Annotated in this window: 38 protein-coding genes (2 of these 38 running past the window's edge); 23 read left to right on the top strand and 15 right to left on the bottom strand. The window is 41.4% G+C overall.

Going from position 1 to position 57,671, the window contains the following annotated elements:
• Positions 1 to 1,820, bottom strand: partial view of a histidine kinase gene (locus K0S23_RS12225; protein ID WP_300357737.1) — the 5' portion only. Its footprint begins 79 nt before the window's first position; only the first 1,820 of its 1,899 coding nucleotides appear in the window; its start codon is at positions 1,818 to 1,820; the stop codon falls past the left edge of the window.
• Positions 1,821 to 1,934: 114 nt separating this feature from the next.
• Entirely contained in the window at positions 1,935 to 2,750 is an 816-nt protein-coding gene (locus K0S23_RS12230; protein ID WP_300357739.1) for an outer membrane beta-barrel protein, read from the bottom strand.
• Positions 2,751 to 2,968: 218 nt separating this feature from the next.
• On the opposite strand from K0S23_RS12230, the gene aspS reads away from it, so the two are divergent.
• Entirely contained in the window at positions 2,969 to 4,711 is a 1,743-nt protein-coding gene (aspS, locus tag K0S23_RS12235; protein ID WP_300357742.1) for an aspartate--tRNA ligase, read from the top strand.
• A gap of 88 nt (positions 4,712 to 4,799) precedes the next feature.
• Here the strand turns inward: aspS and K0S23_RS12240 are convergent, their stop codons facing one another.
• Both K0S23_RS12240 and K0S23_RS12245 read right to left on the bottom strand, forming a co-directional pair.
• A complete protein-coding gene (locus K0S23_RS12240; RefSeq protein WP_300357744.1) occupies positions 4,800 to 5,297 on the bottom strand; it encodes a copper resistance protein NlpE N-terminal domain-containing protein in 498 nt (165 codons plus the stop codon).
• Entirely contained in the window at positions 5,281 to 6,324 is a 1,044-nt protein-coding gene (locus K0S23_RS12245) for a zinc-binding dehydrogenase (RefSeq protein ID WP_300357747.1), read from the bottom strand. Before K0S23_RS12245 ends, K0S23_RS12240 begins: the two co-directional genes overlap by 17 nt.
• Positions 6,325 to 6,418: 94 nt before the next feature.
• Between K0S23_RS12245 and K0S23_RS12250 the strand changes: the two genes are divergently transcribed.
• Positions 6,419 to 7,240, top strand: a complete 822-nt coding sequence (locus K0S23_RS12250; protein WP_300357750.1) for a universal stress protein — start codon at positions 6,419 to 6,421, stop codon at positions 7,238 to 7,240.
• A 129-nt stretch (positions 7,241 to 7,369) separates the two neighbouring features.
• Here the strand turns inward: K0S23_RS12250 and rsmI are convergent, their stop codons facing one another.
• From rsmI to K0S23_RS12270, 4 genes are all read right to left on the bottom strand, one after another.
• Positions 7,370 to 8,041, bottom strand: coding sequence for a 16S rRNA (cytidine(1402)-2'-O)-methyltransferase (gene rsmI / locus K0S23_RS12255; RefSeq protein ID WP_300357752.1), 672 nt, complete (start codon positions 8,039 to 8,041; stop codon positions 7,370 to 7,372).
• Between the two features lie 12 nt (positions 8,042 to 8,053).
• Positions 8,054 to 8,806, bottom strand: coding sequence for an RDD family protein (locus tag K0S23_RS12260; RefSeq protein ID WP_300357754.1), 753 nt, complete (start codon positions 8,804 to 8,806; stop codon positions 8,054 to 8,056).
• A 205-nt stretch (positions 8,807 to 9,011) separates the two neighbouring features.
• Entirely contained in the window at positions 9,012 to 10,043 is a 1,032-nt protein-coding gene (locus tag K0S23_RS12265) for a hypothetical protein (protein WP_300357756.1), read from the bottom strand.
• 19 nt (positions 10,044 to 10,062) lie between these two features.
• On the bottom strand, positions 10,063 to 11,106 hold the full coding sequence (locus K0S23_RS12270; RefSeq protein WP_300357759.1) for a M42 family metallopeptidase: 1,044 nt from the start codon (positions 11,104 to 11,106) through the stop codon (positions 10,063 to 10,065).
• Positions 11,107 to 11,475: 369 nt separating this feature from the next.
• Here K0S23_RS12270 and K0S23_RS12275 point away from each other — a divergent pair, with 369 nt between their 5' ends.
• The 9 genes from K0S23_RS12275 to K0S23_RS12315 all read left to right on the top strand — a co-directional run bounded on the left by K0S23_RS12275 (position 11,476) and on the right by K0S23_RS12315 (position 26,657).
• The gene (locus K0S23_RS12275; RefSeq protein WP_300357762.1) at positions 11,476 to 13,635 is read left to right on the top strand and encodes a PKD domain-containing protein; all 2,160 of its coding nucleotides are present in this window, start codon (positions 11,476 to 11,478) and stop codon (positions 13,633 to 13,635) included.
• Positions 13,636 to 13,707: 72 nt separating this feature from the next.
• Positions 13,708 to 16,116: a TonB-dependent receptor gene (locus K0S23_RS12280; protein ID WP_300357764.1), complete on the top strand. Its 2,409-nt coding sequence runs from the start codon at positions 13,708 to 13,710 to the stop codon at positions 16,114 to 16,116.
• Positions 16,117 to 16,160: 44 nt separating this feature from the next.
• Positions 16,161 to 16,820, top strand: coding sequence for an SCO family protein (locus K0S23_RS12285; protein WP_300357766.1), 660 nt, complete (start codon positions 16,161 to 16,163; stop codon positions 16,818 to 16,820).
• Positions 16,821 to 16,949: 129 nt separating this feature from the next.
• Entirely contained in the window at positions 16,950 to 18,719 is a 1,770-nt protein-coding gene (locus K0S23_RS12290; RefSeq protein WP_300357769.1) for an MFS transporter, read from the top strand.
• A gap of 174 nt (positions 18,720 to 18,893) precedes the next feature.
• On the top strand, positions 18,894 to 19,814 hold the full coding sequence (locus tag K0S23_RS12295; RefSeq protein ID WP_300357771.1) for a succinate dehydrogenase cytochrome b subunit: 921 nt from the start codon (positions 18,894 to 18,896) through the stop codon (positions 19,812 to 19,814).
• Between the two features lie 17 nt (positions 19,815 to 19,831).
• Positions 19,832 to 21,844: a fumarate reductase/succinate dehydrogenase flavoprotein subunit gene (locus K0S23_RS12300; RefSeq protein WP_300357773.1), complete on the top strand. Its 2,013-nt coding sequence runs from the start codon at positions 19,832 to 19,834 to the stop codon at positions 21,842 to 21,844.
• 49 nt (positions 21,845 to 21,893) lie between these two features.
• Entirely contained in the window at positions 21,894 to 22,658 is a 765-nt protein-coding gene (locus K0S23_RS12305; RefSeq protein ID WP_300357775.1) for a succinate dehydrogenase/fumarate reductase iron-sulfur subunit, read from the top strand.
• A 176-nt stretch (positions 22,659 to 22,834) separates the two neighbouring features.
• Positions 22,835 to 24,607 carry a PA domain-containing protein gene (locus tag K0S23_RS12310; protein ID WP_300357778.1) on the top strand — a complete coding sequence of 591 codons (1,773 nt, stop codon included), beginning with the start codon at positions 22,835 to 22,837 and terminating at the stop codon, positions 24,605 to 24,607.
• Positions 24,608 to 24,725: 118 nt separating this feature from the next.
• Positions 24,726 to 26,657: a DUF2341 domain-containing protein gene (locus K0S23_RS12315; protein WP_300357780.1), complete on the top strand. Its 1,932-nt coding sequence runs from the start codon at positions 24,726 to 24,728 to the stop codon at positions 26,655 to 26,657.
• 80 nt (positions 26,658 to 26,737) lie between these two features.
• Here the strand turns inward: K0S23_RS12315 and K0S23_RS12320 are convergent, their stop codons facing one another.
• The 3 genes from K0S23_RS12320 to K0S23_RS12330 are packed head-to-tail and all read right to left on the bottom strand — an operon-like array spanning position 26,738 to position 32,171.
• Complete coding sequence (locus tag K0S23_RS12320) at positions 26,738 to 30,358, bottom strand: ATP-binding protein (protein WP_300357783.1); 3,621 nt, start codon at positions 30,356 to 30,358, stop codon at positions 26,738 to 26,740.
• Positions 30,343 to 30,960, bottom strand: a complete 618-nt coding sequence (locus tag K0S23_RS12325) for a hypothetical protein (protein ID WP_300357786.1) — start codon at positions 30,958 to 30,960, stop codon at positions 30,343 to 30,345. The genes K0S23_RS12320 and K0S23_RS12325 overlap by 16 nt, the downstream gene beginning before the upstream one ends.
• A complete protein-coding gene (locus K0S23_RS12330) occupies positions 30,957 to 32,171 on the bottom strand; it encodes a hypothetical protein (protein WP_300357789.1) in 1,215 nt (404 codons plus the stop codon). The genes K0S23_RS12325 and K0S23_RS12330 overlap by 4 nt, the downstream gene beginning before the upstream one ends.
• A 52-nt stretch (positions 32,172 to 32,223) precedes the next feature.
• On the opposite strand from K0S23_RS12330, the gene K0S23_RS12335 reads away from it, so the two are divergent.
• The 11 genes from K0S23_RS12335 (at position 32,224) to K0S23_RS12385 (ending at position 51,419) form a co-directional block, all read left to right on the top strand.
• Entirely contained in the window at positions 32,224 to 32,871 is a 648-nt protein-coding gene (locus tag K0S23_RS12335; protein ID WP_300357791.1) for a thioredoxin family protein, read from the top strand.
• A gap of 21 nt (positions 32,872 to 32,892) precedes the next feature.
• Complete coding sequence (locus tag K0S23_RS12340) at positions 32,893 to 35,166, top strand: T9SS type A sorting domain-containing protein (protein ID WP_300357793.1); 2,274 nt, start codon at positions 32,893 to 32,895, stop codon at positions 35,164 to 35,166.
• Between the two features lie 273 nt (positions 35,167 to 35,439).
• Positions 35,440 to 36,801: a DNA repair protein RadA gene (radA, locus tag K0S23_RS12345; protein WP_300357795.1), complete on the top strand. Its 1,362-nt coding sequence runs from the start codon at positions 35,440 to 35,442 to the stop codon at positions 36,799 to 36,801.
• 110 nt (positions 36,802 to 36,911) lie between these two features.
• Complete coding sequence (locus tag K0S23_RS12350; RefSeq protein ID WP_300357798.1) at positions 36,912 to 39,287, top strand: T9SS type A sorting domain-containing protein; 2,376 nt, start codon at positions 36,912 to 36,914, stop codon at positions 39,285 to 39,287.
• Between the two features lie 83 nt (positions 39,288 to 39,370).
• A complete protein-coding gene (locus K0S23_RS12355) occupies positions 39,371 to 42,847 on the top strand; it encodes a T9SS type A sorting domain-containing protein (RefSeq protein ID WP_300357802.1) in 3,477 nt (1,158 codons plus the stop codon).
• Between the two features lie 174 nt (positions 42,848 to 43,021).
• On the top strand, positions 43,022 to 46,414 hold the full coding sequence (locus K0S23_RS12360; RefSeq protein ID WP_300357805.1) for a T9SS type A sorting domain-containing protein: 3,393 nt from the start codon (positions 43,022 to 43,024) through the stop codon (positions 46,412 to 46,414).
• A 121-nt stretch (positions 46,415 to 46,535) separates the two neighbouring features.
• Positions 46,536 to 47,861 carry a PhoH family protein gene (locus tag K0S23_RS12365; RefSeq protein ID WP_300357808.1) on the top strand — a complete coding sequence of 442 codons (1,326 nt, stop codon included), beginning with the start codon at positions 46,536 to 46,538 and terminating at the stop codon, positions 47,859 to 47,861.
• A gap of 37 nt (positions 47,862 to 47,898) precedes the next feature.
• The gene (locus tag K0S23_RS12370) at positions 47,899 to 48,504 is read left to right on the top strand and encodes a hypothetical protein (RefSeq protein WP_300357810.1); all 606 of its coding nucleotides are present in this window, start codon (positions 47,899 to 47,901) and stop codon (positions 48,502 to 48,504) included.
• A 150-nt stretch (positions 48,505 to 48,654) separates the two neighbouring features.
• Positions 48,655 to 49,356: a DUF1003 domain-containing protein gene (locus K0S23_RS12375; protein WP_300357812.1), complete on the top strand. Its 702-nt coding sequence runs from the start codon at positions 48,655 to 48,657 to the stop codon at positions 49,354 to 49,356.
• Positions 49,353 to 50,546 carry an oxygenase MpaB family protein gene (locus tag K0S23_RS12380; protein WP_300357815.1) on the top strand — a complete coding sequence of 398 codons (1,194 nt, stop codon included), beginning with the start codon at positions 49,353 to 49,355 and terminating at the stop codon, positions 50,544 to 50,546. Before K0S23_RS12375 ends, K0S23_RS12380 begins: the two co-directional genes overlap by 4 nt.
• 165 nt (positions 50,547 to 50,711) lie before the next feature.
• Positions 50,712 to 51,419: a hypothetical protein gene (locus K0S23_RS12385; protein WP_300357817.1), complete on the top strand. Its 708-nt coding sequence runs from the start codon at positions 50,712 to 50,714 to the stop codon at positions 51,417 to 51,419.
• A gap of 33 nt (positions 51,420 to 51,452) precedes the next feature.
• Here K0S23_RS12385 and K0S23_RS12390 read toward each other — a convergent pair whose 3' ends face one another.
• Complete coding sequence (locus K0S23_RS12390) at positions 51,453 to 52,727, bottom strand: chloride channel protein (RefSeq protein ID WP_300357820.1); 1,275 nt, start codon at positions 52,725 to 52,727, stop codon at positions 51,453 to 51,455.
• Positions 52,728 to 52,896: 169 nt separating this feature from the next.
• Here K0S23_RS12390 and K0S23_RS12395 point away from each other — a divergent pair, with 169 nt between their 5' ends.
• Positions 52,897 to 53,274 (top strand): GxxExxY protein, encoded by a 378-nt coding sequence (locus K0S23_RS12395; RefSeq protein ID WP_300357823.1) that lies wholly within the window; start codon positions 52,897 to 52,899, stop codon positions 53,272 to 53,274.
• A gap of 138 nt (positions 53,275 to 53,412) precedes the next feature.
• On the opposite strand, the gene K0S23_RS12400 is transcribed toward K0S23_RS12395, so the two are convergent.
• The 3 genes from K0S23_RS12400 to metG all read right to left on the bottom strand — a co-directional run.
• The gene (locus K0S23_RS12400) at positions 53,413 to 54,168 is read right to left on the bottom strand and encodes an ankyrin repeat domain-containing protein (protein ID WP_300357825.1); all 756 of its coding nucleotides are present in this window, start codon (positions 54,166 to 54,168) and stop codon (positions 53,413 to 53,415) included.
• 92 nt (positions 54,169 to 54,260) lie between these two features.
• Complete coding sequence (locus K0S23_RS12405) at positions 54,261 to 56,366, bottom strand: T9SS type A sorting domain-containing protein (RefSeq protein ID WP_300357828.1); 2,106 nt, start codon at positions 56,364 to 56,366, stop codon at positions 54,261 to 54,263.
• Between the two features lie 87 nt (positions 56,367 to 56,453).
• On the bottom strand, positions 56,454 to 57,671 hold the 3' portion of the coding sequence (gene metG / locus K0S23_RS12410) for a methionine--tRNA ligase (protein ID WP_300357830.1). 846 nt of this gene lie beyond the right edge of the window; 1,218 of the gene's 2,064 nt are visible here — the last part of the coding sequence; its start codon lies beyond the right edge, outside the window — the gene reads right to left on this strand; it ends in the stop codon at positions 56,454 to 56,456.

Genomic DNA, 57,671 nt, shown 5'->3' on the forward strand with positions numbered 1-57,671 from the left:
CCGGTCTTTTCGCGAATCAGGTAAGAAGAACTTGTTTTGTTGAGTTTGTTCAATAAATAGAGGCGATCATTAATGATTTCCGAGGCTCTTGAAGAATCAATTGCTTTCAATCCTTTTCCATTATCGTCAATAATGATGGCCAGCTCATTCAACCCTCTTAATTTGAATCGGATGATCAACTCTCCTACCCGGTTCAGGTTGGAAAACCCTTCCAGGACCGTACTTTCAACAAAAGGCTGCAAGATCATGGTTGGCAAACAAACATTAGACGGATCCAATTGTTCATCAACTTCAAAGGAAAAATTAAATGCATTTTTCGAACGGTCTCTTTGCAAAGTCAGATAAAATGTCAAAAACTCGATCTCTCGGTCCAAAGTCATGAAATCATCATGTGTACTATCCAATACCTGCTTCAGGAGTTTGGAGAAAGATTGAATTTGGCGCTTATAATCAGTTCCCTGACCAAGTCCTGCATTTTGCAGCTGATTCAGTGCATTAAAAATAAAATCCGGATTGATCCTCGCTCTGTTCAAACGCTGCCGGATTTCCAGTCTCTTTTGTTTCTGTTTGATCGATTTTTGTCTGAAAACCATCAAAACATAAGCTGCAAGCAAGGCAAAAATGATGATTCCAACCAAAATAAGTCGCCATTTCAAATTGCCGATTTGCTGTTGTTGCTGTAACAAGCGCTTGTCCTGTTTGTATTCCGCATCCGATTTTTCATTCCGGACACGATGATATTTTTCTTGCAATTGCCGGAATGCACGTTCGTTTTGAATATTCATCACACTGTCCTGCATCTTGGACAGATCTTCGTAAACAAGCAAAGCACGTTCGTAATCTCCACTCAGTTTAGCGCAATTGTAAAGTAGTTCGAGTGCGTTTTTCACATCATAAGGATCTCCGATTTTCTGAGCATACACCAGATTGGAATCTGCAAACTGATATGCTTTATCGTATCGTTTCAGTTCCAGATAAATATCAGACATATCTCCATAAATCGCCCCCCGTTCCTTCCAGTGATAATTCGGATTCGTTTGGATCAGGGCACTATCCAGATAGTTTAAAGCTAAACGGAAATTCCGCTTGTAATACGCATGGTCCTCAAACAGGTTATAGATCTGAAGGTAACTTTCCGTATACTGAATCTTCTTTGCAAGAACATAGGAAAATGAAACAGTATTCAGTGCCGAATCCAGGTAGATTTTATCCTTTTCAAGCTGGTAAAGTTTGTAGTACCTGGCAGATAACTGCGAAAGCAGATCAATCTTTGTTTCGTTATCAGACAATATTCTTACGACCGGGTAAGCGAGGTTGGTATAATACTTTGCTTTGTCCTTATCCTTCAATCTTCCATAACTTCCTGACAATCCCAGGTAAGCTTTTGAAAGCATGGCATTGTTTCCGGCTCTTTGCAGAATTTTCACCGTTTTTGAATAAGCATCTATCGAACCTTCATAATCTCCCTGAAGCATCAAAAGTTCACCGCGGGTTAAATTATTTTCTACATAGCTGGCAGACTTGCAACGGATGCTATCCAAAATAAACTTTTCGCGGTCAAGGCTCTTGGCAGCATCCTCGAACTGGTTGTTTTTGATCTGAACCTGAGCCTTTAACTGAAAAGCAAAAGCCAAACATCTCGGGCTCTTATCCTTTTCCAATGTTTTTGCGAACTTCCAAAGATTCATCGGCTTGTGCTTTGCTGTGCTGTCAAAATCGCGCAGCGCAACATAGTCTTGCATTGACTTACATGTACAAGATTGTGCCTGAATGTATTCAGCAAAACCAATAAAGACCAAACAGATAATTAAACGCATCATAAAGTTCTTGCTCAAAGTTAGCAAAAAACGATTGAACCTGATTTTACAGGAAAAAGAAAAGGAGGTTAAAATTAACCTCCTCATCCGCTCTTTGTTACTTATGTTGCAAAATCACTAAAAATTGACGGTTAATCCAAAAGTTAGCGGGTAAACTCCGACCGTTTTATCGGTATCGAAAAGAGGCAGCAGGTTATAATTTGCAAAAACTCCAATGTCTTTATATCCAAGTTTCACGGCTGCATCCAGGCGGAAAGCATTTAAACCGTAGACTCCTTTCGTTTTTGTACGAATCTTCGTTTTGTCCTCTTCAATCACTTGTTTGGTGCTTGAACCCAGGCGCACACCTCCGATTACACCCGCAGCCAGGTAAAACCCTTTGTCAGATTCTCCGCTTGAACAGAACTCAATCATCAAGGGAGCTGTAAGGTATACTGCACGCAATTTGTTCTTTTGATAATCATTTACGGTGTCTTTCATTACCCATAGTGAGTCTGAATCAGCAAAGAGGATGTTGTTCTTTAATCCGATCTGCGTCCAGTTAATCCCTAAACCGGTAGTAAGACCGATGTAATTCTTATAAATTTTGAATTTGTATTCGGCAAAATTCAAATTCCAGCTAAAGGATTTTCCAGGATCATTTTCCCAATGTTCATTACCGGGGAAACTACTTTTCATTGCACTGTTCAGCAACATGGTCGGTCCGAATTCAACTCCTGCCCAGTGTGCTTCAAAACTTTTTAAGGTCTTCTTATCCGGCTGTGCATCAATGGTGTCTGAGTCTTCCTCATCACCCAGGTCTTCCTTGTGATTGATAATTAAAATTTGTTTCTCCTTCAATTTGATACGAGTTGTATCTGGTTCCGGTTCTTCCTGACCGTTTGCATAACCAAATAGGAAGAAAATAAATGTGATAAATAAACCTGTTTTCATATCTCTAAATTTTATTGCTTTGTTATCTAGCTTAGTACTTTGTGCTTTTCGAACATATGACCCTTTCACATCTTATTTTGTTACAGCAAATCCCAAAATAAATTAAATTAATTTTCAACTTATTAATAATCAGGTAATTGAATTCGAAAAAAATAATTGACCCAGACGCTTTAAAGCTCTCTTACAATCGTTAATTTTGCAGTTCAATTTTCAAGTACATGTACAGATCACATACGAATGGCGAATTACGCGCCTCACATATCGGACAGGAAGTAACTTTAGCAGGGTGGGTTCAAAAATCCCGCGATCTTGGCGGAATGACCTTTGTTGATCTGCGTGACCGATATGGGATTACACAATTGGCTTTCAATTTGGAAGAAAATAGTGAGTTATGCATGCAAGCCAGAAAATTGGGCCGCGAATTTGTAATTCAGGCAAAAGGATTGGTAATTGAAAGAAGCAGTAAGAATGCAAATTTACCAACCGGCGAAATTGAAATCCAGGTTTCACAGCTTACTCTATTGAATGCAGCGAAAACTCCTCCATTTACGATCGAGGATGAAACGGATGGCGGTGAAGAACTTCGTGCGCAGTACCGATATTTGGATTTGAGAAGAAATCCGGTTCAGCAAAAATTGCGTTTGCGGAATCATGTAGCATTGGAAACACGCAAATACTTAGATTCTAAGGGATTTTTAGATGTTGAAACTCCCTACCTGATCAAATCAACTCCTGAAGGAGCACGCGATTTTGTAGTTCCAAGCAGAATGAACCAGGGAGAATTTTACGCTTTGCCACAATCTCCTCAAACATTCAAACAACTCTTAATGGTTTCCGGCTTCGACCGCTACTATCAAATTGTGAAGTGTTTCCGGGATGAGGATTTACGTGCTGACCGTCAACCGGAGTTCACCCAGATAGACTGTGAAATGGCATTTGTGGAACAGGAAGATATTTTAAATATGTTTGAAGGTTTGATCAAGCATTTGTTTCAAACAGTTCGCGGAATCACTTTTGAAGGATCTTTCCCAAGAATGACCTATGCTGAAGCGATGGCAACTTATGGCTCAGATAAACCGGATATTCGCTTTGAAATGAAATTCACGGATCTGAAAGCTCTTTCTTCCGGAAAAGATTTTCCCGTTTTCGATAAGGCAGAAGCAGTCATCGGAATTGCTGTTCCGGGAGCAAGCGAATATACGCGTAAACAACTGGATGAAATTACCGAATGGGTGAAACGACCACAAATCGGTGCACTGGGATTGGTATATGTAAAATGCAATTCAGACGGAACCTTCAAAAGTTCGGTAGATAAATTCTATGATGAAACCGCTTTAAAATCCTGGGCCGAGGCTACGGGTGCAAAAGCAGGCGATCTTATATTTGTTTTAAGCGGTGAACTGGATAAAACCCGCAAGCAAATGAATGAATTGCGTTTACGCATGGGAACAGAGCTTGGCTTACGCAAACCGGATGAATTCAAACCATTGTGGGTCCTGGATTTCCCGCTTTTGGAATGGGATGAAGAACATGGAAGATACCACGCAATGCACCATCCTTTTACATCTCCGAAACCGGAAGATTTCAACCTGATCGATTCGGAACCGGGTAAAGTAAGAGCAAATGCCTATGATTTGGCGATGAATGGTGTTGAATTAGGCGGTGGTTCTATCCGCATTCATGACAGAGCACTTCAGTCACGAATGTTTGAATTATTAGGATTTACCCCCGAACAAGCCCAGGAACAATTCGGTTTCTTATTGAATGCTTTCGAATACGGTGCTCCTCCGCATGGTGGTCTGGCATTTGGTTTAGACCGTTTGGTAGCAACAATGGGCGGATCGGATTCGATTCGTGATTACATTGCATTCCCTAAAAACAATAGCGGAAGAGATGTAATGATCGATGCTCCTTCTGTGATTGACGAAGCGCAATTGAAAGAATTGGGTATTAAGCTCTGACGAATTACGTCCCGATAGCTATCGGGATACGAATTACGAATTAATTATATAGTGATCAAATTCGGAATTAGGTATTTGGAACTCTGAATTATTTTGATTTCCGAACCATCTTCAGGTGGTAAGCTGCTGTATTTTTGAAGTGCTTATCGTCCAGCGATAGCTGAATGACTTCCTTCGGACGAAATTCATATTCCATTCTTCTGACAGAATCATTGATTCCTCCCTGGGAAAGAATTAAAACATCCTTCGCATTCATTTTGATCCTCTTCCATTGGCCACTGCAAACCAATGTTGCATCACCATCTTCGGTTGCATTTCTGTAAGTTTCCGTCAAACGGAAGATTCCCGCGGTGTCTCCTTTGACAACCAGGCGCTGCTCAATTACGTCACAATCCTCACAAGGAACTTCTCCTTCATAAATCCGGAACACTTTGTAATCCTTATCAGTAATATACTTTTCTTCTTCCCGGTTTACGACAGTCGATCCAAGCGATGATTTCTTCTCATCTTCTCTGTGTTCAATACAAGCACCCAAGATCAATACTGAACTTGTAACAACAAACAAACAATTAATTCGGTTTATCATCCCACTCAATTATTAATTTTCCAACAGTTTTTCCTTCCTCAAGCAAACGATGGGCCGTTTTTAACTCATTTTGCTTGTAGACACCACCTACAACCGGATGAACCTGCCCTTGTTTTACCATATTTACCACTTCGTTTAAACATGCAGTTAATACCTGTGGTTTGAAGTCAGCTATCTTAAGCATGTTTATTCCAATTAAGGATTTAGAACGCATCATCAAGCCAATTGGTACAACTAAACCCATCTTTCTAACAAAATTAATCGTTGAAAGGAGTCCCCACTTACCATTTGATAATTCAGAACCACCAAACAACACCATCCTTCCACCTGTTCCCAAAAGAGACCAATCCTTTTTAAATGTTCCCCCGGCAATCGGATTGAAACTGATGTCTAATCTTTCAGATCCCAGACAATCAGAAACTTGCTTCTCATAATCACTCTCTTTGTAGTTTATTACCTCATCGGCACCTAAACTTCTAACTAAATCTTCTTTCTCTTTTGAACTAACTTTTGCAATTACATGCGCACCCCTCAATTTACACAACTGGATCAATGCCGTTCCGACTCCACCCGCAGCAGCATGAATCAAAACATGCTCTCCCGCCTGCACATTTGCAGATCTGTTGACCATGTAATATGCAGTCACGAACTGCGTCGCAAGAGATAAAGCAAGTCCCGAATCCATTTCATCAATGACAGAAATGGCATAACTTTCGGTGATCACATGCTTCGAATATCCGCCAAAGCGGCAAAATCCTACTACCCGCTTACCGATCAAATCTTTGTCAACCTGATCGCCAACCTGGGAGATCATTCCAACAACTTCATAACCAATAACACAGGGCATTGGCGGAGCTTCGCGGTAAAGACCCAAACGCGCCATTACATCGGCATAATTTAAGCCGAATGCTTCTACATCAATAAGTACTTGATTGCTCTTTAATTCAGGTAAGCTTAAGCTTCTCAATTCGAAGGCTTTTTCAGCAATTCCCCTTTTTATTAAATGAAATGCTTCGGTTTGTTTCATATACAAATTTAACTTAAAAAGTTAGTGAGTCTGCCTTGATGTGAGCAGGTCTGAGGAAAAAATGTTATTTTTAATCAAACTTAAATTTGACATAATGACTACAACGTTCCACTATTTGGTTCCGATAGATTTTACGCCTGTAACCGAAAACGCTTTGGTTTTTGCTTTGGATGCTGCCAAGTACAACAAGGGTGATATTGTTTTATTACACATTATTGCTCATTCGAAAGAACGTATCGCAGCTGAAAAGAATTTACGCGATCTCGCTGCCAAATATCAAAATCCGGATGTGAAGATCTCAACCCGTGTTGTAATCGGAAAAGTCTTAAGAGATATCGGGATCATTGCGGATTCAATCGGGATCGAACTGATCATTATGGGAACACACAGCACTTCCATTTGGCAAAAGATCTTCGGAAGCCCGGCTTTATCCGTGGTGTCAAACAGCAATGTTCCGATCATCCTGACCCAGGAAGATACTTCCTTCCATAAAATCAAGTCGATTGTAATGACCGTTGACCTGGCGAGAGAAAGTGTTCAGGTTGTAAAATATGCCTCTAAAATTGCCAAAGTATTTAATTCCAAAATGTACCTGGTTGGCCAGCGCTATTCCGACGAAGGTTTTATGCAAAAAATTGAAGTAAACCTGCATGTTGCAAACGGATATTTGCTGGATCATGGCTTGGCAACAACAATCCATTTGCTTGACTCCAATAATTTTGAGAAAAACCTGATTGAATATTGTCGTGAAGTAAATGCAGATTTACTGGCCGCAACACATTACCAGGACATGTTCTCCCTCTTTTCTACCAACCTGGTTCAAAGCCTGGCGGAAAATGAGCTTGCTATTCCGGTAATGACATTCGATGGTGAAGACACTTCTTCGGGAGCGCAGTTTGGGTTCATCACACAATAATTTATCTTGTTCCACCTTTTTATCATTGCCATAAAAAGGTGGAGCCAAAAAGGTCTAGACCTATTCTAGAAGACTTGAAAATTTAATTTTCTAATTCTTCAGCGCCAAGGACCATCTTATGAATGGTGATTAAATTCCTTTTATAAGCAAAACGATTTCTCCTTTGGGTGGGTTTGCTTTGTAATAATCCAATACTTCCTGTGCGGTTCCACGTTTAAATTCTTCGAAGAATTTACTGATCTCCCGCGCAACACAAACTTGTCTGTCTGCACCTAAAATGGAAACACATTCTTCCAAGGCCTTAATGATCCGATGCGGAGATTCGTAGAAAACAACTGTCCGTTCTTCTTCTAAAATTGAAAGCCATTTGGTTTGTCTTCCCTTTTTATGAGGAAGAAATCCTTCATACAAAAAGCGGTCGCATGGAAAACCACTTGCAACCAATGCAGGAACAAAAGCAGTTGGACCAGGTAAACAGGTAACTTCCAAACCTGCTTCGACACAAGCACGCACTAATAGAAATCCCGGATCTGAAATCGCCGGAGTTCCAGCATCCGAAACCAAAACCGTGCATTCATTTTCCCGAACGGTCTGAACGGAGCGCTCCAATTGTTTGTGCTCATTGTGAGCATGGAAAGGAATAATTTGTTTTCCCGTGATTTCAAGATGCGAAAGCAATTTCTTCGTTACCCTCGTATCTTCGGAATAGATGATCTCCGCCTCTTTGAGCAAGCGGATAGCTCTTAACGTAATATCTTCCAGGTTTCCAACAGGAGTCGGAACAACATATAACACACCCATTTCTATCTCCTTTTAACGTGTTAATACCACGTAATCCTGTAATACTGTTTTTAAGAATTCCATTCTCTTGGGAGGTGTTTCCTGCAACCCGATCAAACGTGCCGTTTCATCCGCCAATTCAATTGCAAAATCCTTATTTGCCTGATTAGGATAGCGCTGAACCCGTAAAATAGTATTCTTAATAAGCAGCATATCTTCATCTGAAAAACGGATGACATTCGGATATGTAGGAACATGATTATCTGAATTTTTTATAGACAGTACATCCTTCAGGCTGTAGAGTTGCGTATCCTTTACTTTAATAACAACGGTGTCTGCCATAATATCACCGATCCGTTGCCTTTTTTCAGTTGTTCCCGCAACCAGTAATGCCAGGAATCCGAAACCACCAACCCAAATGTCTACTATCCGGAAGATCCAGCGAGTGAAATACTCTCTGAGTCCTGCTGTTTCCCCGTTACTTTTCACTACGCGGATTCCCATGATAAGCTTCCCAAGTGAGCGACCATTCGTCAGGTATTCAATGACAGGAGAATACAGCAACCAGGGCAAACGCAAGAGGAAAATACTCAGGAGAGACCATCTGTTCTGAACAGAGTTAAAATCTAGATCCAGCAAATTCATGGAAATGATATAACTTGCAATTAAGAGATAGATCAGCAGGAAAACCACATCCAAAAACGCAGCAACTGCCCGATATACCGGGCTTGCAAGCTCGTAATCGATTGTGACAAATTGAGACGTTGTGAAGGAAATTGTTTTCATACCCTAAGAGATGTGAAACCGAAAATACATATTTTATCTCATTTAATTTACAGAAGGTATTCTGCACCTTCGGCACAGCTTTCCTTTTTACCGCAAAAACGCAAGCCTACCGGTCTCACTAATTTTCCAACCTTACTTTTATAAAAAGCAGAGCTTTTTATGACTGCGCTAACGCTTGTCTTTTATCACCAGCCATGGCTGGCTCTTATTTTAAAATCAGCTGGATGGGTAAATGATCCGAATAACCGCCGTAATAATTTGGTCCGCCGTAAGTTGTTGAAGGTTTTTTACTTCCGTCCTTTTGCGTGAAGAGCAATTTTTCTTCATACACAATTTTGCCATCGTTGGAAGAGAGCTGAATCCCGTTAGTCCCATTGTAAAGTGCTTTCGACACAATAAAATGATCCAGGACACCCCACTCACCCTTGAAGTTATGTGTTCCTTTTCCCGCTTTATGGTCATCTTCAAATAAATCAAGCAAATCAGCGCCGGAATCACTTACTGCTTTTGCTTTCAAAACATCCTGAATGGAAACATTATCCGGGTGATCATTAAAATCTCCCATTAAAACGATGTTCGCCTTGGGATCTGCCTTTAAGATCTCATCCACTTTTTTGCGTGCGACCTCAGCTGCCTGAATTCGTCTGATCTCAGACCCCTCACCCCCTCTGCGCGACGGCCAGTGATTCACAAACAAATGTAGGATCTTTCCTCCCTGCAATTCACCTTTCACATAAAGAATATCACGTGTTTTGAAGTCCGGGATCGAATCAATCGAAACAGTCAGACTTTCCATTTTCAGCAATTTGAAACAGCTTTTATCATAAAGCAAACCACAGTCAATTCCCCTTGCATCCGGAGAATCTTTGTGGGCAATTTCATAATTTGTCTTTCCCAGGCGGCCCGTTTTTTTCAAATCATTCAAAACTCCCCTATTCTCAATTTCAATCAATCCGATCAGAACCGGGTTTTCCGGGAGGTTCATCGTAATCGCTTCCACCAAATGATCCAGTTTCACTTTATATCTTTCGGTATTCCACTTCAATTTACCTTCCGGCAGGAACTCTTCATCAATCACCCCCTTGTCATCAATCGTATCGAATAAATTTTCTACGTTGTAAGACACGATCGCTCTGCTATGAAACGATTGAAGCTTGGTCTTCTTCGATTCTTTTTGCGAAAATCCGTTTACCGTACAAACGGAAACCAGGATTGAGAACAGTATAATTTTTTTCATGTTGAAATCTGTATTTCTTTTAATATTCCAGCTTAAATTGATTGAGCTCTAACAAACATGAAGCCAGTAAATCAATACTAGCCTGGATATCGTCTTTATGTGCCATTTCAATAACCTGGTGTAAATGTCGGGTTGGAATCGAAACCGCTCCAGCAATAGATCCTCCCGGAGACATCCGTTGGATTCCTGCAGTATCAGTACCTCCGGCTGTCAGAATTTCCGGCTGCCATTTGATCTTATTTCTTTCAGCAACTTCTTTCATATAACGAACCATACGCAGATCACAAATTGTTGAAGCATCCATGATCTTGATAGCAGTTCCCTCTCCTAATTTTGTAATTTGTTCATGCGCTGCTGCTCCGGGTAAATCAAAGGCAATAGTAGTATCCAAACCAAAACCAAATTTTGGTTTAATGTTCAAACTCGCCACATTTGCTCCACGAATACCTACTTCTTCCTGAACAGTAAAAACCATGTACACATCATTCGGAAGCTCTTTTCCTTTCAATACTTTCAGTACTTCTATTGCAATGAAAACAGCCAAACGGTTATCCAGGGATTTACTGTTGAAACACTCTCCCATCTCGATGAACTCCCTTTCACGTGTAATTACATCACCGATGGAAACAAGTTCTTTCACCTTTTCAGCCGGCAAGCCGGTATCCACGAAATAATCCGAAAGTTTGGCAACTTTATTTCGCTCATCCTGCGTCATAACGTGGATCGGTTTTGAAGCCATTACTCCGATTATATCCTCCTTTCCATGAATAATTACTCTTTGTGCAGTTAAAGTTTTCGGATCAAAACCTCCTAAAGTTGTAAAACGAATAAACCCTTTATCATCAATGTAAGTGACCATAAAGCCAATTTCATCCATATGTGCTCCAATCATAACAGATTGATCCGATTTTCCTCTGCGGATGCCATATACATTCCCCATGTTATCGACCTCTACGGAATCACAAAGAGACTCGATTTCACGCAGGACTAATTTTCTTACACGGTCTTCATGTCCGGGAGCACCGGGAGTTTTACATATTTCAGCCAGGAGTTTTTTATTCATGAGATGTAATTTTGCGTCAAAAATAACAGAATTCCAGGTGCATCCGTCAATTATCAACTTTAATGAATTGTTAAGCTGGTTAGTGATCAGGTAATCATTATTAGAATAAGATTAAATCGCGCTTTGAAAAGTAACTTTACGCAGCTTTGCCCGGTAATTCAAACCCAACAGACAAATTGTCGAAGCATCGGTTTAAGAACTTAATTATCAATGAGATTCTTTCTTTTTCCGAGAGAAAAGGAACGAATCTTAAGTACTAACAATTTTCTGTTTATTCGATCTTGGGAAAACACAGAATCTATTAAATAAAACCACTAAATTTGATATACTAAACCAGATTCACTTATTGAATCTTAAAATCAACAAACTATGAGAAAAGTTTTACTCTGTTTATCATTACTTCCACTGACCCTTCAAGTATCTGCTCAAACACAAATCGGCAACAGCAACCTTGAGGCATGGGAAACATCAACCTCAGAGATTGCAGAGCCTGTTAACTGGAACAGCTTTAAAACAGCTTCAGGCAGTTGGGCCAGTTTCGGGGGACAGCAAATGGATAGATCAACAAACGTCAGACCAGGTTCAACCGGGTCATATTCTGCTCGTATCTGGTCGAGAAGTGTTTTAGGTGTTATTGCTCAAGGAAACATGACTTTGGGCCGAATTGAAATGGGTAGTACAACTGCAAGCAGCACTAGTAATTACAATTACTCAAGTACCGGAAGCGGAACTTATTCGGAAGCATTTACAGACAGCCCGGATTCAGTTATTATTTGGGTAAAATATAAACCTACTAATACGGGTGCAGGTCACATGGCAAGAATCAGCACCGTTATTCACAACAACACAAATAATTATCAGGATCCCTGGCATGTTGCCGGAGCCAATACAATTGCAACTGCCATGGTGAATTTTCCCTACTCCGGTGGCAACTGGCAACGGATTTCTATTCCTTTTACGTATGTAGGAACTCCTTCAAATGCCGCTTTTGTTATAACAACAATTACAACAAATAATATCCCGGGAGGTGGGTCGGCAGGTGACACATTGCATATTGACGATATGCAGTTGGTTTATGTACCTAAAGCAAATTTCAGTTCATCTTCAACGAATATTTGTACCGGAGGGAGTGTGACTTTTACCAACACATCTACTAATTACCCAACTTCTTATTCCTGGAACTTCGGTGACGGGTCACCAAACGAAACTACAGCAAATCCGGTTCATCAGTATTCAACCGCAGGAACTTACACCGCAACTTTGACCGTAACAAACCAATGGGGGTCCACTACCTCTGTTCCTGTTACGATCAATGTAAGCAACCCGGATGATGCAACATTCAGCTATACCCAGACGACTTATTGTTCCAATGCAGGGAATCAAACACCAACAGTTGTTGATGCAGGCACATTTACTGCAACACCCGCAGGTTTGTCCATCAATGCAACGACAGGTGTAATTGACTTGGCAGCTAGTACAGCCGGGACATATACCGTAACAAATACAACTTCGGGTGCTTGTCCGGATACTAAAACAACATCCATTACAATCAATGCTGCAGCTGATGCGTCGTTCAATTACCCGTCGAACACCATTTGTTTGTCCGGTGCAAATCAAACTCCGACAACAGCAGAAGCAGGAACCTTCTCTTCTTCTCCCGCGGGATTAGTATTCGTAAGCACTTCCACGGGTGAGATCAATGTTTCCGGAAGTACTGCTGGAACTTATACGATTACTTATGATGTGGCAGGTGCTTGTCCGAATTCAAGTCAAACCAACATTACTCTTACAACAACCCCTGATGCTACGTTTACCTATGCACAAGGAACTTATTGTACTGATGCAACAGACCCAAGTCCGGTATTTGGTGCAGGAGCAAGCGGAGGAGTTTTTTCTGCAGCTCCGGGTGGATTGGCCATCAATACCAACTCAGGAGTAATTGATCTCTCTGCAAGTACAGCCGGAACATATACTGTAACAAACAATATTGCCGCTGTGGGTTCTTGTCCTGCTGATGTTGAAACGTTTACGGTAGTAGTCAATGCGTTACCAAACGTAGCATTAGGAACTTTCCAGGATGTTTGTGTTTACAATCCGGCATTTGCTTTATCAGGAGGAACACCTGCTGGCGGTACCTATAGCGGAACAGGAGTTAGCGGCGGAAATTTTGATCCCGCAGCAGCAGGTCTTGGATCCGAAACGATTACTTACTCTTATACGGATGCAACAACTACCTGTTCAAACACAGCTACAAACACTATTCTGGTTGAGGCTTGTTTAGGACTTGAGAATAATGAAATTGCAACTGTTTCTGTTTACCCGAATCCAACTGACGGTAAATTAACATTGTCTAATGTCATCGGGAATAACGGATTTAAAGTTCTTTCTGCCTCAGGGCAAGTCGTTTTGAACGGACTTGTTTCAAACACGGCGAACACCATTGATTTGTCGGCATTTGAAAACGGGATCTATGTTCTTCAATTAACTCAGGAACAAGGTGTTCAAACTATCCGCATCGTTAAGAAATAAATATTTCATACCTTTGTTGTGCAACCACCATTCTTACCCGGGATGGTGGTTCGCTTTTTAATACTGCCGTTTATGAAGTACTTGCTTTCCATCTTAATACTTTCGACTTCTTCGTACATTTTTGCCCAAACGGGCCGGATTACCGGCAAGGTACGTGACCTTCAGGGCGAGGCAGTAGTTGGTGCATCGGTCTTTGTTAAAGCCAACCAGCTTTACGGAGCAAATTCAGATGAGAACGGTCAGTTTGTACTGGAACTTCCTGTCGGAGTTTATAATTTGATTTGCCGGATGGAAGGAATGAATACCGATACAATTCAAATCAATGTTACGGAAAACGGTATCATTGAACTGGACATTCCGATGGAAGAGATTTCAACCGTATTGGATGTTGTAGAAATAAAAGTTGGAAAGTTTGACAAGCCCCTGGAAGATCAAACTGTTTCAATAGAAATCTTAAAACCACGTTTGATTGAAAGTAAAAATACACGAAGTATAGAAACCGCATTAGATCAAACACCCGGATTAAATATTTTAGATGGTGAGCCTCAAATCAGAGGTGGTAGCGGATTTACTTTTGGTGTAGGATCTAAAGTTGCCGTTTTAGTAGATGATATGCCCATGCTTTCCGGTGATGCCGGAAGACCGGAATGGGGGTTTATCCCGGTTGAAAATATTAGCCAGGTAGAAGTAATAAAAGGTGCAGCATCTGTTCTTTCCGGAAGTTCTGCCTTATCCGGCTCTATTAATATTCGTACGGCCTATCCGACTTCCAAACCCCTGACCAAAGTAATTTTATATTCCGGTTTATACAGCACTCCTTCCATGGAAGGTTCAAAATGGTATGACGATACACCCCTAATTGCCGGAGTTAATTTTTTACATTCCCGCAAACACAAACAATGGGATATTGTCATTGGAGGAAATTTCAATTATGATCATGGATATATCGGCCCGCCAAGTACCGATTCTCTTGTTTGGGCGGATACCATCACCAATTTCAACAACAAACAAATGATTAGCAAACGCGCCCGCGTTAACTTTAATTTATCTCGACGTTCGATCAAAACCAAAGGGTTAGTTTATGGAATAAATGGAAACGCGATGGTCGCTCAAAGCAACATGGTATTTGCGTGGTTAAATGACACAAGTGGTATTTACAATGCATATCCCGGTGCAGTTTTCCTACAAAATCAGTTGATCTTTAATCTTGATCCTTATATTATTTATTCGACAAAATCAGGAAGCAAACACAGTTTAAGAACAAGAATGCTTCGAACCGTAAACGAACTTACTGCTAATCAAGATAATCAGTCCACCGTTTTATACGGCGATTATCAATACAAAACATCCATCAAACAAATCATTCCTGTTGATTTCATTGGTGGTATAACGGTCCAAAACACCTACTCACATTCCAATATCTATCGTGGTTCGGGCAGTCCGAATAACCAACTTCTGAATTTATCTGCTTATGCTCAGGCAGAAAAGAAATTCTGGAAGAGATTAACACTTTCTGTTGGCGGAAGACTGGAATACTTTCAATTAAATGATAGCACCACTGCTCTAAAACCTATTTTCAGAGCCGGATCTAACTTCAAAGTTCACAAAGCAACATTCCTAAGAGCTTCTTATGGACAGGGTTACCGCTTCCCAACTATTACCGAGCGCTTTATTCAAACAGGAGTAGGTAATTTCGGAGTATTTCCAAACCCTGATCTGAAACCGGAAACAAGTTGGAATGCTGAAATTGGAATTAAACAAGGATTCAAAATTGGTCCGGTAATGAGTTTCTTCGATATTGCAGGATTCTGGCAAGAATACCAAAACACCATCGAATACATGTTTGGTATCTGGAAACCATTAACAACACCTGAAGCGCTTGGCTCTTCAGCCGGATTTATGTTCTTAAACACAGGCAATTCGCGTGTGAAAGGAATCGATGCCTCACTTGCAGGAACCATTGCGATTGGTAAAAAAAGTGATTTAACTTTCCTGGCCGGTTATAATTATATCTTGCCTACAACTTTATCACCTGACTATTTGTATGCGACCGATTCCCTTAATCGTAAGTTTACTTACAACACCACTTCTTTAGATTCGGCCTCTCGCGTATTGAAATACCGTTTTCTCCACAATGTCAAAATGGACTTTGAGTATGTTTACAAAAAGGTACTCTCAGTTGGGTTCAGCGCAAAATACTTTTCCAAGATTGTGAATATGGATGCAATCATCAAAGACTTTGAACAGTTAACACAAGATGTGGATGTTTTGCAGGATATCCAATACATGGACTTTTTTGAATCACACAGGAAAGGTAACTGGATCTTTGACGCACGAATTTCTTTTTTACTGAGAGAGAAACACCGCTTTGCAATTATTGGCAGCAATATTCTGAATAGTACATATTCTCTCCGCCCTCTAAAAATTGAAGCCCCAAGAACGGTAATGCTTCAATATACGCTGAAATTAGGAGGTGATTAATGTTCGTTGAAAGACTTTAGGCCGTATTTTTGTAAAAAAACAGCATGCGTGTTCTGATAGTTGCTCTCATTTTTGTAGCCGGTGTTACAATAGCATATTTCCTGACTAAACCAGGTGAAGACGAAACTCTGAAAGTATACAATCCCATTGACGTGGAATCCGAAATGGTGGATAAGGATTTAAGCCGCAAAGGTTTTGGTCATACCATCCAGCAATTTTCATTTACAGACCAAAGCGGTAAATCTTACGGATCGAAGGATTTGAAAGGTAAAATTTACGTTGCAGAGTATTTCTTTACCACCTGCGGAACGATCTGTCCTGTAATGAACGCTGAAATGCAGCGCGTGCAACAAGCATTCAAAGGAAACGATTCATTCAAAATTTTGAGTTTTACAGTTGATCCCGAAACGGATTCCGTTGCACAAATGAAACTTTACGCAGATGGTCACGGGGCTGATCCGAAACAATGGCATTTTCTTACCGGTGATAAAAAAGACTTATACCAGTTGGCCCGAAGAAGTTTTTTCGTATTAAAACCGGCTGAAGCAGCTAATCAGGGAGATGTGGGTTCCGACTTTATTCACACAAACTATTTTGTATTGGTTGACACGAAAAAGAGAATCCGCGGATATTATGACGGAACGGATTCCAAAGAAGTGGATAAACTGATTGGAGATATCCGGAAGCTCCTGGAAGAGAAATAACAAAAATCCGCTCTCTTTATACCTCCAGAATTTAAAGAGGTCAGGCTCTCCGAAGGGGGAACTTGAAAAATTTCATGTATTCGTTTGGGAATTCTGCTTATTTTCGACCGGTAATCCAATTCGCAATTCATGCAAACTACAAAAACAAACTACGGAGCACTTTCCACCTTAACGACCGTTTTCTTCTTTTGGGGATTCATCGCTGCAGGAAACAATATTTTTATTCCATTTTGTAAACATTACTTCGGTTTAGACCAGTTTCAAAGCCAATTGATCGATTTTGCATTCTATGGCGCCTATTATCTTGGTGCACTGGGTTTGTTTGTTTTTAGTACTGTCACCGGAAAAGATTTGGTTTCCACATGGGGCTACAAAAAAAGTATTGTTCAAGGATTACTTTTCTCCGCTTTAGGCGCAGCGATGATGATTGTCTCTGTGTACCTGAATGTCTTTGCAGCAATGTTATTTGGCTTATTCATTGTAGCGCTTGGGTTTTCACTCCAGCAAACTTCCGCCAATCCGTTCATGATCTCATTGGGAGACGAAAGAACGGGAAGCAACCGCATCAACTTAGGTGGGGCTATCAACAGCTTAGGTACTAACATCGGTCCGATCATCATCTCTCTTGCACTTTTTGGAACTACTGCTGCCATACCTGACGAAAAAATTGCGGCTTTGGGTCTGAGTAAAGTGGTGATTTTGTACGCATGTGTCGGTTGTTTATTTCTTGGAATCGCAGCATTATTCGCTTTCTCTAAAAAATTACCCAGCGGTAAGCTGGAACAAACCATTGATGAAACATCCGATAAAGCCAAAAAAGGCATGGTCACCATGTTGGTTATAACCGGATTATTAATCGCATGCTTCTCACCGGTTATGAGCAGCTATCGTTCCAATGAAGCAAAGCAACTGACAGAATTGAAAGGTGATTTGGAACAGTTAACAACCGGAGAAGACAATAAACCGATTAAACACCTAAGTGCAGCGCAGCAAGAGACCAAAGAATCGATAACACTTCAGATCAAAAAGATTCAGGAACCTCTTGAGAAATACAGAATGATCTGGCTTTCAGCTGGATTATTATTCGTATTGGGCGGCATTTTATTTGCTAATCGCTCTGCTAAAAAGAATGAAGCAGGTTGGGGAGCTTTGAAATACCCGCAGCTAAGTTTGGGAATGCTGGCCATTTTCGTTTATGTGGGTGTGGAAGTTGCAGTTGGAAGTAATTTAAGTGAATTATTAAAACAGCCTGCCTTTGGGGGGTATGAATCATCCGAAACAACACCTTTTATTGCAATGTATTGGGGAAGTTTAATGATCGGGCGCTGGTCAGGATCAATTAATGCCTTTAATCTTTCCCTGCAAACAAAAGTGATATTAAAATTCATTGTTCCACTCATTGCCCTGGGAGTTAGTTTGGGCGTGTCGATCGTTTCAGGATACCAGGTAAAACCACTTTACTGGTATTTCATCTGTGTTCTGATTCAAATTGCTGCTTCTTACCTGACAAAAGACAAACCTGCACGTTCGCTTGCTATTTTCGGCAGCTTAGGATTGTTATGTATCCTTATTGGTCTGAGCAGTACCGGGATCGTATCCATTTATGCTTTCCTTAGTGCCGGACTTTTCTGCTCTACCATGTGGTCGTGTATTTTCTCACTGTCTTTGGCAGGCTTGGGCAAATACCAGGCTCAAGGTTCCGGGTTCTTAGTCATGATGATCCTGGGAGGAGGAATTATCCCTCCAATTCAAGGCAAATTATCCGACATCATTGGAATCCAACCTTCATTTATTGTAGGGGCGGTTTGTTTTGCATATCTAACCTTCTTTGCGGTTTTCGTAAATAAGCTGCTGAAAAAACAAGGCATTTCACTCGATAGCGATGTGGCAAGTCATTAAATCAGTGATTTAAATTTTCAAAAAGCGGCAAGATAGTCGCTTTTTTTGGCTCCATACCCTGCTAATTCTCACTTTTCTAAAATAATCTATATTGTTTCTAAATAAGGGCAAAGCTTCATTCGGGTTGTTCTAGCTATTAAATTTGTAGCGTTTGAAACACTTTTTAAAAACACTATGAGTAAATCTGGAATATTTACGTCCTCACTAGCAAAGAAATACTGGATGGCTCTTACAGGGCTCTTCCTAATTACCTTTCTCGTCGGACACTTGTTGGGGAACCTTCAATTAATTACAAAAACAGGAGAAGAAGGCAGACGCGCGTTCAACGAATATGCGTACTTCATGGGTCATAACATCTTTATCAAGATCTTGGCTTATCTGACCTACTTTTCAATCTTAGCTCATGCTATTATCGGGTTGTATTTAGCAGTGCAAAACAAAAAAGCCCGTCCCAAGAATTACGCTTACAACAAACCAAGTGCAAATTCAAGTACAGCTTCACGTAACATGGCGATTTTAGGTACTCTTATCCTGATCTTCATTTGTACGCACATGGCCAATTTCTGGTACAAGCAAAAAGTTGCAGAAACAGTTCCATTGCATATTTTGCATAAGGAGATTACCGAGCAGCAGCAAAATCCTATGACGGGACAGTTAATGGAGCAAAAAATCGGGATCAATTATGTCCTTACCACCAAAGGAGATTATATGCCGAAATCATACACCGATCCTAACACAGGTAAGGATGTTGAATTAATGGATGTAAAAGAAGGCACTCATCTTTATGACAAAAAAGCCGAACTTCAGGTTGGTGAAGGGTACAGGGATTTACATACTGTTGTAATGAACTTCTTCGGTCAGTCTCAACAAGGACAACCCACAAACGATCTGGCACTTTGGGCTGTGATCTTATATGTCATTTCAATGTTCGTTCTGATGTTCCACTTATGGCACGGATTTGCTTCATCTTTCCAGTCACTGGGGTTGAACCACATCAGATACAACGGGTTTATCAATATTCTTGGTAAAATCTTTTCAATCGTGGTTCCCTTGTTATTCGCGATTATTCCAGTTATGATTTATTTAAATAGATAACATTCAAAAAAATACTTATGTCTATTCTAGATTCAAAAATACCAGAAGGCCACATTTCACAAAAATGGACCGACTACAAAGACCACTTGCGCTTAGTTGCTCCAAATAACCGTCCGAAGATTGACATTATTGTTGTTGGAACAGGTTTGGCAGGAGCTTCAGCAGCGGCATCTCTGGGAGAAATGGGATACAATGTGAAAGCATTCTGTTTCCAGGACTCTCCACGCCGTGCACACTCTATTGCAGCCCAAGGAGGAATCAATGCAGCAAAAAATTACCAAAACGACGGTGACTCGGTTTACCGTTTATTCTACGATACAATCAAAGGTGGTGACTACCGTGCCCGCGAAGCAAACGTTCATCGTTTAGCTGAAGTATCGGGAAATATCATTGACCAATGTGTTGCACAGGGAGTTCCATTTGCACGTGAGTACGGAGGTTTATTAGACAACCGTTCATTCGGTGGTACACAAGTGCAACGTACATTTTATGCTGCAGGGCAAACAGGTCAGCAATTGTTGTTAGGAGCATACTCGGCACTTTCCCGCCAGATCGGTTTGGGAAATGTACAGATGTACAACCGCCACGAAATGCTCGACCTGGTAAAAGTAGACGGGAAAGCACGTGGAATTATCGCACGTAACTTAATTACAGGTGAAATTGAGCGTCATTCAGCACATGCCGTGATCATTGCATCAGGAGGATACGGAAACGTTTACTTCCTTTCTACGAATGCAATGGGATCAAATGTAACAGCAGCGTGGAAAGCACACAAACGCGGTGCTTACTTTGCAAACCCTTGTTATGTTCAGATCCACCCGACTTGTATCCCGGTTCACGGAACAAACCAATCGAAACTGACTTTGATGTCCGAATCATTGCGTAACTCAGGTCGTATTTGGGTACCAAAGAAAAAAGAAGATGCGGAAGCAATCAGAGCAGGACAGTTGAAACCGACTCAAATTGCCGAAGAAGACAGAGATTACTATTTGGAGCGCCGTTACCCGGCATTCGGAAACCTGGTTCCACGTGACGTTGCTTCACGTGCAGCTAAGGAACGTTGTGATGCAGGATTCGGGATCGAGGCAAATGAAACACAGGAAGGTGTTTACCTTGATTTCTCTTCGGAAATTATTTCCAAAGGAAAACAAGCGGCATATGCTGCAGGAAATCACAATCCAAGTGATGAAGAAGTCATTGCTTTGGGTAAAAAATGGGTAGAATCAAAATACGGAAACCTGTTTCAGATGTATGAAAAAATTACAGATGAGAACCCGTATGAAACCCCGATGAAAATTTATCCGGCGGTTCACTACACGATGGGTGGTGTTTGGGTTGATTACAACTTACAGTCCACTATTCCGGGATGTTTTGTTGCCGGTGAAGCAAACTTCTCCGACCACGGAGCCAACCGTTTAGGGGCATCTGCATTAATGCAGGGTCTTGCTGACGGATACTTCGTATTGCCTTACACCGTTTCTGACTACCTGGCGGGAGATATCCGTACCGGTAAAATCTCTATCGACTCACCTGAATTCTTAGAGGCAGAAAACAATGTAAAAGAAATGATCTCGAAATTCATGAATAACAATGGTTCGAGAACAGTTGATCATTTCCACAAGCGTTTGGGACACATTATGTGGAACAAGGTTGGAATGGCACGCAATGCACAAGGTTTGACAGAAGCAATTGCCGAGATCGCAGCGTTACGCGAAGAATTCTACAAAGATGTTTTCGTTCCCGGAGATGCAAATGAACTGAACCCGGAACTGGAAAAAGCACTTCGTGTTGCAGACTTTATGGAACTGGGCCAGTTGATGGCAAGAGATGCTTTACAGCGCAACGAATCCTGCGGAGGTCATTTCCGTGAGGAGTACCAGGATGCAGAAGGTGAAACATTGCGCGATGATGAGAACTTTAAATTTGCCGGTGCGTGGGAATACGCCGGGATGGACATTAACCAGTCTATTCTGCATAAGGAAGAATTGAAGTACGAGTTTATTAAGATAGCAGCGAGAAATTATAAATAATTATTGTAGGAACGCGATGCACGTGTTCCTATGTTTAAAATATTGAGAGATGGCATCAAAAACAATAAATATAAACCTGAAGATTTGGCGTCAAAAGAATGCGAATTCGAAAGGGAGTATGGAAACATACAAATTGGACAACGTTTCAACGGACAGTTCTTTCCTGGAAATGCTGGATCAATTGAATGAGCAGTTAGTAAACGAACGCCAGGAACCGATCGCATTTGACCACGATTGCCGCGAAGGAATTTGCGGAATGTGCTCTTTGTACATCAATGGAGAAGCTCATGGTCCGGACCGCGCTATCACAACTTGTCAGCTGCACATGCGTAAATTCAAAGATGGCGAGACTATTTATGTTGAGCCGTGGAGAGCAAAAGCATTCCCTGTCATTAAGGATTTGGTCGTAGACCGTTCTGCATTTGACCGTATACAGCAAGCCGGTGGTTTCGTTTCGGTAAACACCTCCGGACGCACCATGGATGCAAATGCTATTCCGATCGGAAAGGCAGAAGCTGACAAAGCGTTTGAAGCTGCAACCTGCATCGGCTGTGGAGCTTGTGTTGCAAGTTGTGTAAACGCTTCTGCAATGCTATTCGTTTCGGCTAAAGTATCTCAGCTGGCTTTGTTGCCACAGGGACAGGTTGAAGCACATCAGCGTGTTCTGAACATGGTAAAACAAATGGATGAAGAAGGATTCGGTAACTGTACCAATACAGGTGCATGCGCTGTTGAATGTCCGAAAGAGATCTCATTGGAGAACATTGCCCGCATGAACCGCGAATATTTCAGAGCGATGGTTACTGCAGAGTAATTTTTTCTCATATACTATCAAAAGGCTTCGCAAATGCGAAGCCTTTTCTGTTTCATTCCGGTCCGGGACATTTAACGGCTCAAAATCAGCTGGGTAATAAATAAGTTTATTCAAACAAAAATTTTTTGTTTGTTAATTTTTCGTTACATTTAGTCCATCTTTAATTTACTTATGTTATGAAAAAACTTTTACTTTCCCTTGGGTTAGTGTTAGTTGGTTCGACTGCTATGTCACAAGTGATATTCTCAGTTGAAGCTCCTGCATCAATCGAAGGATTCTATGATTTTAAATCAAATGGAGACGGATCAAGCTGGGGAACAGCTACTTTAGCAGGTTTACCCCCGGTTATTGACACAGTTGTAATCCCTAATGACGGAACTCTGGGCTTAAATGCACAGGGAAACCCGGCATCGGCTACAGGTTGTAATGCATTACCGGCAGGAAGTTTGGCCGGAAAAGTCGCTATGGTATTCCGTGGTGACGGAGGAAACCCGCCAATTGGTGCTTGTGGATTCGGTGTTAAAGCGCAAATGTGTGCAAATGCGGGTGCTGTCGCAGTAATTATTGTAAACCGTGATGCAACAACAATTGCAATGAACGGAGGTACTGAAGGTGCTGCGGTTACTATTCCGGTTATAATGGTTAACCTGGCTACAGGTGTTGCAATCAAAAATGCAATCACTAACGGTGACGATGTAGTTGTAATGATCGGTGACAAAACAGGTTACTACGATGATGATTTAACTGCATTTGAAACAAGTTCAGTAAGAGCAAACTTTGGTTCAAAACCATTGGCTTTGGCACAAAATGCTTCTGAATTTTCTTTAAGCCCGGGAACATGGGTTTACAACTACGGTAATAACAATCAAACAGGTGTTACTTTAACAACTGTTATCACAAGAGACGGAACACAAGTGTATACAAACACTTCGGCTGCGGCGAATATCCCTTCAGGAGATTCCATGTTTATGACTACTTCTACGTATTCGGCAGCTTCTTATACTGCAGGTTTGTATGAAGTTACATACACCGTGAATACTCCTGTTACTGATGAGTTTATGGGAGATAATGTTTCCAAAAGTATTTTCAGCTTAGATCCTGAATTATGGTCTTTAGCTGGACTTGACCCTACAGGTGATACCATTAAAAAAGACGGCTTCTACCGTCCGGCTACTTTACCTACAACTCAATTTGAAACTTGTATCGTTTTAAAAGATCCGAATGCCGGAAGACTTAAAATGGATGGTGTTATTTTTGGTGGTATGACTGTTGGTGCTACAGATTCAACTGTATCTTTGGATGGTGTTGAAGTAACTTGGACATTGTATACCTGGAATGATGCTGATCAAACAGTTACTGCCGGTACATTCACTCAATTGAGTGAGGTTGCGGGTGGTGCTTATATCTACCCGGATCCTGCTGATGCTGAGCATGAAAAAACAGTTTTCATGCCAATCACAAGCGCTCCTAATTACCAATTGGCAAATAACCAGACGTACTTATTGTGTATCAACAACTTTATTCCTGAAGTATACATGGGCTTCAGTACATCTGATCACTATGACTTGGCTATGAATTCGGATGATTTGGTTCGTTTCCCATTACGTTCAGATGTTGGTACATGGACTCCTGCTGGTTTCAGCGGACTTCCTGTTCCTTCTATTGCTATGAGAACCGGTACGAACTTAAGCGTTGCTGAAAATACAGTTGACGCTGCTGCATTCCCAATTCCTGCTAAAGACGTAATTACTGTAAGAGTAAACGCTGCAGGTGATGCTTCATTGAAAATTGTAGATATGGCTGGTCGTCAGGTTTCTGCTCAACAAGTGAAAATTGAAAATGGTCAATTCGAAACTTCTGTTGCAGGAATGAACGCTGGTACTTACGTATTCACATTAGACTATTCAAATGGTACTACAAGCCGCTTTAACGTGGTTGTATCTAAATAAGAAGAATTCTTAAATGAGAAAACCAACCAGTCAGCTGACTGGTTGGTTTTTTTTTGCCTCATTTTTAGATTCTTCTGTTTGCGATTTGATTCCTATATTCGCAAAAAAATTTTTACTTATGAAACATTCACTGATACTAACTTTGCTTCTGCTAAGCTTTTCAGGATTTTCACAAATTCCCGGCTGGACCCATAGTCAGCCCATTACAATTGTTGAACATTCCGGAAACCTTGTTACGAATTATCAATTGAAAGTCACTATTGATACTCAAACACCGATCTCAAACGGCGAGATGTCAGCAAACGGAGATGACATTCGATTCTCTACCAAATGTAACGGAGGAACCTTGTTAAATTATTGGATCGAATCAGATATCAATACCGCAACTACCCAAATCTGGGTCAAAATAGACAGCATTCCGGCAAACGGGGGGAAAACCATTTATCTGAACTACGGAAATGCTTCTGCAACGGCAATTTCCGCTATTAACGGTACTTTCATCGGACCGCACTCATGCACGGACAGTGTAAGCGGTGGTGCCGCAGGTGGGGTTACAGACTCACAACGCGGTTTGAGATTTGCGGCTAATGAAGACCTGCTTGTAACGTCCTTCGGGAAAAACGAACCCAACGGATCGACTCGCTACATTACACTTTTCGATGTTGCTACACAGGCAATCCTGCGACAAATGCAAGTAAGCGGACCAGCAGCACAATACTCCTACCAGGATTTAGCTTCCCCGATCTGGTTGACTCAGGGTACTCAATACCTCATTGAGATGCACCAAGGAGGATCCGACGGTTATTACTTTGGCCCTTCAAACTCCCAGATCGGTCAACATTTAACCTACCTGGATATGCGCTATTGCAATGGCTGTGATCAAAACACCTTTCCAACAAATTATCTGAATAATATTCATTACGGATATCCCGATTTTTGGTATTACTCCAAAACGAACGTAAGCCCCGCTCCTACTTATGAATTGGATTATTTCAAAACAAGTATGCCGGATGAAAACTTCATTTGTTTTAACGATTCCATTACAATTCCACTAACCATCCTGGGAGGAGACTCCCCTTTTGATTTTCAGTGGACCGGAGCAGGAATCAACAATGACACGATCATACAGCCGATCGCATCCCCTTCGGATACTTTGGAATATTATGTCAGCATTACCGATGCCTGCGGTTACAGCAGAACAGATTCCATCACATTGAATGTCGGAACTTTACCGGTAGCAAACCTGCAGGCTACTGCAACCATTGTTTGTAATGGTGAATGGTCCGAACTAACAGTCGACACGGCTTATAATGCTCTTTGGGATGACAACTCAACGGCTGATTCGTTGATCGTTTCTCCGCAGGCAACCACGACCTACCATGTTCAAACTACCGATGGTAACGGATGTCACAGTTATGATTCCATTCAGATTTTATTTCATACTCCTGTTTATCTAACGCGTCCTATCTACAAATGTTTCGGAGAAAGTTACCAGATCGGAACACACACTTATACCACAGACGGGACATACATCGATACACTTGCGGGAGTTTCCAATTGTGACAGTATTATCACAAGCATATTGACTTTCCAGGGAGAGATTGATTCTCAAATTCAGCAAATTGGCTTAACCCTGGTTGCTGATTTAGGTGCAGACGGATACCAATGGGTAGATTGCCTGAATGGAAATACTCCGATTCCAGGAGCTACCGGTTCTTTCTATGAAGTTACCCAAAACGGAAGTTACGCCGCTATTTCGACAATCGGCTCGTGTTCCGAACTTTCCAATTGCATTGTCATAGCTACTGTTGGCATGGAAGAATGGAATGAAATTGACAATCTTTCCTTATTTCCCAACCCAACAAGCGGCAACCTGAATATTCAATCATCGAGTTCACAGGAGGTAAAGATCATTGATGTGGTCGGAAACGTGGTTCAAAAAGAAAACATTGTTGCCGGAGTGAATAAGCAAATTGATGTCACCACTTTAGGAGCAGGATCCTATTACCTGCAATCCAGGACAAAAGTGATCCGATTTGTGATCCAATAAAATTAATGACGGAATAATTTATAAGTAGGGACGCGATACATCACGTCCCTACTGTGTTTTTTATCGTCGTTATTTTTTTATCACTCCATTAATCTTGGAAGCGAAACCAAAACGGTTGTACCTGATGGCGAAGTCTCTTCGATTACAATGGTTCCTGCATGCGTTTCCACGATCTGTTTTACCATGGCCAATCCTAGCCCCGTTCCGGTAGATTTCGTTGTAAAGTATGGTTCAAAAATCGTTTGCACCTGATCCTTGGGAATTCCTGTACCATTATCCTTTACCCGAACAAAAACAAGATCATCGCCAGTCTCCAAGGAAATAACTATCTGTGCAACGCTATTCATAGAAACTGCCTGGATACCGTTTGATACCAGGTTGTTCAAAACCCGCAGCAACATTTCTTTATCACCCGGAACAATTATTTGTGGCTCTGACACCTCCAATTCCAATTTGACATGCACATTCCCGTCCCCGTCAAATAATGCAACTACAGCCTTTAACAGGCTTACCAGATCAATTTCTGCAATAACCGGTTGAGGCAGCTTCGCGAAATTTGAGAATTCGTTTGCAATATGAGTCAAAGCGTCAATCTGCTCGATCAAAGAATTTGTAACCCGCTCAATTCGCTCTGCCGATTTCGGATCATTGGGATCAAAAACACGTTGCAGGTGTTGTACACTCAATTTCATCGGTGTCAACGGATTTTTAATCTCATGAGCTACTTGTTTAGCCATTTCCCTCCAGGCACTTTCACGCTCTGACTGAGCTAATTTAGCGGCGGCATCCGCAAGTTCATTCAACTTGTGATTGTATTCTGCAACCAAAGAACCAATTTCATCCTGTGCTTTATAATTTATCTGCAGACTATTCTTACCCAACTCAAACTGGGAAAAGCTCTTTCTCAATAACATGAGTGGTCCCGTTAGCCAGGAAGAAACCAAAAGTGCTACCAAAATGGATAAAACCAGCAAGAGCATAAATACATTCAGGATCGCAACGAAAAACTGCCTCAACTGATCTTCGAACACATTTCGCTGGTCAAAATGAAGAATATTCAGGTAACCAAGCAACTCATTTTCGTGATTAAACACAGGGACGTATCCGGATAAATAAACCAAGGAACCGATATTCTCTTCATGAATGAACTCCGATCTCATTTTGAACTGCAATTCATACAAAGCCTTCGGATTCATCTGTTCGCTTAACAGGCCCATGTTGTAGATCTTTGTCCGGGAAGTTCCGGCCAGGATCCCATCGGACTGGTATAAGTTAATATCAGCAAGAAAGACTTTCGACCATCGTCTCAACTGGTAATCCAATTCCTCTTGGTTTTTATCGCTGAATTTCTCCGAAATAAACCGTTGCCTGGAGTTGATTTCGTTAATAACCGATTTCACTTTTTCGCGAATCTGGTCCGTTGAATAACTCCGGTATTGTCCGCTAAGCATCGTTGTACTGGCAACACTAAACCCGGCAAGAGAGATCACGATCAATCCGATCAGGACAAGCTGGATCTTAGTAATCATTGAAATTCCATTTGAAACCCTTACCTCGCTCAATCGTCTCAATAGTAAAACCAGTGCCAGCATGGCCCCAAAACAAACCAACAAGATGGAAGTGGTAGTCAGATAGGACAACCAGGAAGGGATGGTTTTACTAAGAATAATTGCATCCGTTTTTGACTTCTTAAAAATCAGGTGCTCAAAACCGTCTTTTTCATACCACTGATGTCCGCCGTAATTCTGATCCGTAAAAATGTTCAGATCCGTAGGATAACTGTAGGCACCATAGTTCAGAACCAATTGGTCATTAAAGTATTTGGCAATGGAATAGCGTTCCAGGGATTCAAAGACAGCAGTTTGTTTTGAGATCAGGAGTCTGGGAAAGCCAATTTTTTCGGGAATCCGTTTTGATTTCATGGTTCCGAAAAAGTCAACCTTTACTCCGTGTCTTTCAAGGGGCAGATAAAACACATAATTAAATTGACTGGTGTAATCCTTTACATAGTACAAACTGGTGTCAATTTCAGAGCGGATCCCATGTCTTTCAATCAGCTCAGTCAATTGTTTCTTGTAAATTCCATTCAATCGAAGCCCGGAACTATCTTCCAAATAGTAATAAAAATCAACATCATAACGATCCCAGTAACCTTTAAAGACCTGGTATTCCATTGCTTCCTTTAATTCGGAAAAGCTGGGTTTTGTATCATGCTGAAAAAGCCGCTTAAGAAAAGGTTCCGAGATCAGTTTTTCCTTTGCTTTTATAAAATCTACTTCTGCATTGAAATCACGGTCATCTGCCAATTGATTAGCAAAAAGAAGACGTTCTTCCCGTTCTTTCTTCTTCGCCTCCATCTCAAGATTCATGGTTATTCCAAACGAAACAAGAAATGTCGCCAATAAATAAAACGTGAAACTCCAGGTTTGTTTAAAACGAAATACAACGATCAATGAAATGATCAGAAGTGAGAACATCCAGATTATCCAAAAACCATGTAACCTGAAGATCCATTCATTAGCAATGATGACAGAAGCAAACACAAGCAGAAGAACTCCAATCACCTCCATCCTCTTTGGATTTGTAAGTTTCCATCTTCCTATAACAGCCAGGTAAAAGCGGATAATAAACAAAGAGCTTAGCCCAAGAATAAAAATGAATACAATTGAAAAAATATTCAGTTTCAGGATTTCGCTTAAATTGATCGGGATCGTAGAATTGACAATAATTAATTTGACGATTTGCGGGAAAACCATCATGAGAACAGGAATCAGCAGCAAGAGAAAATAGCCGACAAACTTATTCTTCTGACTTAAAACCATTTTACCGAGAGAAGGAAAGATCATCAGTAAAGAAACCAGCCAAATAAGGACTTCTCCAAAATTCGGAAGCCAATTATTCAAGGCCATTAACCCGGGATCAAACAAAGATGTATTTTCCATCCACTCGAACCAATCAAAGCGCAGTGCAAGATACCGGACAACAAGAACGGTCAAAACATATATCAATCGCGCCGGATTTGTTTTCAGGGTTCCGTTTATCTTTAAAGAAATTAAGAGGAAAATAATTAAAATGTCAGCAAAAATGATGGTTAATAAGCTGTCGTTATCCGGACTTTGGTCTGTGCGGTGAATACCAAAGATTGCTTCACCATGTTTGTCATAAATGCTGTTGTCCTTATCCGCAACCAAAGAAATCATTCCGTGAATGGCCGGAAAAGGTTGAAAAAAGTAATCTTTTAACTGATCATTGGTAATCGGGAAGACACGTTTGATTCCAAAAGTCACCACAAAGATCTCGTCACCCTCCTTCTTAAATTGGGTATAATACCATCCGTTTTGCAACTGAACAATTCCCTTTGTAGGGAAATGCAAATCGGCAAACCGGTTTACCGGGCATTTATTGGTGTTCCAAAAAACCAAAGAATCCCCATGGTATACATGAATAAACAGGGTGTTTTCGAGGTTGTTGTATTTTTTGGAGAAAGTACCTTTACTAAGCTTTTTCCAATCACTCGGAATCGCATCCAACTGATCTTTTGCTTTGTCGGTCTGGGATAAAAAAACGCTTTGAAATTTCTGAAGATCTTGTAAACCGGACCTTTTTAAGCTGAATATCAATCCTATCAACAGCAGAAAACACGCACTTAATATTAGTACATATCCTCTTCTGGCAAAAAATTGAATTATTCCTTTAAACATAATAGTTTGGGCGTCAGCATTTGAATAAGTCTTTCAAATTCCAAGTCAGCCTGTTGGTCATTCTCAAAGACAAAATCAGCTAAATGAATATATGGGGCAAGGTATTGGTTGTAACAGGGAACCACGTGATTTTTCCATTGATACATAATTTCTTCCCGCGAGTATCCCCTGGTTTCCAAATCTCTGTACAATCTTCTGTCCAATTGAACATCCGGATCAACATCCATAAAAATTGAAAAGTCCAATAACTCGTTCACTTCCGTATATTGAAACAAAAACAGTCCTTCAACAATGATAATCGGGGACGGATCCAAAGTGATCAATACATTTTTATTCGGGGGAGCATTAAAATGATACTCCTTCACTTCAATGGATTTTCCTTCTTTCAGATCACGCAAATCGTTTATCAAACGGCTTTTATCCAAAGCAGTTGGCAGATCGAAATTTATATGTCCATTTGCATCCGACAGCTGCTGATCGATGGGCAAATAATAATTATCCATGGAAAAAACGGTTGGATGAAGTTCACCATAAAATGCCGCCAAGCGCTTTAAAAGAGTCGTTTTTCCAGACCCGCTGCCACCACAAATTCCAATTATCATTTCTGTTTATATTCGAAGATTAAACTGCTTTTTGTTGGAAATTGCTTGGTATCAAAAACCAACCATTTCGTATCCAATTCAACTACAAATTTACTTGGAAATTCCGCAGTAAGCAAACGGCTTGGATTAGAAGTTGCCTGATCAATGCTTCCGGATACGATTCCTGTACCTGATGTAAAGCTGTGAAAATGCCCTTCTGACCTGGCAGAATTCACATACCAGCCAATTCCTTCTTCCATCCTGAAACAACCAACTTCCAACTCTTTTTTCGCGTTGTAAACAGCACAAACGGATTCACAAACCTTATTCCATTTTTTACCGTCAATCTTGTAGCTGATCAGGTTCGCGGTGGTTCCGTTCATTTCAATACCACCTACATAATACGCACCGTTAGCATATACCAAAGTGCCCTTTTCATTCGGTTCACTTCGCTTTAACAATGCGCTGCCTCTTCTTCCGAAACCAACCCGGGTATGTGCGATAAAGTTTGTCCCTGTCTGTTCCAGCACTTGTTCCGAAACCAATATTCCTTTCGGATTGAATTCTTTCACTTTCCAACCGGCTTCTTTTCCCGCATGCAGACGCGCAGCAAACAGACAATTCTCCCCCTTTTCCCCTGCAACATACCAGGAGATCTGATCTTCAATTTTAGAAGAGCTGACGATATTCTCCGACACCACAAAAGCATACATATTGAAATTATGATGTGTCATGGAGACAGCAATGGTGGTTAATTTTTCTTTATCCTTGTGCCTAAACATCCAAAGAAGAGCTTTTTCGGTTGTAATGATATCCGTCAGATACAAATCCGATGGACTGAAACTCCCCAGGCGCTTCAAGGGAGTAAGGAAATTTAAGTTCATGACCTTAATATTCCCTGCGGCACTTAATTGATGAACAAATACCTTATTGTCTTTCAATTCTAGGTTTTCAAGAAAGTAAGCATATTTGCCACCGTCTTCCGAGATAAAGAAAGTCTCCTTCGCAATAGGATTATATACTTGCTGCCAGGAACTCTCGCCTGCTCCTGAAACCATTGTTAAATCAACTTGCTTCTGGGTTAAGGTAGGATCGCGGCTCAATGTCAAAGCACCGATTCCCTTCCACTCAAGTATATCATAATAAGGCTGTTTCAACCCCGGAATTTCAAAATTCTGGGCATAAATAGAAATACTAAACAGCACAAAAAGAATGATTAAAGATTTTTTCATATTAGGAATAAAACGTAAATTGGCAGATAAATGTAAAATATTTCAACTGATTATGTTATTCTCAAATGCAATTAAAAATGGGATAGCCGGAATTTCTCTTTTGATCTCCTCTGTTTCATTTGCTCAAACTGAAGATGCAAAAACCCTTCCAATTGGTCAACGTGTCCCAATGACTCAATACAAAATGGAAAATTTGGATGGTAAAATGGTGCATTTGGAATCACTATCCGGAAAAAATGGCTTATTAGTCGTTTTCTCATGCAATACCTGCCCTTTCGTTGTTGGAAGTGACAATTTTGAAGGATGGGAAAAACAATACAATGATTTGAACACGTTTGCTGCTGACCACGGGTTAAAAATGGTCCTGATCAATTCCAACGAAGCAAAAAGAGGGGATGACGATTCTCAGGATGCTATGAAGAAAAGAGCAAAAGAGAAAGGATATACCATGCCTTATGTAATTGACAAGAACTCTGAATTAGCTGATGCTTTTTTAGCCAAAACTACTCCTCATGTTTTTCTCCTAAATCAAAAAATGGAACTTATTTACACCGGTGCAATTGATAATAAAGTCGATGGAAAACGCAGTTCCGATGAGAATTACCTGAAAAACGCAATTGAAGCTGCTGCATCAGGAAAAGAAATTGAAACCACCTCAACTCCACCAAGAGGCTGCAGTATAAAACGTATGAAAAAGTAAACTCTCCAAAACAAAACAAATATGAACAAAAAACTACTAGCATGTGCTTTACTAACGCTCTCCTTTTCGTTAGTTGCACAACAGGGCGATGGTGGTCTTCCCAAAAGCGGAAAAGCTGCCCACACCATTAAACTAATTGACAAAAAACTCTTTTCCGAACCTGATATTGCTGCTCTGAAAGCAGAAGATGAAGTAACAGATAAAGCAGGAAATGCTCCATGGAGATTTGGTTATAACAATCACACCTCTTTGAACATGACTAATTCGGGCACCTGGAATACACTTTCCAATGGGGATAGAATCTGGCAATTGGCAATTACGTGTCAGAATGCGCTCACTGTAAATCTAACATTAGACCAGGTAACAATCCCTGAAGGGAATGAACTGTATGTTTACAATCCTGACAAATCTTTCATCCTTGGAAAATTCTCGTCGTATCACCTTTATGAAGGAGTGTTGGGAACAGAATTAATTCCCGGAAATACTGCAATCGTGGAGTACTATATTCCGGCAAGAAACATGGGGCAGATTGCTTCATTGAATATAAATACCGTAACTCACGGCTACCGCACCGCAGACGAATTCCAGGAAAAAGCATTCGGTACTTCAGGTAATTGTAATATGAACGTCAACTGTACGGATGGTGCACCATGGGTAAACCAGCGCAACGGAGCTGTTATGCTCGTTTCGGGAAGCAACGGTTTTTGTTCCGGTTCACTGATCAACAATACGATGAATGACGGTAAACCTTACGTTTTAACTGCAAATCACTGTTACAGTACTCCGACAAGCTGGATTTTCCGCTTCAACTGGCAGGCTGCCGGGTGTACTAACCCGGGAAGTTCCCCGACTTTTGTTTCCTTGTCGGGAGCCGTTTTAAGAGCCAGAAGAACACCTTCAGACATGTGTTTGGTTGAAATTACCGGTGGTTTGATTAACAATACTGTGCCTCTTTCCTATGACCCTTATTTTTCAGGCTGGGACAATACAGGTGCAATTCCAACTTCGGCAGTTTCCATCCATCACCCGGACGGCGATATTAAAAAGATCTCTTTTGATGATGATCCATTACTTATTTCCCAGGGAATGGGTTCCTCGGAGGCAAACTCAACCTGGACTGTAGAGTGGGATAGAAATACGACAACAGAAGGTGGTTCTTCAGGATCTCCTTTGTTCGATCAAAATCATCGCATTATAGGCCAGTTGTGGGGCGGCGGAGCTTCCTGTTCAAATTTGAGTTCCCCTGATTACTACGGCCGCCTGGCAAATTCATGGAACCCTGCAGGAAGTAACAGTACAAACCATTTGAAAACATGGCTGGATCCGAATAACGCCGGAGCAACAGTAGTGGACGGTTTCGATCCAGCCGGACCAACTGCTGCACTGGACGCTGCAATGTCAAATCCACAAGGCGTTTCGGGAACTCTTTGCACCGGAACAGTAACTCCGCAAGTAACTATCGTCAATTCCGGAACTTCTGTATTGACTTCTGCGATCATCCATTACGGATATGATGGTTCAACAGGTTCAACATACAACTGGTCCGGTTCTTTGAATCAATACCAATCAAGTGTTGTTTCCCTTCCGACTGCAACTTTAACAGCCGGTAACCATTCATTTAAGGCAATTGTTTCCAATCCCAATGCAGGGGCAGATGAAAATGATTTGAATGACACGATTGTTTCTTCGTTCACGACTGTAACCAATGGTCATCAAATCAATCTGGATTTATCAATGGATTGTTACGGTGATGAGATTTCATGGATACTTGAAGATAATACCGGTACAACCGTACTTTACGAAGGCGGACCATATACTCAAACAACAGGAGGATCTACTGTGAACGCTTTGTTTTGCCTAAGCAATGGCTGTTACAAATTTACGATCACGGATGATTTCGGTGACGGAATGACTTCCAGCGGTTGTCCGAACGGTTTTTACACCATCGAAGATCAGAACAATGTGGTGTTGGCTGAACTTACGGCAGCGAATGCAAACTTCGGAACCACACATACCGATGACTTCTGTGTCAGCGGATCATCAGCCGGTTTGAAAGAATATAACAGCTCGTGGAAACTATATCCGAATCCGACAAGTGAGAACCTAACGATTGAAATAAGCTCCAGCGGATTAAAAACGATCGATATTACAAATGCAACCGGACAGATTATTCAAACAATCCAATCCGATTTAAATGCGATTACAATTCCTGCAAACACCCTTGCAAAAGGAATGTACTTCATTCGATTAACAAGTAACGACGGGACTTCCCAAAAGAGCTTTGTAGTTAAATAAATTAATAAAACGAATTAAGAAACCCCGGCATTAATCGTCGGGGTTTTTTGTTTCCCTAAACTATATGGTTTTTATTAACCATAGTAGACACGTAGGAAAAGACCTTAAGTAACATTTTTGTTCTTTTGGAAACATTAAAAAACTATGTGCTCTATGCGCGCCTTCGCTGAAGCTTCTGCGTAAGCGTTGTTTCTATGTGGTTTATTCTTTAACCGCGAATAGTTACATCAAAAACATAGAATTTTCTTTTTACCTTCGAATCAAAATTCACTAATGGCTAAGGTTAAATCGGCATTTTTCTGTCAAAATTGTGGTTATGAAACTCCGAAATGGTTGGGTAAATGTCCCTCATGTGGTGAATGGAACACCTTTGTAGAAGAACTTGTTGAAAAACAATTGCCGCAGGTTATTGCCTTTTCCACCTCATCGGGAAGGACAGCTAAAGCACAGGTACTCCAGGAAATTGTTTCCAATGGACAGCGAAGAATTATCTTACCCGATAGTGAAATCAACCGCGTCCTCGGAGATGGTCTAGTTCCGGGATCTCTCATTCTTTTTGGCGGTGAGCCTGGAATCGGAAAATCTACCCTGCTTCTTCAATTAGCCGTCCAAACCACCTTGCGTGTACTTTATGTTTCGGGTGAAGAAAGTGAACAACAAATAAAAATGCGAGCGGAACGCATTGGTCAAAAAAACGATTCCTGTTTTATTCTTACGGAAACAAATATTCAAAACATCTTCAAACAAGCAGAAGAAACAAGTCCCGAATTACTCATAGTAGATTCTATCCAAACACTTTTCAGTTCACAAATTGAGAGTGCCCCGGGAAGCATTTCCCAGATCAGGGAGTGTACCGCACAACTTTTACGATACGCAAAAATGACCGAAGTTCCGGTTTTCCTGATCGGTCATATTACCAAAGAAGGATCACTTGCAGGACCAAAAGTCCTGGAACACATGGTAGATGCAGTATTGCAGTTCGAGGGAGATCAGCACCATGTTTACCGTTTGTTGCGGGGAATAAAAAACCGCTTCGGGAGCACCAATGAACTGGGAATCTATGAAATGAACAGTTCGGGTTTAAGAACTGTTGAGAATCCTTCCGAGATTTTAATTTCTTCTGGTGACAGCGGTTTAAGTGGCGTGGCCATTGCAGCAACACTGGAAGGATTACGGCCTTTGCTCATCGAAGTTCAGGCCCTTGTAAGCACAGCTGCGTATGGAACACCCCAGCGTTCTTCCACCGGTTTCGATCTCCGAAGACTGAACATGCTTCTTGCAGTAATGGAAAAACGCTGCGGCTTTAAATTGGGAGCAAAAGATGTATTCCTGAATATTGCAGGGGGAATACGTGTGGATGATCCCGCAATTGACCTGGCAGTCGTAGCAGCAGTTCTGTCCAGTAATGCGGATATATCAATCGACCGGTCAATTTGCTGCTCGGCAGAAGTTGGTTTGTCGGGAGAAATCAGGCCTGTTAACCGCATTGATCAGCGAATCCGGGAAGCAGAAAAACTCGGATTTGAAAAAATTATTATTTCAAAACACAATAAGGGAATCGAACAATCCAATTTCAAGATCGAATTGATTCCTTGCGGGCGAATTGACGAAGTTTTAAAGGCACTATTTGCATAAGACAATCCAGATTTTGTAAGCTACACACTCTAACTTGGAAAATACTTATTACAATAACTTCTATTGCAATAGTTTAGTTAATTTTGGCTTTCTTAATTAAAATGCTACTTATGAGAGTATTATCTATCGCTACCATGATTTTACTGTGTTTCAGTTCATTCGGAAGCGCTCCGGTACTAAACTTATCCCAAACAGTTCTCAACCCGGTCCTTTGTTCTGCTAATAGTGAGGTGGCTATTTTTCAACCCTTTGAGATCACAGATGCGGATAACGATTTTATACAAATTATCGGGATAACTTCCTCGAACCAATCTGTTATCCAGGATGCTTCGCTGTATGCGGATAATATCGGTTCCACCGGAACCCTGAATTCGTATCTCTTTGCAAACTCGGGCTTTAGCGGTGCAGGTACCTGTATCATAACCCTGGAGGTAACTGACGGAACGGATACCGTCTTCATTACTCTTCCTACAGTTACTGTCGGAGAAACTCCGGTCATTACGCTTGTAGCTAATCCCCAAATTTGTACAAGTGAAGGAACTGTGGATTTGAATCAGTTTGTTAACCCTGCCGGCGGAATATTTGATTATGATGGTGACGTATACGAAAACTCTGAGTTTAATGCAATTGAAGAGGGATATACTACAGATGGATCTGTGGGTATCAATTACACTTATTCAGACGGGGTTTGTGCGGCTTATGAATATTTATCGATCAATATTTTTGTTTCACCAAGCGTTACGATCAATACTACGGCTACTGCTTGTGGCGCAGCTACAGGAACTGCCAATGCCGTGGCTGCCGGAGGAGCACCTGTGCTGACTCAAAGCTGGTCTACCGGAGTTACAGGCACTTCCGGCATTTCAGGTTTGGCTGCCGGTCAATACATGTATTACCTGGTAGACACGAATAATTGCTCTACCACAGCCGCGTTTTCAATAGATCCGGCAGGAGTTTCGATTAATGAAACAGTAACTGACGTGGTTTGTTTCAGCCAGGCCAACGGTGCAATCACGATTTCACAAACAGGTTTGACAACGCCGGTTAACTATGTATGGTCTTCAGGGCATACGGGAACAGCTGTTTCGGGTTTAAGCGCCGGAACGTACACCGTTTACGCAACAGATGCAAACAATTGTATGATCTCAAAGACAATTACAGTTACACAACCCGAAAAAGTCACTTTTGAAGCAGGTGTAAACTCATCACCTACATGTGGTGCAGCTGACGGAGAAGTTGAAGTTTGGGGTCTATCCGGAGGTATTCCTCCTTATACTACAACCTGGTCAAACGGCACAAGCGGTGAAATTAATTCCAACCTTGCCTTTGGTATCTACTCGGCAACTGTTAAAGATGCTAACAACTGTATGGCCGTTAAACCGGTCTATTTGAGTGAAGCGAACTCTGCTGATATAAGCGGTTCCGTAATCCCTGCAAACTGCGGTGGGACTGACGGAAAAATTTTGGTGGATATTTACTCCTGGACATTGGATCCGATCCAATCGATCAGCTGGTCGAACGGAGCAACTACGGAAGACCTGCTAAATGTTCCTCCTGCTAATTACGTTTGTACGGCTACTGTAGCCAATTCCGGCTGTAAAGCGATCAAAGGATGGAACATTCCGGTAGTGAAGCCATTGAGACAGGATATTTGCGTAATTACCGTAGATAGTGTTACAACAACAAACCTTGTGGTTTGGGAAAAGGTCCAAACAATTGGAATTGACTATTACAACATCTACCGCGAAACATCCACTCAGGGAGAATATATTCAGATAGATACGGTATGGGCCAATAACATTTCTCTTTTCAATGACGTAATTGCATCTCCGTCGGAGCGCTCATGGAGTTATAAGATCGGCGCTGTGAATGTCTGCGGGGAGGAAAGTCCCTTAAGTATTGCTCACCGGACTATTCACCTGGATCTGCTTGATTTGGGAAGCAATTCCGTACAGGTTAACTGGAACGCATACGAAGGAACAACATTTACAGAATATATTGTTTGGAGATTTACAAGTGCAAACGGTTGGGAGGAAGCAGGTACTGTTTCAAACACTACCTTGAGCTTTACGGATACGGTGGATTATGCAACTCCGGGATTGGATTATATGGTTGAATTTGAATTAACAATTCCTTGTTCGGCAGAAAAAGCTCAGGATTTTAATACTGTTAGATCCAATCGCGAAAGAGGTCAGTTTGCAACCGGAGAAGGTGTTGACGGAGTCTCTTCCAATAGCGTGGACGAAAATTATTTGAATAGTATTCAAATGTATCCGAACCCGACATCAGATAAATTGATCTGTGTTCAGGAAGGTACGGAAAATGTTACTTACACTGTTTTTTCCTTATCCGGTCAACAGATGCAGACAAATCAAAGCAACCAGGCAAACACGGTTCTTGATCTGAGCGATTTAAATGCCGGGGTTTACCTGGTAGAACTGAAAATGAAAGACATTAAAATCACAAAACGGATAGTTAAATTTTAAGCTGTTCTAAATAATCGAAGTATAAAGATCATTGTTCCGCCATGGTACAATGATCTTTTCTATCACTATTTAATTCTGAAACCATGAAAAAAATACTGTTTTTATTTGCCCTTCTTATAGGCGTTTCAAACGCACAAGGGCAAACATATGATTGGTCATCTGATATGCCTGCCGATCCATATATATCAGGCGGACAAGTCAAGTCGATCATGTATCAGGGGAAATTGTATCACTTTAATGACTCTCTGGGGACTTATCTCCGTGTTACCATGTATAATCCTGAAGTCGGGAGCTGGAAAAGGGTAGTTACAGAAAACATTAACATTTCCAATATTGGCAGAATTGAAGGTGAGGTTGTTAACGACGCAGCTTACCTGGTAACCGGCGGCGGCGGCGGTTTGTTCATGCATAAATTCGATTTTCTTACCAATACCATTGTTCCTTACAATTCACTGATCGCAAGCGGTGGATTGGGAAATTGGGAGTTCAAAGCGGATCCTGTATCGGGAAAACTGATCGTGATGTTTGTTGAAAACACCAACACCAACATCTGTACCTTTAACACAAGCACCAATACCTGGAATAGCGAATTAGGTGTAAACGCACTTCTTGATCCGGGGTTCAATGGAAACGCAAGCCGCTTTTTAATTTACTTTTCATCAACTTCCGTATTCTACGGTATTTCTGGCGCAGCAAATAATCGCCTGGCTGTAGCACCTTTGAGTAATCCATATGGCTTGGCTTATTACAATTCAGCAGGATCAAATGACGGTCGATTGAAGAATGATCTGGGAAACAACTTCGTATCAGGAAACTTTTTCATGGTGGGGAACGGGCAAAATGAACCTACTATTTATATGCGGAATTATGGAGACCAGAAAACGTACGAAAAAGCTTTCACAGGAACAAATATTCAGTTAAACACTGTTACAGATCCGACCTTGTATTTCAATATCGATACAGTTCGCTTCGCCACTACCCAAAATGCCAGCTACTCTTTTATACTTTCTAATTTTACCGCAGCAGGAGATGGCTCCATCGGAAATTCCTTTGTTTTCAGAAAGGATTGGGGAACCGGTATTTGGGATACTTTAGGAATCCAAATCCCACTCACAGCAGGGTTGAACAACTTGTTTATGCTTTCCTTGGATTCAAACGGTGAGCATTTGGCAATTAACTATCAAAACGACGGGTATTACTATTATAAAGTTTACAATACCAAACCGGAACTTAATCCATCTTCCGTATCACCAACAACCGGAACCTGTGCTAATCATCAAAACCTGATTTATCACGCATTGGAGTTTTACGATGACAACAAAGACGGGCCGCTCAAAATTTTAAATCTTGTTGATCAAAGCGGAATTATAACAGGCATGACAGCCGAGTTAATTTATTTTGACAATAATGTGTCACCAGCCCTTACAAAATATGCCATTTACGGTTTTGTTGGAACGGGTGGCGGTGGCTCAACTGTCAGTTTCCAACTTTTTGACGGGTATAGCATAACCTCGGTTCTGCTGCCTACCATAACTGTCGGAGTAACACCGGCACCGGTTGTCAGCTTCTCTTCCAACCCCTTGAACTTGTGTAAGAATGACAACCTCATCGATCTGACGAATTTCGTTAACTATTACGATCACGGAACTTTCCAGATCAACGGAAATCTTGTTGACGGAACAACTATCGACGGGACCGTTCTTTCACAGACGTTTACCGGCGGAACAATCATCCTGAATGATGAAATCGACGGTTGTATGATCATCGCATCTGCAACAATGACATTTCCTGCACTGGGTAGTGCTTCGGTAGTTTCTACGCCAAGTGCCTGCGGATCAAATACCGGAACGGCAACAGTAACCTTTACTGCAGGTTCTTCTGCAAACTATTCACTGGAATGGTCAACAGGTGAAACGAGCAATACCATCTCCGATTTAGCTCCCGGACCGTATTTTTATAACGTAACGGATGATTACAATTGCCACATAACGGGAGTTACTTCCGTAGAAGCAAGTGGTGTAACCATCACTCCAACCATTACGAATGTTTCATGCAACGGACTAAACGATGGTTCTATCAGTATCACTATCGTTAATCCCAATTCATATCAATTCCTTTGGTCTAACGGATATGGAACACAAACCATCTCCAATTTGGCGCCCGGAAATTATTCGGTAAATGTTTGGGATAACAATGGTTGCCAGGTTTCAGGTTCTTATACGATCACCCAGCCGGCGCCTATCACGGCAAACTTATTCGGGAATGAACCCACTTGCGGAGCCACAGACGGAAATATTTTTGCATCGGTATCTGCAACATCTCCGACTTACGATTGGATCGGTACCGGACAAACTACACAAAACCTTTCGGGTGTCGGATATGGTCTGTACACTTTGGAAGTGACTGATGGAAACGGATGTATCAAACAGTTCACGCACCAGCTGGATAACTATGGCGCAGTTGATATTAACACAACAGTTATCGATGCAACCTGCAACCAAAACAACGGTGGAATTGCTGTTAATTTCGTTCAGGATCCGAATGGCGGAACACTGGCAAATACCTGGTCCTGGTCAAATGGAGTAACAACACAAAGCAATTTTAGTTTGGGAGCCGGGACTTATACGATTACGGCAACAAGCGGTCCGGGGAATCAACCGTGTTATTCTGAAAAAACGGTAGTCGTTGGAACAAAAGCTCCACTTGCTCAACCTATATGTTTAGTAACGGTTGACACTTCCACTACTACTAACCTGGTTGTTTGGGAACGAACCGAAACTTCAGACATTGATCATTATAACATTTACAGGGAATCGGACCTGGCAGGAAACTATCAGTTGATCGATACGGTAATGGCTGGCAGTTTGTCGTTTTTCAACGATGTGGTTGCTTCACCAATGGACCGTTCATGGCGCTATAAAATGTCGGCAGTAAATGCTTGTGGCGAGGAAAGTCCTATTTCCACGGAACATAAGACCCTGCATTTGAATACCATTCTGAATACCGGGAACGGATCATTCGATATTCTATGGGATGATTACCAAGGCTCAGGAAACGTCAACGGATATGTCGTATGGAGAAAAACTGACCAGGTCGATTGGGATTCGATAAGTCCGCTCATTGCACTTGGAACTTCTTTCTACAATGACGTTCCCCCTGCAGGATCAACAGGCGTGGATTATTATATTGAAATGGTCCTGAACTCACCGTGTACTGCTGAAAAAGCACAAGACTTTAATACTACACGTTCCAATCGCGAACGAGGACAGTTTGCTGCCGGAGAAGGAGTTGACGGAGCATCGTCGAATGGAATTTCCGAAAACTATTTGAATGAAATTACCATGTACCCGAACCCTACGCAAGGCGCAGTAACTTTTGTTCAAAACGGCAATGAAGTGATCACTTACCGTGTGACTTCACTTTCCGGGAAAGTTGTCAGTACAGTAACAAGCTCGGAAACGAAAACTGAGATCCAATTGGATGAATTCCAAGCAGGTATCTACCTGGTAGAGATCAGTTCTTCCAATTCGAAGATCACCAAAAGAATCAGTAAATATTAAACTATATTGATTTAGTAAATCAGGAGAGTCCGCTATGGCGGACTCTTTTTTTACCAACCATTTATAGAAAGACCAAAAGCACTCAAAGAGAACTACAAGATACGAGTCTCTTCATCCCTCAAAACTATATTTGTATACCTTTGCTACCTGTTAATTGCTAAGACAAAATTACTTATGAAAAAACTACTCACGCTAATAGTTGTTTTCGTTTCAACCTTTTCTTTCTCCCAAGGTTGGAATTATATTGGAAGCTCGACCGGAATTGCTAATGCTACCGAGGTTGATATTGAAATTACCCCAAACGGAATTCTGTATGCTGCATATATCGATGCATCGAACTCCAACAAAATCACAGTACGTAAATGGAACGCCGCATCCAGCTCTTGGCAATTAGTCGGTGCGGCTGGAATCGGAGATGCTAACGTATTCGATTTACAATTGATTGTTCTTGGAGAAACTACACCGGTCGTTGCTGCAAAAACCTTTTATCAAACAACTTACGAATTTTTAGAGATTTACAAATTCAATGGTACAACGTGGACATATCAGCCAATCGGACCAGGTGGTTACAATCACATTGAACATAATTATAATTATTCACTTCGCGGGAATGCATCGAATGACTTATTCTTAACGTTTTACAATATCGATGATCAATCCACCGGTTACTCCCCTGAAAATGCACTGATCACAGTTAACATGACGGATCAGGTTCTTTATGGAGGGGCCAGCCCTAACCTTGAACAAACCAGTTTTTCAGGTGAGTTAAGCTCTTATATCGATGGTTCCAATGCTTATGTAATTCATGGCGAAGCAGATATGTCCGACTATATTCCATTGGACATTTCCAATAATGGCGCTGCATATAACGGTTATACACTGGACAACTCGGATGGGGCTTCTAAAATGCTCATCGAGAAAAACAATGGAGCAACTGCTTATAGCTCTGTATGGTCAGTTCCTTATTCCACATTCCCTTTAAAGTTCCGCTCTTTCAACGGAACAACGTTTGGAACCCAGGCGAATATCAGTACCGGGTCCAATGTCGTTGACTTTGACTTCGATACGTATTACAATGACGCATATGTATTCTATAAAACAAGCTCTTGCTTCTTTAAAAAAGTAACCAATGTTGCTACACCTGTAATCAGCACCATTTCTTCCGGAACTACATTGGCGCCATCTTCTGCCACATCTTTGGAAACAGAAGTGTACGGCAGTGTTTATGTCATCGCTTACATTGACGGCGGGAAGTTCTATGTAAAAGAATACAATCAATTGGCAAATATTGAGGATTATGACCTTTTTGCAATGTGTGAATCTTCTGTTTTCAACAACACTGCAAGTAACTCCGTTTACTGCCTGGATCCAAACTTCAGCCAGCAGGGATTAACAATGACCTGTGTTTCTCAAAACGTTGGGGTCATTCCTAACTCTGCTATCAGCTTATCAGGAGCAGGAACACTTAATTTCTCTTTAAACATCAGCAATACAAACGATGTAAGTTCACCAACTATTGTTGATCTGCAATTCGAACTATTCGATAATGGAATTTCATGTGGAACACAATTAATCCCGATTACGGTTAATCCGAAACCGGTGATCACATTTACAAATCCTGTAAATGCTGTTTGTGAAAATGCCAATCCGATCAACTTAAATAACTGGGCAACACCAACTGGAGGAACTTGGACCGGATCTGGGATCCAGAACAACACTTTCTACCCTTCCTATCCTCCGGGAGCAACAGTGCTGATGATTTATACCAAAACAAACCAATACGGTTGTACAAGTGCTGCTTCTTTACCATTCGAGATCAACCAAACACCGGATTTGAGTGTAACTACCGACACTTCTGACTGTAACCAAAATACAGGAGGTGCTTCTGTTACAATTACAAACGGGCAATCCCCGTATTCTATTTACTGGAGTACCGGTTCTACCCAATCAAGTGTAGATGATCTTGCTCCGGGACAGTACCTGGTTTCTGTAACAGATGCGAATGGCTGTCTTTCTACTTCAACTGCTATGGTTGGATCTAGCGGACTTTCACAAACAGGAGTTCCTACCGGAACAACTTGCTACGGCGCAACCGATGGTGGAATCAACGTAACTGTAAGCGGCGGTGCTGCTCCTCTGGTTTATTCCTGGTCAAACGGTGCTTCAACTCAAGATATCACAGGATTGATCGGCGGACCATACGAATTAACGATCACAGATGCGATCGGATGCATTTCTACCGCAACTTATGTAGTACAGGAACCACCACAAATTATGCTAAACTCGGTATCTTTATCGCAACCGGCTTGTAATACAACGAACGGGCAGGTAACTATATCTTTGAATGGGGGAACCCAACCTTACACTTATACCTGGTTCGATGCTCAGGGAGACACTATTGGCACCGACAATCCAACCCTTAACAATATTGGAGCAGGAGCGTATATCTGTAATGTTACAGATGCAAACGGTTGCACATTCAGTTATGCCGGATTGGTATCAAATAATTTCGGACCGACTTTGGCAATCGACACCATCATTCCTTCTTCTTGTTCGAATGACGGACAAATTCAATTGACGGTAATCTCGGGAAATCCAACCGATTACTTGTGGACCAATGGTGAAACAACACAAAACATCAGCAACCTGGCTCCCGGAAATTACGCTGTTTCCGTAACAGGAGCTTCAGGCTGTATAACCGTTTTAGGCGGAATTGTCGGATCAACATTACCCGATCCAATTGATATTTGTTTGGTAACTGTTGATTCAACTACGAACACCAACTTGGTAGTTTGGGAAAAACCAATCACAGCAGGTATCGATCACTTCAACATCTACCGTGAAACATCTCAGGCTGGTTTATACCAGTTAGTAGGTGCTGTAAATTATTCTGATGAATCTGTTTACAACGACCTCGTAGCTTCACCGAATGTTCGCTCATGGAGATATAAGGTTTCATCCGTAGACGCTTGCGGAAGCGAATCCGAATTAAGTTCAAATCATAAAACAATTCACCTCGTGATCAGTCACGGTTTAGGAAGTGATATCAATTTGTTCTGGGACAGTTATGAAGGATTCACCTACTCTAATTTTGTACTGAAAAGACATACGGATGCAGATGGCTGGACAACCCTTACAACCATGCCGAACAACTTGTTTACTTATACAGATCAGCCCACAACAACAGATGGTTTATACTACGTGGTAACTGTAAATGCGCCCGACACTTGTTCAACAACTACTAAAATGGCGCAGGACTTTAACACAACCAGGTCAAACCGAGATAACCGTCTGTCTACAGGACAACCGAATTCAGTTTCGGAAATGCTGAACCAGGTTGTAAATATCTATCCGAATCCGGCAAACAGTACTCTGAATGTAGAGAATAGTTCCAGCCAGATGATCGAAGCAAGAATCCTGGATCAAACCGGCAGACTGATTTTGACTTCAACGCTGGTACCCGGTCAAACTAAAATTGACTGTGGAAAACTTGCCATGGGAGTTTATAATATTGAATTGCATTCTCACGGGGCTAAAACACTGAAGCGCTTTGTGATAGAAAGATAAAGAGAACATTAAAAGGGAGTTAAAAGCTCCCTTTTTTAATCACAAATCTTTGTCAATAAGTTTGATTCTTCCGCCGTGTAACAGATTTGAGAAAGAAGTACTTTAATAGAAATACTTCAGCATGGCTAAAAAGAATAAACTATTCGTATTAGATACTTCTGTACTATTACATGACCACGACGCTATCATGCACTTCGAAAGACATGACGTTGCAATTCCAATTACAGTTTTGGAAGAATTAGACAAATTCAAGATCGGAAATGATACCAAAAATTTCTCAGCCCGTGAAGTAATTCGTTTTATTGATAGAATATCAGCAAACGGAGGTTTACAGCAATGGATCACCCTCGGACCAAACCTGGGTGCATTTAAAGTACTCCTCGATTCACAGCCTAAAGGTGTAGATGCGGAAACAGTTTACGGTGTTGGGAAAAATGATCACAAGATCATCAATGCAACATTAGCTGTAAAAGAGCAGGAACCCAAGAAGGAAGTAATCCTTGTTACAAAAGACATCAACTTAAGAATCAAAGCCAAAGCGCTGGGAATTCTTGCGGAAGATTACGAAACAGGAAAAGTACACTCCAACGAACTGGAACAGACCTCGAGCTCAACTATTGAAGGTGTTGAATCCGAAACTATCAAGCAGTTGTTCCTAAAAGGAACCATTGATGAAGAAGGCATCCTCGGAAACCAGAAAGTTGCAAACGGATACTACATCCTGAAAAACGGAAAAAGTTCAGGCCTGGCTTACTTTGATCCGCATACGGATACATTGCAGCGCGTGGAAAAAGAATATACTTCCGGGATCAAACCGAAAAATGCAGAACAGGCTTTTGCGATCAATGCGCTAATGAACAACAACATTAAGCTGGTTGCCCTACAAGGTGTTGCCGGAACCGGAAAAACCTTACTTGCGTTGGCTGCGGCATTGGAACAGCACAAGCTTTTCCAGCAAATCATTTTGGCCCGGCCACTTGTTCCCCTGTCGAATAAAGAAATCGGGTTTCTTCCCGGTGACGCAAAAGATAAGATCGGGCCCTACATGGAACCGCTTTGGGATAATTTAAAGTTTATTAAATCGCAATTCGGAGAAAATGAAAAACGCCACAAACACATTGTGGAGATGGAAGAAAGCGGGCGAATCCTGATCACTCCTCTTGCCTTTATACGCGGCAGAAGTTTATCGAATATTCTCTTTATTGTGGATGAAGCGCAAAACCTGACTCCGCACGAAGTAAAAACGATCATTACCCGCGCAGGTGAAGGAACCAAGATCGTCTTTACCGGTGATGTTCACCAGATTGATACTCCTTACCTGGACGAAAACAGTAATGGGCTGGCATACCTAATTGATCGCTTAAAGGGTCAGAACCTGTTTGCACATGTCCGTTTGGAAAAAGGAGAGCGCTCTGAACTGGCAAATCTGGCGAACGAGCTTTTATAAAACAGGAAAAAAATGTAATTTAAGACCCAAAAAACACATGAAAAAGTTCAAATTAAGCCTACTCTTTCTTCTTGGAGCCACTTTAAGCTCCAATGCTCAGAAAATTCGCACTGAATCCGGTGATCTTTCTTTTTTGAAAGGACAAACGGAACTCAATATCAAATACGACTTTTCTGATTTTCAGGTGGGAGGATTCTCCAGTGAATCCGAATACAAAAATAAGAAGATCAAAGAGTACAACGAAAAAGAAGCTGGAAGGGGTGATACCTGGGAGAACTCTTGGGAACGCGATAAAAAAGATCGCTTTCCGAATAAATTCGAAGAATTGTTCGATAAAGGACTAACCGGGAAAATTCATGCTGCTCAAAACAATGAGAAAGCAACATATACACTCATTGTAAAAACAACCTTTATTGAACCCGGATTTAATATAGGAGTTATGCGTCGAAGCGCTGCTGTTGCCTTTGAATATATTTTCGTTGAATCAGGGGATGAATCAAAAGTCATGGCTAAATTAAAGCAGCCGGATGTACCTGGTTCGCAATTTGGCGGATATGACTACGATACCGGTGCCCGCATCTCTGAATCATATGCCAAAGGAGCAAAAATGCTCGCTGCATACATGCTGAAGAACATGAAATAAGAGAAAGCACCGCTTTCGATGAAACAAAGCACCGCCTTCGATAGAATTAAGCAAAGCTTTCCGATAAAACAAAATGCCTCTTTCCAAAAGATTGGGGCATTTTTCATTTAATCAATTTGCGTAAATTCACCATACCAATTTCATTCAATTATGAGCACGTTTCGCAGCGATTTATCCAATACTGATTTCCCCCTTTCCGATCGCATTTCAGCAAGAACAATTCGGGGCTCCGTTTTGGAATTTATTCAAAAGGAAAACCCAGGGTTTAATGAAAACTGTCATTTATCTATCGGGGAACTGAACAATTACCGGGAAAAATACTTGTCGGGAATGATGCAGGAGCAACTAGGCGAATTATCAAACCTGGATAAAACAGTCCTGGAGTCTTTGAACGAAAAAAAACTGCTTTCCGATCAATTGGAAGACCAGGCTTCAGCAGACACATTCGGCCAGAGAATAGCAGATAAGGTTGCAACCTTTGGCGGAAGCTGGACGTTCATCATCTCTTTCATGACCTTTTTGCTGATCTGGATCGCATTCAACGCATTTGTTTTACTCAACAAAGGATTTGATCCCTATCCCTTCATCCTTTTAAACCTCATTTTGTCGTGTTTGGCAGCACTTCAGGCCCCCGTTATTATGATGAGCCAGAACAGGCAGGAAGAGAAGGACAGGGAGCGTGCAAAGAAGGATTACATGATCAACCTGAAATCAGAGGTTGAAATCCGCTTGCTTCACGATAAAATAGATCACCTCATCATCCATCAGCAGCAGGAATTGCTGGAAATGCAAAAAATCCAGCTGGATACCATGAAGGATCTACTCCTGAAACATAAAGATTCAAAAGAATGATTCCTTCCCGCTTCTATTATCCTTCCCCCGGTTTTTCTATTTACTGGAAATCCGGAAACGGGAAGAAACTGGCCAAAAAACTGACGGGAAGTTTTCCTGGAAAAGGAGAAATCGAACAATTTATTCCGCGGCTCTTTGAAACCGATCACTTCGCGGACCAGGTAATCCGCGAAGTTTACCAGGCGCATGGCTTTAAACAAGCAGATGCATGGATTGAAGCATTGCTGACGGGTGAAACACCGGTAGCTTGTCCCGAAAGCCTGCTTACCCTGGTCAATCAGGTCAAAACAGTTCCAGCCTGGCTAAATCCTAAATTAGCGGAGGCTGGGGCACGGCTGTGCAGACGTTCTGGTCCACTGGGATTGATGGTCCTGCGAAATTATTGTTTAATGGGCGGTTACGAATCTTCTGCCATCAATAAACCTTTGATCTTCACCGGAGCACTAAAAAAGGGAGCCGCCAAACGACTGACGGAAACTACCGAATTCTGGATAAAAATCATTGGTAAAAACGCAATTACACAAGCGGAAAATGGTCTGAAGGAATGTTTAAAAGTAAGGCTCATGCATGCCTACGCTCGTGTAAGCATCAAGGATGCGGGAGAATGGAAATCCGGGGAGTGGGGAGAACCTTTGAACCAGTGGGATATGGTGGCAACCAACTTGGGTTTTTCCATCATTTATCTGGATGGCCTGCGCAAACTGGGCTTAAAGATCCGCGAAGAAGAAATTCAGGGACTCTTTCATTTTTGGAAATATGTCGGTTACTTACTCGGAATTCCGGCTGATTATTTACCTGACAATGAACCGGATGCCATTCGTGCAATTTATGCCTGGACCATTACGCAATCACCTGCTGATTCCGATACCATTTCTCTGGCGAAAGCCTTATTGGAAGAGCCGCTATATGCAGATTTTCCTAAGAAACGCTGGCAGAAAAAACTGGTGCTGAAACTGCATCTTTCCTACAATCATTACTTTTTGGGGAAGGCTTCCTGTAAAACAATGCAGCTACCAAATACTGTTTTTAAAGTCTATCCCTTCCTGGTTACCTTCTTCGTCCGGATCGGTCAGTTGTGGGTTCACCGCTCAGAAGCAACCTATCAGAGATCCCTTCGTAAAAACAGACAAGTCCAGGAGAAGATCGTAAACATGTTCCTTAGCAGTTATGGAAGAGATACGATTAAGTAAATTGCTTTCCTGACTATTTCGTATTTCATTCTTTCTTAACTTTGAACTTTATACCTCATATTTCCACTCGTGCAGAAACCTAAGGCGCTTTCCAAACCTAACAAAAAAGCTAAACGCATTAAAAAACTTAAGTCAAAACCTCCGTTTAAAGTTAATCCTTACATATTGAGAGTGTTTTACATTCTGATCGGTCCGGTAATTACTTATCCGATCCTGGACGAAGAGGGACCTTTACGCTTTATAGGATTGAGTTTGTTGTTTTCAGGATATCACCTGTTCATGCTTTTGTTTATTGATCTGCTTCCGCTGTATATCGGGTATTTACAATCCGAAAGTCCTGAAAAAGAAATGAGCTCCAGGGACCTGAAAGTTACCCGCTTTTTCTCGCTCTCATTCTTTGTAATTCTCGGATGCTTTCTCGGATCAATCAAAATTCTCGATCATACCGTTCACGGAATGCCGGTATTTTGGGGCTGTATCGGAAGTGGAATGATTATCGGAACCGCTTTGGTCATCCGGTCAATCAAAAAGCCTTTTTCGTTTATTTCTACAGATAATGTGAATGGTTTCGGAATCGGATTTCCTTTGGGAACAGCCATGTTATTTTGCTCACTGGTCTTTATTCCCAACCGGTATATTCCTGTCAAATCGATTGAAAACAAAGTGGTAAGTGTTTCTGAGAAAAGTATCGGAAGCAGTAGCAGAGCGGGTCGCTCAGATCCTCATTTCCTTTTTTTAAAAACTGATGATGGAACCACCGAACGCTTCACTATTCCGGAGGCTGTTTATGACCAAATCCAGGATTCCGCTGTTTGTAACATGCATCAGGGAATTTTCGGGCTTTATTACATTGATAAAATCCATGGTCTCTGAAACAGTCGGGGCTGATCCCGGAAAAGTTCCATGTTATTTCGCCGCGGAACTATTCATTCCGAAAGTATATACATTATAAGGAAGAATAAATCGTGCTATCCGCTGTCCCAAAAAACTGCTAACCAAAACAGGAAGAAAAAGTACGTAACCGTTCGGAACCAGGTTACACACCAAAACCAAGGCGGTAAAAGGGGCAGAAATAGCTGAAGAAAGCGTTGCGGCAATCCCTGCCAACGCAAAATTCAGCGGAATGAGTTCGATATGAAATACCTGGTTGCAGATCAAGGCAAAGAATAAGCCAAGTACTGCACCAACAACAATGCTCGGAGCGAATACTCCCCCATCCCCTCCAGCTCCTAAAGTTAGCGCGGCAACCAACGGTTTGATCACGATCAATAAGCCAAGAATTAAAAGGGAAACGGGTTCTTTATCCAATACCTGTTGAATCAGCTCGATCAATCCGTGGTAACTGTCCCCATAAAGAAAGCGTAAAAACAAAATAGCAGTTCCAACCAGCAACGCACCCAGGTTCACACGCAGAAAATTATTCGGGATCCTGGCAAAAAAGTCTTTGATCCGGATCACCAACACAGTGAAATACACTGAAAGCAGTGCTCCGAATAAACTTAGGATCATAAAAAACGGCAAAGCTTTCCAGGTCCAATCCTGAACTTCAAACGGCAATAAAGGCTTGCTGTCTACCACCAGTATTAAGATCCAGCTTACTAAAGCAGCTGCAATACAAGCGATCAAAAGGGACTTGTTTATTTTACGTGCAATTACTTCCAAAGCAAAAAACAAACCCACAAGCGGACTCCCGAATAAAACTCCCACACCGGCAACAACTCCAGCACTCACCAATTCGCGTTTGTACATCTTGGCTGAAAAATCGCGCTTGTACGCTTCATTACCAACCGTAGCCGTCGCAACAACAGTAGAAACTTCAATTCCTGTCGAACCGCCGCTCACAACCGTTAAAAACCCGTTGAGCAAATGAGAGGGAACCTTGAATAAGGGCAAATGATCTTTTCGCTGGTCCAGGGTTTTATAAATCTCTGTAATTCCTTTGTTTTTCCGATTCTGAAAAAGGTATTTGCGTAAAAAATAGATGGTGGTAATTCCACAACTGGGTAAAATAAGGAACCACATCACATTCTGACTACCTGCCTGTTTAAATAATTGGTGCTGAACCAACTCTGTCAGAAGTTTCAAAACGTAAGCCAAAATACAACAAACCAAAGCAGTTAACATCGAGACTACCACCAGTTTGATATCGTTATACCAAATTATCTTTTTCCGTTCCGTCATGCCCGTAAACTTAATTGAAAACTCCCGCAGATTTCGCAGAAGACGCAGATTTTTATTTTCAAAAACGAGCAACACCAAGTCTTCTTACAATATAAGATAAGTAAAAAACACTTAATAATCAACATATTAGTTAGTTGCATTTTGAAAATCTTCATTCTAAATTTAGATTATGACTGAAAATGAAATAAGCTACGAAATTCGAAAAGCAATCTATGAGGTTTATAATGAAACCGGACCCGGATTATTAGAATCTATGTACGAATATGCGCTAAAGTATGAACTTGAATCTGCCGGATTGAATGTAAAATCGCAAGTTGCTCTACCGGCAAAATATAAAGGCCGCACTCTCCCCGCAAATTATCGAATTGATTTGCTTGTAGAAGACAAGGTCCTTATTGAGTTGAAATCCGTCGATGAACTGAATTCAACTCACCATAAACAAGTGATCACATACCTGAAGCTTTCGAATTTAAAATTGGGAATTCTGGTTAATTTCAATACCGACTACTTAAACAGTAATATTATTAGAAAAGTCAATAAGCTATAGCATTGCAAGTCTCCAAAGATCTGCGCCTTCTGCGTAATCCGCGGGAGATAATATCCAAGATCATCACGTCTCCCAGCTAAACACCAACAAACCATGGATCAATAGTAAAGCTTGAGTCTACGCTCCTCCGAAGGAAATTCACTTTAACACTTCCACCATCTTAGCGTCCTTATTCTTTTTAGCAATATTCAAAGGACTTAAACCAAACGTAATATCATCTCCACAATCAAATGTTTCAGGTGTATTCTTATCAGCTCCTCTTTTCAAAAGATATTGTGCGAGTTGAACATCTCTTTGCTTTACTGCCAGGATCAATGCATTTTCACCTTCACAATTCATAGCATCGATTTCCTCGGGGCTCAAAACCAACAGATCCAGAACTTCATAATCTGCCCTTGAAACTGCTTCATGAAGCACCCATAGCTTTCCGCTCAAATCTCCTATTTCCTGATTTGCCCCCTGTTCCAAAAGAAAACGAGCGCACGCATAGTGCTGATAAAATCCGGCTGATCTGAAAGATCCGATCTCACGAAAGGATGCTTCATGTTCAACCAAATAAGCCAGAATCTCACAGGCTCCATATTCTACAGCGACCAAAACACTTGAATAAGATGAACTGTTGATATTTGCTCCATGCTCGATTAACGCAATAGCTATGTTGAAATTATTTTGCCAGATTGCTGCTTGTAAAGGCGCTATTTTCCCGGCAGGTTCACTATTTCCGGGAAACTCCTTGGATTCCAGCATCTCAATTACCAAGGTTTCATTATCTGAAAAAATGGCTTCGTAGAACTTAGAAACAGTTTCTTCGGATTGCGCCCAGGAATAAAGACACGGCAAGCAAACCAATAAGGTCAATACTCCCAAACGAATTCCTTTGATTTGACTATTCATAAATGCTTGAAATAATTAGCAACTAGCTATCGAATCTCCATATGCTTCAAATCCTTTCCAGGAAGTCCTGTATGCTTCTTCTTCAAAGAGATTTAAAGCTTAACGACACGTTTTGTCATCTCATTCGCAGCTGTTCTGAACTTAAAGAAATACAAACCACTTTCAAAAGAACTCAACGAAACGGTTTGACCCGTAACCAGCGTATGTATTTCAATGACATGGCCCTGTAAATCGAGTATTTGCAATTCTAAATGAGGCTCGGAAAACGACACGCTTAAATTGTCCTTGGTCGGATTGGGAAACAAAAGCACCTCAAAAAGGTCACTTTTTTCATCAATACTTGCTGTTTCAACCTGATCCACATACACCACATGTGTTCCCGTAAAATACAGTGGGCTGTTTTTATTTGGGCAATACAGGGACAGTTGGAACAATACAAGACTCGAAGGTTGCAAATAATAATTAAAAGCGATTGTATCGTAATGCGTTCCATTTACATCGTGAATATTCCAAACCACAACGCAGGTATCCGCATTAGTAATCCAAACACTTTCAACATACATCGTATCAATGGAATTATAGTCAATCGAACAATCCTCAACGACAGCACCTAAGGTATCTGTTACTTGTGAGCCTCCGTACTGATTCGTAACAATTGAATTGGAAACCGAAGGAATTACAGCATAGGTTGAAAGTGTATCACCGCAAACTCCAGCAATCCTAAGTTCGTATAATCCGCTGCACAAACTATCCATATTTCCATAGGCATTGATATTGGTAAGATTCGATAAAGCTTCCCAGGAATTCGTATCCAATTGTGCGTGAAAAGGTGAATTTCCTTTGACCATGTAATTCAAGGTTCCGGTGCATAACCCATTAATATCCGTACCTGCGAAAATATTCGTTAATACTGTTGGACGGTATTGATCGAAACCAATATAAATCTGAACTACAGAGTCGCATCCTGCTGAATTAGTTAAATACTGATTGTGAACACCTGGAGAATAATAATTTACGCCGTTGTATTCGCAAAAGGTATCACAGGTATAAGCTTCATCAAAAGAAAATGTAGAACAAGCCGATAATCGAAGCATATAGTCAATAAAGGGATCCGGCCAATACAGATTGCCACCGCCAAAAACGATCTTCCCATCGGATTGAAAGTCCAGATCAAACGGAAATGCCAGGCGCATCTTTGGAAAAAAAGACTGATCTACTGTTCCGTTCGTATTCAATCGAACAATCCCTTGCCGATAGGCACCCTGATAATTGATAAAACTACCGGTAACGATCAGTTTTCCATCCGGTTGATCAGCCATTAAGTTAAAACCTGTGTTACTCACTTCCCCTGTAAAATTTAGATCAACCGTACCATCTAAATTCAATTGAAGCAAGCGATATGGTCCTGGAAATGGAACGTCCTCTCCATAAATGTCAATTTTTTGTGAGAATTCGTTATAGGTAATTCTCTGCACTGCGAAAGCAACATTTGCCTGAAACGTTTGATCCAACGACCCATCTGAATTCAAGCGTAAAATACCGCTTGCCTCAGCCCCATTGATAACAAATTGACCTCCTATTAAGATTTTTCCATCGGGTTGAAGCTCCATGCACCCAATATCTGCATTAACCAATGCTGTGTCGAGAACAAAACTTGAATCCAGCGTTCCATTCTCATTTAACCGAATAGCTCTGACCGTTTGCCCATTGACCAAATAAAAACCGGAACAAATTAATTTATCATCCGCTTGAACTTTAATAACATATGTGTTCTCACAATTCGCTGAATCCAGAGAAAAAGTGGTGTCTAACGACCCATTGGAATGCAATCGAATGATTCTATTACATGGAACTCCGTTAAATGAGCTAAATGTCCCTCTGACTATTAATTTACCATTCGATTGAAGTGCAACATCGCTTACATATACCGTATCAAAACCTGAACCTATATTGAAAGTTGTATCTTGAGTACCATCACCGTTCAAACGAATCAACCGATTTGCTGTGCTTCCGTTGAAACTCGTAAAAAAGCCTCCGGCAACAATTTTATCATCCGGTTGAACCGCAATGCTCACAACATATTCATTGAATCCGGACCCCAAATTAAACGAATTATCAATGGTACCTCCCTGAGCGAAAACTTTTAACCCGTTGAGAAGAAAAACACTTAAGAAGAAGGCAGAAAGAAATACTTTCATGGAAGCAGATGATTTAGTTGGAAATTTTCAACCAAATTAGCGGAAAATTTCCAACTGGCAAAAATGTGTTTCTGACAGATTTAAAGTTTACCGGATCTCCCCACCCGCTTCAAATCCTTTTTCCGGGATCATAAAGCTCAGTTTTCCTTCTTCATTCTCAGCCATCAGGATCATACCCTTGGATTCTACTCCGCGAATTTTTCTCGGCGCCAGGTTCATCAATACAGCAACCGTTTTACCGATCACTTCCTCTGGACTATAATGTTCTGCAATCCCCGAAACAATGGTACGTGTATCAATTCCTGTGTTTACCGTTAATTGAAGTAATTTATCGGCCTTCGGAACCCGGATCGCATCTACAATCGTTCCCAAACGAATATCCATCTTCGTGAAATCATCAAAAGAAGTTTCTTCTTTTTGAGACGGGAAATTTGTTTCCGCTGCGGCTGTTGGCTGCGAAGCGTGTAAGTATGCTACCTCTTTTGCTACAAATTCATCGTCGATCTTTTGGAACAAGATACTTGGAGGATTCGTCTGATCCCCGGCCTGCAATAAAATACTTCCTGATGCGTCCCATGCTTTGGCTTCTGTTCCCACAAATGCACGAATCTTAGCAGCCGTTTCCGGCAAGAACGGATCCAACACCAAACCTAAGTTTGCTGTGATCTGAAGCGCAATATTCATGATCGTTTCAACTCGTTTCGGATCGGTTTTCACCAATTTCCACGGTTCGTTATCTGCCAGATATTTATTCCCGATTCGAGCCAGCATCATTGCTTCTGCCTGTGCATCGCGCAGTTTGTATTGGTAAACCAGTTCCCCGATCCGCTGTGGAATGGCTTTCATATCGTCAAGTACCTGTTGGTCTTCAGCACTTAGTTCACCGCATGCCGGAACTTTCCCCTCGTAATATTTTTGTGTCAGTACCAGTGCACGATTTACAAAGTTTCCAAGGATATCCGCCAACTCGTTATTTACACGAGCCTGGTATTCTTTCCAGGTAAATTCTGCGTCTTTCGTTTCCGGGGCGATGCATGTCAGTGTATACTTTAACTCATCGATCTTCTCCGGGTATCGTTCCAGGTACTCGTGCAGCCAAACGGCCCAATTGCGGGAAGTAGAGAATTTATCTCCTTCCAGGTTAAGGAACTCGTAAGCCGGTACGTTGTCCGGTAAAATGAACCCGCCGTGGTCTTTCAGTAAGATCGGGAAAATGATTGCATGAAATACGATATTGTCCTTCCCGATAAAATGAACCAGCTTGCGTTCTTCGTTACACCAGTAATCTTTCCAGTCTTTTCCGTT

The organism is Fluviicola sp. (genome assembly GCF_029266855.1).
Taxonomy (GTDB): domain Bacteria; phylum Bacteroidota; class Bacteroidia; order Flavobacteriales_D; family Crocinitomicaceae; genus Fluviicola.

Excerpts from the sequence above, each read along its gene's own strand:
- K0S23_RS12230 (WP_300357739.1), bottom strand. The coding sequence starts at position 2,750 with ATGAAAACAGGTTTATTTATCACATTTATTTTCTTCCTATTTGGTTAT.
- aspS (WP_300357742.1), top strand. The coding sequence starts at position 2,969 with ATGTACAGATCACATACGAATGGCGAATTACGCGCCTCACATATCGGA.
- K0S23_RS12240 (WP_300357744.1), bottom strand. The coding sequence starts at position 5,297 with ATGATAAACCGAATTAATTGTTTGTTTGTTGTTACAAGTTCAGTATTG.
- K0S23_RS12245 (WP_300357747.1), bottom strand. The coding sequence starts at position 6,324 with ATGAAACAAACCGAAGCATTTCATTTAATAAAAAGGGGAATTGCTGAA.
- K0S23_RS12250 (WP_300357750.1), top strand. The coding sequence starts at position 6,419 with ATGACTACAACGTTCCACTATTTGGTTCCGATAGATTTTACGCCTGTA.
- rsmI (WP_300357752.1), bottom strand. The coding sequence starts at position 8,041 with ATGGGTGTGTTATATGTTGTTCCGACTCCTGTTGGAAACCTGGAAGAT.
- K0S23_RS12260 (WP_300357754.1), bottom strand. The coding sequence starts at position 8,806 with ATGAAAACAATTTCCTTCACAACGTCTCAATTTGTCACAATCGATTAC.
- K0S23_RS12265 (WP_300357756.1), bottom strand. The coding sequence starts at position 10,043 with ATGAAAAAAATTATACTGTTCTCAATCCTGGTTTCCGTTTGTACGGTA.
- K0S23_RS12270 (WP_300357759.1), bottom strand. The coding sequence starts at position 11,106 with ATGAATAAAAAACTCCTGGCTGAAATATGTAAAACTCCCGGTGCTCCC.
- K0S23_RS12275 (WP_300357762.1), top strand. The coding sequence starts at position 11,476 with ATGAGAAAAGTTTTACTCTGTTTATCATTACTTCCACTGACCCTTCAA.
- K0S23_RS12280 (WP_300357764.1), top strand. The coding sequence starts at position 13,708 with ATGAAGTACTTGCTTTCCATCTTAATACTTTCGACTTCTTCGTACATT.
- K0S23_RS12285 (WP_300357766.1), top strand. The coding sequence starts at position 16,161 with ATGCGTGTTCTGATAGTTGCTCTCATTTTTGTAGCCGGTGTTACAATA.
- K0S23_RS12290 (WP_300357769.1), top strand. The coding sequence starts at position 16,950 with ATGCAAACTACAAAAACAAACTACGGAGCACTTTCCACCTTAACGACC.
- K0S23_RS12295 (WP_300357771.1), top strand. The coding sequence starts at position 18,894 with ATGAGTAAATCTGGAATATTTACGTCCTCACTAGCAAAGAAATACTGG.
- K0S23_RS12300 (WP_300357773.1), top strand. The coding sequence starts at position 19,832 with ATGTCTATTCTAGATTCAAAAATACCAGAAGGCCACATTTCACAAAAA.
- K0S23_RS12305 (WP_300357775.1), top strand. The coding sequence starts at position 21,894 with ATGGCATCAAAAACAATAAATATAAACCTGAAGATTTGGCGTCAAAAG.
- K0S23_RS12310 (WP_300357778.1), top strand. The coding sequence starts at position 22,835 with ATGAAAAAACTTTTACTTTCCCTTGGGTTAGTGTTAGTTGGTTCGACT.
- K0S23_RS12315 (WP_300357780.1), top strand. The coding sequence starts at position 24,726 with ATGAAACATTCACTGATACTAACTTTGCTTCTGCTAAGCTTTTCAGGA.
- K0S23_RS12320 (WP_300357783.1), bottom strand. The coding sequence starts at position 30,358 with ATGTTTAAAGGAATAATTCAATTTTTTGCCAGAAGAGGATATGTACTA.
- K0S23_RS12325 (WP_300357786.1), bottom strand. The coding sequence starts at position 30,960 with ATGATAATTGGAATTTGTGGTGGCAGCGGGTCTGGAAAAACGACTCTT.
- K0S23_RS12330 (WP_300357789.1), bottom strand. The coding sequence starts at position 32,171 with ATGAAAAAATCTTTAATCATTCTTTTTGTGCTGTTTAGTATTTCTATT.
- K0S23_RS12335 (WP_300357791.1), top strand. The coding sequence starts at position 32,224 with ATGTTATTCTCAAATGCAATTAAAAATGGGATAGCCGGAATTTCTCTT.
- K0S23_RS12340 (WP_300357793.1), top strand. The coding sequence starts at position 32,893 with ATGAACAAAAAACTACTAGCATGTGCTTTACTAACGCTCTCCTTTTCG.
- radA (WP_300357795.1), top strand. The coding sequence starts at position 35,440 with ATGGCTAAGGTTAAATCGGCATTTTTCTGTCAAAATTGTGGTTATGAA.
- K0S23_RS12350 (WP_300357798.1), top strand. The coding sequence starts at position 36,912 with ATGAGAGTATTATCTATCGCTACCATGATTTTACTGTGTTTCAGTTCA.
- K0S23_RS12355 (WP_300357802.1), top strand. The coding sequence starts at position 39,371 with ATGAAAAAAATACTGTTTTTATTTGCCCTTCTTATAGGCGTTTCAAAC.
- K0S23_RS12360 (WP_300357805.1), top strand. The coding sequence starts at position 43,022 with ATGAAAAAACTACTCACGCTAATAGTTGTTTTCGTTTCAACCTTTTCT.
- K0S23_RS12365 (WP_300357808.1), top strand. The coding sequence starts at position 46,536 with ATGGCTAAAAAGAATAAACTATTCGTATTAGATACTTCTGTACTATTA.
- K0S23_RS12370 (WP_300357810.1), top strand. The coding sequence starts at position 47,899 with ATGAAAAAGTTCAAATTAAGCCTACTCTTTCTTCTTGGAGCCACTTTA.
- K0S23_RS12375 (WP_300357812.1), top strand. The coding sequence starts at position 48,655 with ATGAGCACGTTTCGCAGCGATTTATCCAATACTGATTTCCCCCTTTCC.
- K0S23_RS12380 (WP_300357815.1), top strand. The coding sequence starts at position 49,353 with ATGATTCCTTCCCGCTTCTATTATCCTTCCCCCGGTTTTTCTATTTAC.
- K0S23_RS12390 (WP_300357820.1), bottom strand. The coding sequence starts at position 52,727 with ATGACGGAACGGAAAAAGATAATTTGGTATAACGATATCAAACTGGTG.
- K0S23_RS12395 (WP_300357823.1), top strand. The coding sequence starts at position 52,897 with ATGACTGAAAATGAAATAAGCTACGAAATTCGAAAAGCAATCTATGAG.
- K0S23_RS12400 (WP_300357825.1), bottom strand. The coding sequence starts at position 54,168 with ATGAATAGTCAAATCAAAGGAATTCGTTTGGGAGTATTGACCTTATTG.
- K0S23_RS12405 (WP_300357828.1), bottom strand. The coding sequence starts at position 56,366 with ATGAAAGTATTTCTTTCTGCCTTCTTCTTAAGTGTTTTTCTTCTCAAC.